The organism is Ferrimonas aestuarii, assembly GCF_005116665.1.
Lineage (GTDB): Bacteria > Pseudomonadota > Gammaproteobacteria > Enterobacterales > Shewanellaceae > Ferrimonas > Ferrimonas aestuarii.
Genome location: NZ_SWCJ01000005.1, coordinates 171931 through 229601 on the forward strand (window position 1 = coordinate 171931; position 57671 = coordinate 229601).

Here is a 57671-nt window from a genome sequence, read left to right on the forward strand (position 1 = left end):
CGAGTGGATAAACCATCCAACGCCCAGCGGGCTGCGGATTGCCAAAAGGTAAAGTTGGCATAAGGGAAGTACAGGCCATCCACGTAATCGCCGACTTCGTCGCGAATGGTTGACGGGCCTAAAACCGGTAGCATCAGATAAGGGCCATCGGGTACTCCCCAAGTGGCTAATACTTCGCCAAACTCATCTTGTTTACGTTCCAATCCCATATTGGAGGCAACATCAAAAATCCCCACGACGCCTAGGGTGGAGTTGATGAGGAAACGTCCGGTTGCATTAGCAGCCCAGCCCCCTTTACCTTGAAGTAGATTGTTGACAGCACTAGAGGGTTCTTCCAAATTGTGGAGAAAGTTGTCTAAGCCGTTTCGGGCACCCTCGGGTACATAGTCTGCATAAAAGTAGACGACCGGTCGAAACAGTTTCTTATCCAAAATTTGGTAGTTGAAGTACCAGATGCTGCGGTTAACCCCTTCCCAAGGGTCTCGCTCATCGATATATTCAACTTCAGGGGTAGATTGAGATTCTACTGCGAAGCTTAGGCTTGGCAAAAAGCTCAAAGAAAGTACTAGCCCTAATTTAAGAAAATCCTTCAAGCGTCGATATCCTCTATAAGTACAACCAAGAATTGGCTTGATATTTTTGGTGATTTTTAAGTATTAATATGGAGTTTAGTGTTTGATGGCCATTTTGCCTACTGCAGCTATCTCGGCCACGGCTCAATCAGGTCCTCAAACCAACCCTAATCTTGTATGGGGACAGGTACAGCGACTGGCCGGAGGAACAGCCATTTCAGTTGGAAATCAGGCGATCCCTTCACCAAGTTCAATGAGTCTGCCGGTCGGAAGTTGGGTGCTCCTCAATGGGCGCCAACCTCAGAATTCGACCCCCAAAACGGTGTCCCTTCTGCATACCATATCACAGCCGGATGTAGTTAAAAATCTTCAGAAAGCCAATTTAAACAACCACAAAGCGTTAAAACTGTCCTTGAACAGTGTCGGGCAGTTGCTGTCAACGAAAGGTGAAATACTGCATCAAGTTAACGGAGCTTCTCCTGGTCCCGTATGGCTACGGCTCTCGGAGGAATCTGGCCGACCCAAAGTGTTGCTCTATCGGTTGGCTAGTGTTATCTCTGCGCCTTCGGAAAAATCTGTGCAGGCAAACGCATTAAGTGACAATTTAATTCAACCTCGGCTAGAGCAGCTGATGAAAAATGATCAAATTGTTGCTTTGTTGCAGGCGGTGTCGGGGCGAAGCTCTGGCGGTTTATCTCAGTTGTTGCCAAACTTGAGTATGTTGGCGTCGCCAGTGTTGGTTCAATCCCTATTGGGACAGTTGGGCCACTTAAGAGGTCGCGGGCCTCTGGTTGAGCTGGCCAAGGTCTTGGTGGCACTAAAAGGCCGTACGCTACCCGTGACTCAACAAGCCTCGCAGGCTTCACTGATTGCCGCGCTGACGGAACTTTTGGGTCAGCATATGGAATTTCAGCGTCGTAGCAGCCTAGATGAAAATCAATATTTGCTCTATTTTGCCTTACCTTACGAGCTGGAGCAGCGTCAAAAGCAGCTTCAGCTAGGGGTTGCCCGTTATCCTGAGGCAGACTCGGAGTTTTGGCTGTTGACGTTAAAGTTTGAGTTATCTCAAGGAGCGCTGCTGATGCGAGCCCGATATCAAGACTTGGCACTGCAGTTAACCCTTATTAGCGACAGTCGGCAGTTAGCCCATCGAGTCGATGAGCATGCCGAAGAGCTAATGGAGCGACTGAACCAACAAGGGATGACGGTACAGGTCCCCCTATGCCAAGTTGGCCAGATCCCTGAGTCGATTGCGACTCCAGCTAAGCGAGTGACCTATGGTGCCCATGGACGATAACAACACTAAGCTGGCGACAGCGTTAAAGTACGAGGCTCCAACCGCCCCGAAAGTGGTGGCTCAGGGCCAAGGAGATTTGGCTCATCAGATCGAGCAAGCGGCGATAGAAGCTGGAATTTTGGTTCATGAAGATAAGCAATTAGCGCAGCTGCTGGATAAGTTAGAGGTGGGTCAATCGATTCCCCCTGAGTTGTATTTGGTGATTGCCGAGCTGATTGCGTATGCCTATTTATTGGAAGGCAAGTTCCCCGAGCAGTGGCGAAACGTCCATGAAAAAATTGATTTTTACTCATAAAAAAGAGCTGCCACAGGCAGCTCTTTTTTGTTTTGGGAGGCTGGCTAGAAATTCAGACTAGCGACCACCACAACCATAAGGCGTAACGCTGTTGATATAGCGAACGTCTTTGATGCGGTTGTAATCCAACGGGTTGAGTGGACTGTGCTGTTTTACGTACTGATACAGCATGTCGGCGTCAACAAAACCGGTGTTGCGAGCCTGCTCTAGCTTTGGATACTTGTTGCCACCGGCGGCATTATAGCTGGGCAGCGTAAAGCGGTAGCTTCGGTCGGCATCGAATGGCTGACCGTTAATGGACTTAATATCCACTTCGCGCGAAAGGCAGTTAACGGTCATATTGATGCCACTAAAGTGTGCAAAAGCCCCCGAACCACGAGTTTTGGTGGCCACTTTCGAGAGGTATTTTTTGAGCTCTTCGCCGCCCATCTCGGTAACGGTAACGCTGTTGGCAAATGGCTGAATTTTCAATACATCACGGTAGCGAATCGGCCCCTCTTTTAGAGAGGTTCGAATGCCTCCAGAGTTCATGATGCCAAAATCGGCCGGATTAGGAAGCTGTGTCTGCGCATGGGCAAGCATGATGCCTAGAGGGTTAATCTGGTAGCGCACTACCTTGCGGTCGCCATCGAATTTCGCCTCTGCGACGCCGATCTTCTCTTTGAGTTTCTCTTGTCCCTTCATTTGATAAGGGCGCAGTAGATCGGTGGTTTCCTTATCCTTGGGCACTTGCAGTTGGAAAGGATACATGGAGTCGAACTTAGTGGCGGTGTTTACCGGCACCAACTGGTAATTCGCTAAATGCAGTTCGCCGCCGTAATACTCAAAGTCAGCTCGGCCGACGTATTTGCCCCACTCGTAGGCTTGCATGATCCAAGTGCCATTTTGGCGATCTGGCTTACAGGGTTCATCTCGGCTGTAATCCTCAACATAGAGCCCGGTATCTCCTTCCATGCACACCGGGAGCTGAGAGTGACCGCCAATGATCGCTTGCAGCTGTCTAGGGGCAAGGCTTCTTGCTAACGCCACATCGCCGGGGGTATTGCTACCATGATCGCCATTTTCATAGTGACCCATGTGGGTTAAGCCAAATATAAGATCCGGTTTATGTTGCTGTTCAAGTTCGGTCAGAATCAGCTGGATCTCCTGGCGGGGAGAGGTGAACTTGAGATCTTTGACGAATTCAGGGTTACCAATTTCCGCGGTTTGCTCGGTGGTAAGACCGATGACTGCAAGGGTTAACCCCTGAACTTCAAATAACTTGTATGGTTCGAAATAGCGCTGCCATTTGCCGTTAACTTCGCGATAGATGTTGGCTGACAACCAAGGGAAGTCCGCCCATTGGCGCTGCATATCCACTACCGACAGCGGGTTGTCGAACTCGTGGTTACCTACGGCCATGGCGTCATAGCCAAGGTGGTTCATACCGATAAAATCAGGCTCGGCATTTTGCAGATCGGATTCGGGCACGCCGGTGTTGATATCACCACCGGAGAGAAGAAGGACGTCACCACCTTGCCCGGCAACCTCTGCGCGAATCTGGTCGATGACGGTTTTTCGTGCGGCCATGCCGTATTCGCCGCGCTTGCTATGCCAGAAACGACCATGATGGTCATTGGTATGCAGTATGGTGAATTTTCTGCAGTCATCACCGGCAGCGATGCAGGCCGCAGATGCGGTGATTACCGGCTCTTGAGGTTCCTCTTTTTTGCTGCACCCAGTTAGCGCGATGGCTAGGGCGACGACAGTGCCAGTGGTAATCAGGCAGGAGGGAAGGTGTGAGCGAGTCATGATAATCCTTCAAGAGAGACAGTGTTTTGGCTGCGCTGATCCATTGCCCGTTTGGGCGAGGCAAAGGCATGCCCTGTTGGAGTGCAAGCCAAGATGTACATAGTGAAAAAGCAGCACCGAGATTTTATCTGGTGCTGCCTTTGAAGCCATCTAAGGGTGTTTAGTTGAAACGGGAGGCGACGGCTGCCTCTAAAGAGCACAACATACGCCACTCCCCCGTAATCGACTTACTTAACAAAAGCCGCGGCACTGGCTTTGGCTTTTATCTTTGATGGTACTTATTTGCTCATCCGGCGGCGCAGGTTTGCTAAGCCAAACAGAGACAGCAAGGCGAACCAGCTGGTGCTACCACCACTGCCATCGCTGCTCTCCTCTACGATGTCTGCAACCAAAGAGTCGCGGCTGGCAACTTTTACTTTGAAGCTACGACTGGAATCAGCAACAACTTTGCCATCACGCTCAAGGGCTACGGTGACGTTATAGCTTGCTGAAGGAGCGCCAAAGACTTCGAAGGTCACCATGGTTTGACCATCTTCAGTCAACACCACATTTGGCTCAACCAGTTGGCTCAGATCCAGACGGTCTTCATCATTCGATGGGCTGAGGCTTACGGTAGCAACATCCCCTTTTAGGGCATCGGCAGCAGCAGGAACCTGATATGGAACTTTAATTAACTTGTTCTGTTTGGTCAGGTGCAGAGCATTTCCTGATTCAGTTTCACCTGGCAGGTAGCTTAAGGTGATCAATGCTGGATCATGATCTGAAGAGCGGAAGTGGTCTTCGGCATAGTACTTGTTTTCTGAACAAGGATTAGAGCTGCTATAGCTGACGCACTTGTATTCCCAGTTGTAATCGTACAGGTTTGATTCTGCAGCATTGATGTGCCAATCCGCAGCGTCAATAACACGATCTTCCAGAGAAGGGGTAATCAGGATATGGTCCAGAGAGCCCACTTCATCATTGTAGGAGTAACTCCAAGGTGTTTTGCCTTTCTCTTCAAACAGTTTGCCAACGATGTCAACATAACCAAAACTGTTAGTCACAGTGATTGGGTCGCCATTTGAGTTAAATTGAGGCTTGCTGCCGATGAAGGTATCGCGAGCTGTAGTCAACGTTTTGTTGGTTGGGTTTTCGGTCAGTACCAGCAGAGGGTCTTCATGAGCGTAAGCATTTAGGTCACCCATGATGATCTTATCACCAGCGATCTGCTGCATCTCTTCCCCAAGGCGAACGGCACCAGCGACACGGAATTCAGCACAGGAACCTTGGAAGTCTAAGTCCGGTGCTCTGCTTTTCCATACAGTGGCATCTCCAAACTCAACGCCTTGCCAATCTTCCCAACAGGTAGAGCCTTTAGATTTAAAGTGGTTCACAGCAACGGTTAAACGCTTGCCGGTTTGGTTAACCACGAAGGTTACGACCAATGCATCTCGGTGGTAGTTCTGGCCGCTCTCCAGAATCTCATCGTTACCATCTTTGATCACCTCATTGTTGTCATTCACAATGGTAGGCGCCTTTTGTTGAGGCATGGTGATAACTTGAGTGCGTTCGATGCTGACCTTGCTTGGGCGGTAGATAATGCCAGTCGCAATGGCGTCAGAGCCCAGAGAGTCCAGCTCATCCAGCACTTCGTTGCCGTTGTGGTCGAAACCAACGAATACGTAGCGATTTTCCGTAGAGTAAGGCTTGTCAGCATTGTCGGCGTATTCGTCGTGGTAGAATACGTTTACTTCGTTGACCAGATCGGCAATGGCGCTGTTCTGGCCAAAACCGTTGTTTTCCATCTCCATCAAACCAACAACATCAGCGTCTAGGGCTCGAATCGCTTCAACCAGCTTTGATTTTTGCTGAATGAACTCGTCATAGGTGTCGGCACCTCGACTTTGACCAAATTGGTTCTGGTCTCCGCCAAATGGCGAGTTGAAGTAGTTGAACAGGTTTTGGCTGGCAACACGGATGGCGAAGTGATCCTTCGGTGCATCCTCTTTGATGTCTGGGCTGTCTGTTCTAGGTAAATTGTGGACGAAGTTGCTGTTGTTTAGTTCGTTAGTAACGGTAAGTGCGTACTCACCGTAGCTGTAGCTGATAACCCCTTCCATGCCGATCACACTGTCATCGATACGGATGTAGTTATGCTCTGGTGCAGTTTCAAATTGCGGATAATAAGGGATTTGACCATTAGCTGCTTTGGTTGAGCTTTCGATGGTCAGTCGATAATCGTCGTTCTGAGCCGCTGCGGCTTTTGACTCATCGCTTCCTGCAACATTCAGCTGGTTAGGCTGCATATTCGGGCGGCTATAAGCCAAAGTAATGTTATTGCGGTAGCTGTCATAGTTGAAGCTGAAGCTACGAGATACGCGCATGTTTTGCTCGCCGTCTTTTAACGGATCCATATCCGTAGGCAGGTTAACAAGCATGCCTTCATAGCGCTCTAGAGTGTTGCGGAATGAACCGTTATCGGACTCTAGGATTTCAATATTGGTTGCTGCAGTTGGGGTGATATTGTTGTCAACGATTTGCCAAGTTTCAGCAGACAGTTGGGTCTGACCATAGTTCTCAGCTACCTCGCTGCCCAAACAAAGAGTTCGGCCAATCATCTGACTGTCGGCACTGCCGCTTTTAACAAAAATACCATCTGAGGTCAGTGGGTTATTGTCCGAAACTTCGCTACGAAGGTAGAAACCTTTGGTCGGTAGGCTGACTACGGCGGTAACCACACCCTGAACGGTAACACTTTCCCCGGCAAGCGGTGATTTATCACCTTCGCCTTGAATGACGCTGATGTCGGTCAAGTTCTCACAAACGAAAGGTATGAACGAGTCTGCCAAGTTAGGCTCACCAACGGTTGAGCTATCCAAAGGTGAGATCTCTTCCCATTGGGATGCGGTGTAATCTTCACTTGGTGCTGGTGCGTTGCCATCTGCGTCCATACGGCGGCGCAAGGTGGTATCGGGAGCCCACACGCTGCCATCGCCTACAGGGCCAACGCGATCGATGATGGTATCGCCATTCTTGATGAAGACACCATCATTTCCACTTAGGTAGAAGTTCGAGTATCGAGTATCGGCGTGGCCAACCCCTAAAATATAGTTACCATCGTTGCTTGTGATGGTGGTTTTCAGTTCATCGCTGGCACCGTCGTTCAATACAACCAGTGATTCGCCAGGCTCAATGGTGAGATCTGTGAGCAGTGCTTTGCCATCCGCTCTCAGCAGTTTGTTTTCGTATTGGCCGTTACCAAGAATGTAAACCGCAGTCTCTTCGGTAAAGGTAAATGCATCGGTAGCGTGGGTATTGGTGATCTCAACGGCGCCCATATTGGCAGCGCCATCTTTCTGTAGCATCTCTGTGATCAATAGATCGTCAACGGCGGCGTGTGCACCTGCGCTGATGGTGCTGGCAATGGCCAGCGATAGAATACTTTTATTCATAGCAAACTCGGTAAATTATTAATTCGATTTGGAATTAGAAGTACATGCGAGCGTAGGCATAGCCGGCTTCCGGAGCTTCGCCAAAGCGGCCTTCCAGAGACAAAACAATGTCTTTTGCCGGGCGGTAATTGAAGCCGATACTGCCCCAGCGACGGTCTTTGCCGTACTCGGGTGGAAGCTCAGTGAAGTCGTAATTAGGGCTCTCTACGTCCCAATTTTCGTACTCTTCATGGTTTGCTGAAGCAATGATCTCCCACTGGTGGTTCAAGTCATATTTACCAGTCAGAGTCAGGCCGTAGTTACGGAAGGTTTGGTAATCTAAATAGGTATCGCCGCTCTTACGAGTCGCGAGATCTTCATCTTCGATGAATCCGTTGAAGCCCAGAGTTAACTGAGGCATCACTTTTAGGCGCATGCCTAGACCAACTTGTTGTTGTTCACCGTACTTAGTTAGGCTATCTGAGCCTCCCCGACCTTCGAGGCCAATAACGACAGAGAATACATCAGACATCCAACCAACGTAGCCGTTTACAATATCGCCTTGTAGGGAGCCGTTTTTGTGCTCACCTTCGTAGGAGTAGGAAGCACCAAAGATCAGGTGTTCGAACTCGGCTTGGTACTTTACGGTGTTCTCTTGATCGCCAGCTTCGCCAGTTTCAACGGATTTGTTGAAGGTAAAGTCACCGAAATGATCGTAGTCGTCAAAGGCGGTGTCGGTAAGACCGATCTCGATCCACTGGTTGGGAGTAAAGGCGTAGCCGACATACATTTTGTCGATGTCTAGTTCAAATTCCCCGTCGCCGCCCAGCCAGTTACGGCGCTGATAATCCAGTTCTAGACGATAAAGGAAGTTCTTTTTTTGACCTTCAACGCCCATGGTGGCGAAGCTGTCATCAACATAGCCTTTGGTGTCGTAAAACTCGTCATGATTGTAATCAGGATTGGTATCGATGTGACCCCCAACACCCACTTCACCATAAAGGCGTACATGATCTCCTTCACCACCTTGAGACAAGGTAACTGCACTGGCTGAGCCTGCAGTAAATAGAGCAGTGAGGGCGATAGCAACGGTTGTTTTCTTTAGCATCGCGTGTAATTCCATTTTTATAAACATCAACCAGTCGAAGTGCTAGTTGAATTATTGTTTAAGGATATTTATTCATCAGAACGTGATTCGACGGGGAGATTGCGTAAACAAACTGACAGCCATTGCCAGTGGTTAGCAAAGTGAGGGGAATAAACTGAGTAACGTTAAGTAAATTCATAAATTGAGTAAATTAACTCTAATTTTGCATATTTTTGTTTTATGCACAGCTGAGAACATTATGTTCAAAATCGCTATTTTTAGAATAATCACATCGAAACTAAGTGAATTTAAGTTCACTACTACGTCATGCCTCGACTTTGAGGTTCTTCGCAAACTCCCTGTGGATCAGGTGCGTATGCTAGGTAATCCCAATGTTAAAAACAAGCGATAGCCCTACGCTGTTTTTTATGTGAAACAGTGTGTTCTATTGCTTGGGTTGTCTTTTGCTTGATATTAGTTTGTTTGATGTGGGTGGGCTGGTGTTTGGCACTGCGTATTTTGCATTTGTCGATATATTGATGATGAATGTAAAGAGTCGGTGGTTTCGAGTGATGTATTCCTCACTATTAATGCAATGTTTGAAAATATTTCTCATATTTGCATCTTTGAAGTAACAGGGTTACGGGTTGCTGCACTATTTTCGGTAGGTTTGATTCTTTAGTGTTGTCCACTTGCGAATTTGTAGTTTAATTTCGTGAATGGCTCCTCCGGCTATAGCTTTTTCTGACCGAGATCTCATTTGTTTGTATTGGGGTGGTATTGAGTTACAGTTTGTTGGGTTCGGTGCTTTATTCACCGCTTATTTTTTTATGAATGGCGGTTATTTTATCGACGCTGTCGTTAATGGTTCGCAGAGTGGCATCTTTAATATCAAGTGTAGAGTTTGGCAATAGCGTTGCTAACTTTACAGTCGTTATCGCGATACGGAATGAGATAGAGCGAAACGCTGTTGATGGCCCCATGAGAGACTCCAATAATAGAGTTCTGAATTTTATGGGAAAGGAACCGTTATGCACCGGGGATTGTATGTGCTAGTGCCGGTGATGGCTATCGCGGCTTACCTGACTCAAGGGTTGTGGCAAGCGGTAATCGAACTGGTTGGCTTTACCATTGTGGTGGCCCTGATAACCAAGGGAACAGCGACCACCACCGAAGCAGAATAAAAGCCAAATGACAGTGTTAGGTCATGAGATACAGCAGTGAGCCGCTGCTGATGGCCAACCACAGTGACACACCCAGAATTAGGGGTTTGGGCCCTGCTTCTTTTAGGCGTTTAGCGCTAATTCCACAGCCAATCAAAAATAGACACAGCACTAAAGCACGTTTGCTGGCGTAGAAGATCAGCTCGTAGGCTTGCTGGAATTGTGGCAACAGGTGGGCGACACCGATGGCCAGACAGTAAAATAGGATAAACATCGGCACGGCAACTTTGTTGCCTTTTTGACGAAACAGCAACGCACTAATGAAGGCAACTGGAATAATCCACAGGGCTCGAGCCAGCTTCAATGTGGTTGCGGTAATAAGTGCTTCATCACCATAAGCGCCAGCGGCCCCGACTACAGAAGAGGTGTCATGAATGGCGATGGCTGCCCACACACCAAATTGGTGCTGGCTCATCTCTAGCAGGTGACCGATGACTGGAAACAGGAACAGTGCCACTGAGTTGAGAACAAATACGGTGGCTAAGGCGATGGACGTTTGATGATCTTTGGCGTCGATGGCCGGGGCAACTGCGGCGATGGCGCTGCCACCGCAGATGGCGGTTCCTGATGAGATCAAATATCCGGTTTTCTTATCGAGCCCCATCCACTTAGTCAATAACGTTCCCAGTATCAAGGTGGCGAAGATCGACGTGACCACAATACCGATGCCGCTTTTGCTGGCTTCGATGGCTTGGTCTAATTGGATGCCGAAACCAAGACCAATGATGGAGTAGGCCAACAGCTTTTTGGCTACGGCGGCGGTGTTGATGTTTTTAGGGATCCATCCCAGGCTCGCAACGGCAACACCGAGTATTAGGGCCATCGGTGAGCTGACTAATGGCGTTAAGCACACCAGAGCCAAGCCAAAAAACGCCAGTTGCGTAGAGCGAAAGTTTGAAGTGGTGGACACGATAGGTGGTCCTTAAAAACGAATTAGGGCGACATTATAGGGCGCTTGCTTTCTCGGGTTAAGGCTAGATTGAAAGCAACTTACACAATTTGAGCGAAACTTGGTCGTAAAAGCCCTGTTTTCTCGAGATTACTGGCAGTTTTTTTCTGTTTTTTAGCAAGTTTTTATAAATTTAACTTGAGACAAAGATCACATTTGTCTGGATTCAAGGTTCCGATTTCGTTACCCTCTGTGGTTATATCCAAGTGGCATCTGTTGATTTGCAGCGGATGTCTTGTAGAGGCGCATCGTCTATCAGTAGTTCGAATTAGGGTGACCCCCAGAGAGTTCGAATCAAAGGAGCCGATGCCGAAGTGGTTCGGGCGTCATCCCGGATTGCTGGGGCTGCATTCAATAGGTGCAGCACTGCCATAGTAAATCCCTAAAGGAGTTGGGGAATAAAATTTACTGTGGAGCGCTACTGAAGGACGGCGACATGCAGCTCTGCGTGGCGCTCGCGGCAATTCGCCGTGTCAGAAGCCCTCCATCGTACCTATAAAAGAATTAAACACGATGGCTTTAGTAAGTTATGCCGATTCGGCACTGTCAATTTTACCTCCTGTTATTGCGATCACCTTGGCGATCCTATCGCGGCGGGTTTTGCTCTCCCTCGGGCTGGGTATTCTCACCGGCATCTTAATGTTGTCTGACTTCTCCGTTAGTTTGACTGCGGCACAGCTACTCGAGCGCACCGTGGCTTTGGTTTGGGACGGCGACGGCTTGGCCAGCTGGAATCTCTATACCATCGGTTTTTTGCTCAGCATGGGACTGCTGATGGCGCTTATCTCTTTGTCCGGCGGAACCCGAGCCTTTGCCCAGTGGGCGAGAAGTCGCCTCCACAGTGGTAAAGATGCCCAGTTGATGACCCTTTTCTTAGGTGCCATTGTCTTTATTGATGACTATTTCAATGCGTTGCTGGTGGGAAATGTTGCTCGTCCCATTACCGATCAACATGGGGTGTCTCGTGAGCGTTTGGCCTACTGCATTGATTCCACATCGGCACCGGTATGTGTGATGTCGCCCATCTCCACCTGGGGGGCATACATCATGTCGTTGTTGGCCAGCATCTTGGTTACCCATGGTTTTGAAGGCATGAGTGCGTTGTCTGCATTTGCTCAGATGATACCAATGAACCTGTATGCGCTGAGCTCGGTGGCACTGCTACTTTGCGTCGTGATGATGGATCTGGATTTTGGTCCGATGGCCAAGGCGCAGCGCCGAGCAGCCTTAGGGCAGCGCTGGGATGAGAGCAAAGGTAGCCCATCCGGCGATGAGCTTGGGCTTCCCGAGGCGGATAATGGCAAGGTGATCAACCTATTGGGCCCGCTGGTACTGTTAGTGTCTCTGGTGGTAACGCTGATGCTGGTCTCCGGCAGCCAGTCCATGGGCGATGTGCCTTTTGAACTGATAGGTGCATTGGAAAATGCCGATGGCTCTTGGGCTATGTTTACCTCGGGTTGGATTACCGTTGGTGTTACTCTGATTGCCCTTCTGCTTCAAGGGGTGTCGGTTGAGCATATCGCGATGGGCGTGCGCAAGGGTCTGAGCTCAATGTTGCCAGCGGTTTATATCTTGTTGATGGCCTGGACCATTGCTGGCGTGATCTCTGACCTGCAAACTGGCAGTTATCTCGCCAGTCTTGCCGCCGACACCCTGCCAGTATTCCTTGTGCCAGTCATTATCTTTGCGTTGTCGGCTTTCGCTGCATTTTCAACCGGAACCAGTTACGGTACCTTTGCCATTATGCTGCCCATTGCAGCCAATATGGCGATGGCCCTTGAGCCGGCTCTATTTTTACCGACAATGGCCGCAGTATTAGCGGGAGGTGTGTTTGGGGATCACTGCTCACCGATCTCTGACACCACCATTTTGTCGTCTACTGGGTCTGGCTGTCACCACATGGATCATGTGGCGACCCAGCTACCTTATGCGCTGCTGGCGGCCGTCGTTGCCGTTTGTGGCTATATGGTACTTGGTTTAACCGGCTCAAACGCGTTAGCCATAGTCATTTCGGCTATGGTATTGATTTCGATGGTGTTGGTACTTCGCCAGTATCGATTTACTACCACCATGAACAAGCTGGATGTCACGGCGCCTTAACGGCATTGGAGTAAATAAATGGACTATTTTAATCATCATCAAGGCCGGTTGATGGCGGAACAGTTAGACGTTGCCGAGTTGGCCACAGAGTTTGGTACGCCGTGCTATCTCTACTCTCAAGCCACCATTGAGCGTCATTGGCGAGCGTTTTCTGATGCCATGGGTGAGCGACCTCACTTGATCTGTTACGCGGTGAAAGCCAACAGCAATTTAGCCATCTTGAATCTGATGGCACGCATGGGCAGTGGTTTTGATATTGTTTCCGGCGGCGAGCTAGCTAGGGTGATCGCCGCTGGCGGTGACCCGGCCAAAGTGGTGTTCTCCGGAGTTGGAAAAACCGCCGCTGAGATGCGCCAGGCTCTGGAGGCGGGCATTCATTGCTTTAATGTGGAGTCCGAACCGGAGCTGGATCGGCTTAATGCGGTGGCGGGAGCGCTTGGGAAGCGGGCACCGGTGTCCCTGCGCATTAATCCCGATATTGATGCCAAAACCCATCCCTACATCTCCACAGGCTTGAAGCAGAATAAGTTTGGGATTCCGGCCACTAAGGCGCTGGCGGCTTATCAATATGCGGCGTCGCTGCCGAATCTGCGCATTACCGGTATGGATTGTCACATCGGTTCTCAGTTGACTGAGACTCAGCCGTTTGTGGAGGCCCTTGAACGTTTGCTGGCTTTGGTTGATGCGCTGTCCGAATGCGGCATCGAACTTGAGCACCTCGATTTAGGTGGCGGCCTGGGCGTTAGTTATGGTGATGAAATCCCACCGAGCCCCGCTGAGTATGTGGCAGCTCTGCTACCAAGCCTAGGTGAGCGCCAACTGACGCTAGTTTTAGAGCCGGGGCGAGCCATCATGGCCAATGCTGGTATCTTGGTCACTCAGGTAGAATTCCTTAAACAGGGAGAGGATCGCGATTTTGCCATTGTGGATGCGGCGATGAACGACCTTTTGCGCCCCGCTTTATATCAGGCGGAGCAGCAGATTGTTGAGGTAGTGAAAAGTGATCGGGCGACTGCCAACTACGACGTGGTTGGCCCTGTGTGTGAAACCGGTGACTTCCTCGGTAAAGACCGCACGCTTGCTATCTCTCAAGGGGATCTGTTGGCGGTGCGCGGTGCTGGGGCCTATGGATTTACCATGTCATCTAATTACAACAGCCGCCCTCGAGCGGCTGAGGTGATGGTGAGTGGCGACAGTGCTCATCTGATCCGAAAGCGAGAAACGCTAGAGCAGCTGTGGCAAGGAGAACAGTTGTTGCCGTAACTTGGCAACGTAGAAGGGCTCTTTTGAGCCCTTTTTTCCCCACCAATACTCGTAACCTAATGCGCTAAGGTTGGCTGCGACAATAACCATTTCAGCTAAGATTTAACTTAGCCACGCTTCTGTTTACTCAAATCTTACTTTCACTCCCAAATATTTAGCCTTGAATCGTGATTTTTAGCACGGATTATCATGGCATTGCCGCTACTATCTCCGCGCCCAAATCTTGGGTCCCTTTTTAGGAAAACGTAGATGAAACTGAGTAAAGTGGGTGCCGTTGCGGCGCTGCTTGCCTGTACTCAACTGAGTGGCTGCATGGGGCAGATGGCTCTGAGCGGCTTGGTAACCAAGGGCAACTTGAGCCTAGTGGATAATCGATATGGTCGGGCAGGCCTGTTTGTGTTGATGGCTCCGGTTTACGGTGTGGCGGCTTCTGCCGATCTGTTTGTGATCAACACCATCGAGTTTTGGACCGGCCAAAACCCCATATCCGGAAGAGCCCCTGCGGTGGTGGACATGCCAGCCAACACCATCTTGAAAGTCAATCATAAGCTGAATCAAGATTTGACCTCGGCGCCGGTTACGCTCTCCAAAGTAACCTTGTCAGCCATTGATGCGAACACCATGGCGATGACCATGAGTTATCAAGATGGCCGCACACAGGTGCTGAGCGGTCAAAAGCAGGGTGACTGGGTTGAGTTTTATCTGGATGGCGAGTTTATTACTGAAGTCAGCATTGGAGAGCTAACCGCTTACGTTGCCAACCGAGCTTAATGCCTAACGCCTCTATTTCGTCCTTTAATCCAGTGCGGCCATCTGTGCTGGATTTTTTATACTCTGCAATCGATTTCAGTTGCTAACTCTCTGAACTAATACCTATTAATATACGTAACGATGATGCAAAACCCTATTGAGGATTAAGCTATGAGATGGATCGCACTGCTGTTGTCGGTATTTTGGTTGGCCGGTTGCGTTGGTTTGCCTGAGGGAGTCACTCCAGTAAAAGAGTTTGAACTGCAGCGCTACCTTGGCCGTTGGCATGAGGTTGCAAGGTTGGATCACTCCTTCGAGCGCGGGCTGACTCAGGTTACTGCCGATTATCAACTGAGAGAGGACGGTGGTGTGTCGGTCATTAACCGTGGCTTCTCAGCAGAAGAGCAGCAGTGGCAGCAAGCCGAAGGAAAGGCCTATTTTGTTGAAAGTGATGACTTAGGCTACCTAAAAGTGTCCTTCTTCGGACCGTTCTACGGCGCGTACGTGGTGTTTGAATTGGATGATGCCTATCAATACGCCTTTGTGTCTGGCCCAAACCAGAACTACTTGTGGCTGTTAGCTCGAGAGCCTCAGGTGTCTGCCGAGGTGAAGCAAAAGTTTATAGAGATGGCCAGCGGTCGAGGTTTTGATACACAGAGCCTGATCTGGTTGGATAGGCCCGGTGAGTAGTTGCCTCAGTATTCGTAGAATGGAACAACAAGCCTTTCATTTGTCCACATTTTTCCCAAATAGGCGTTTTGTTGCACAAACGATCTTCGATGGGGAAATCGGGGTTTGACATCTTTTCGTTAAGCCGTATTATAGCGCCTGTGCTGACCACAACGGCCAGCACAAAGCGTGGTGAGGTGGCCGAGTGGCTGAAGGCGCGCCCCTGCTAAGGGCGTATACCTTGATCGGTATCGAGGGTTCGAATCCCTCCCTCACCGCCATTGCGCGCTCGTAGCTCAGCTGGATAGAGTACCTGGCTACGAACCAGGCGGTCGGAGGTTCGAATCCTCCCGAGCGCGCCATTTTCATAAAGAAACCCGAGCAATGCTCGGGTTTTTTTATGCGCCTCTAATATAGAATCCCGAGCTCAGCTTGGTGTTTTTGTGCGAGTTAAATACCAATTCAACTAAAGCTCTAGTCATTATTGCTTGATTAAATTGCCTCACTCTTCGTTGCTTAATTTGTTGTTAGAACCACTAGCAACCGCATTGAGCACCTAGATTGAGACAATTTACTCGGCGCACTAAGTTGACCATCTCCTGTATTGAATTGGCATAAGCGGTTTCGGTATGGAGTGTGCGAGTGGCGCTGGCCTTCGCTAGAAAGGCAGCCAGTTGTCTTGCGGTACTTGAATGACTGTCAGCAGCTTATAAAGAGACGCTTAGTCAGTAAGCCAGATCATCAAGCTGAAGAACCCCAAGATAAGGGTGCTGAAGATAAAGATGCCAATAAAGCCCTTTTTCCCCTGCTCGATTCGGTAACCGTTCATGGTTAGGTATAGGTACCAGAGCAGAGACAACACAATGGGAATCAAGAATAGTCTGCTGATCATTAGCTCTCCCTAATTGCACTAACGGTTTGGAATGTTAAAATACGGTTCTGCTTGCGCTGGTCTTTTGTAAATATTTGCTTAAGTTGCTTTTTATTTCTACAGACAGGTGTAGCATAACCCAGTTCAAAGCACTTTGGTCACTTTATGCGCTTAATTTTATCTATGATTGCCGTGCTGGCCCTGCCGGCTGCCGCTTGGTTCGACACCGTTCCTGATTGGCTCGATAAAGAGAGTCATCAACTGGTGCGAGATCTCAATAGTGGCATCGGCCAGAGTCAGAACCCTAATTTTCTGCACGCCGAGTACGCAGATGGCGTCATGGTGATGTACTATCGTCAAGTCGATGGTAATCGCCTAAACGCGTTTGGTGCTGTGGTTGAAAATCATAGCAAAGAGACGGTCGACAGTTTCTGCGGTAGTGGTTACTACCGAAAGCGTCTTGAGTTGGGAATGGTTTATCGTCACCAATACCAAGATGCCGCAGGTGAAAAGGTGCAAGAGACCCGTATCGATCGATACAGCTGTTTGCATAACCAAGGACGTTAATCTTTTTGTGCGAGTGAATGGAATCCGCTTTTTCCATTTTTATGAGGTAACACCTTGCAGTTAACCAGCTTTAGCGACTTTGCATTTCGCTCTTTGCTTTATATGGCCACCTTACCGGAAGGTGAGCTTACCAGTATCACTAAAGTGACCGACATCTATGGGGTTTCTCGCAACCACATGGTGAAAGTGATCAATAAGCTGGGCCATGCTGGTTTTGTAAAGACCGTCCGCGGTAAATACGGCGGTATCTGCCTAGCAAAATCTCCCGCGGAGATTGGTTTAGGTGAAGTGATTCGAGCTCTCGAACCCTTGCAGTTGATCAACTGCGGTGAACCCTACTGCACCATTCTTCCTGCCTGTAAATTGAAAGGTGTGCTAGATGAAGCGACGCAAGCGTTTTTGGCAACCTTAGATCAATATACCCTTGCTGACATGCTGGAAAACAAACAGCAGCTCAGTGAGCTAATGATCCCTACCCAAACCGTTCAAGCATAACGCCAGTGTGGGCTGAAACTGCGGCTATGGCCGCAAGTGCATTCACCTCCGCCACCTTGCTTCCCGGTGGCTCTGAAGTACTTTTGGCCTACTTAGTGACGCAATTGTCACAACACTGGTGGTGGTGGGTTTTGGTCGCAAGCGTTGCCAATGCGTTAGGCTCCATGACCAGTTTTGCCATGGGCTACTTAGGCAATCGCTACCGCTCCCCTCAGGAGATGATTCCAGTTAAGCATCATTGGCTTATTGTTAAAGTCGAGCGCTTTGGCCCCGTCAGTTTATTGTTTGCCTGGCTACCGATCATCGGCGATGGCATTCCTCTGTTGGCGGGATGGTTTCGCTTTTCTGTTATAATTAGTAGTCTTTTGATATTTTTAGGTAAATTCTGTAGATACCTACTTATCGCACTGACCACTTTGGGGCTAACGAATCCAGCTTAACCTGGCAGTTTCTCCATGAAGTTGTGGTCCATTTCAGGAGACAACTGGTGAACGTTATTAAACCTTTGGCATTGGCAACCGCCCTTATTCTTGGTGGCTGCGCGTCAGAAACCCCATCGACCCTGCCGCAAGGAGTGACGTTGGTCGAATCCAGCCTCACCCAATCTGGCTTACACATCCCCTATGAAAAGTATCAGCTCGCAAACGGCTTGACTGTGGTGCTTCACCCAGATAACTCCGATCCCTTAGTGCATGTGGATGTGACCTACCACGTCGGCTCAGCCAGAGAGCAACTGGGCAAGTCTGGTTTTGCGCACTTCTTTGAACACATGATGTTTCAAGGTTCTGAAAACGTGGCTGATGAGCAGCACTTTGCCATGGTCACTGAGTCCGGTGGTACCCTAAACGGCACCACCAACAGCGATCGTACTAACTATTTTGAAACCGTGCCTGCCAATCAGTTGGAAAAGATGCTGTGGCTTGAGGCGGATCGCATGGGCTTCTTGTTGCCAGCCATAACTGAGACCTCTTTTGAGGTGCAACGGGCGACGGTGAAAAACGAGCGTGGTCAGCGGGTGGATAACCGTCCCTATGGCCGTTTGGGAGAGATGTCATCTTACGCTCTGTATCCCCAAGGCCACCCTTACTCCTGGCCTGTGATTGGCTGGATGGAAGAGCTGGATAACGGCACTGTGGACGATTTGCGAGCGTTCTTTAAACGCTGGTACGGCCCAAACAACGCCACGTTAACCATTGGTGGCAGTTTCGACAAACAGCAGGTTTTGCAGTGGGTAGATAAGTACTTCGGTTCGATTCCTCGTGGCCCTGAAGTCAATGATGCGACCAAACCAAAGGTGACTTTGGACAGTGATCGTTATCTGACCATTGAAGATAAGGTTAGCCTGCCGGTACTCAGTATCGCTTTCCCTACGGTGTATGCCCGCCATGAAGATGAGGCCGCCTTGGACCTGCTGTCAGACATTCTGGGCGGCGGTGAAACTTCAATCATGTACAAGAACTTGGTGAAGTCTGGTGTGGCAGTTCAGGCGGGTACGGGGCATGGTTGTCGCGAACTGGCCTGTGAATTCAGCCTGTTTGTGGTGGCGAACGCGGGCAAAATGCCAGAGCTTTCCAAAATTGAAGCCATTGTGCGTGACTCCATCGATGAGTTTGTGGAGCGCGGCGTCAGCAGCGATGACCTGTTAAAAGCGCAGGTGTCCCACGAAGCCAATACGTTATTCGGCCTGCAAAGCGTTCGAGGTAAGGTGTCCACATTGGCTTACAACGAAACCTTCTTCGATACCCCAGATCTGCTGCAGGCAGACATCGAGCGCTACAACGCCGTCACTGCCGATGACGTCATGCGGGTATACAACACCTACATCAAAGACAAAGCGTCGGTGATTGTCAGCGTGGTGCCTCAAGGTCAGACTCAGCTTCAGGCAGCGGCTCCGACGGTGCCAGTGCGCACACCGATAGCCAAAGAGACCTTAAAGCATGCGGATAAAGTGACCGATACTCAGGTTGCCGACAACTTCGACCGCAGCAAGGTGCCAGGCTCAGGTGCAGCACCACAGATGGTGGTGCCATCATTGTGGCAGCAGCAGCTGGCCAACGGCATTGAGGTGATGGGCACCCAAAGCCTAGAAACCCCAACGACGACCATCTCCATCGCTCTAGAAGGCGGACAGCGTCTGCTCAGCGCAGATAAAGCTGGTTTGGCGGATCTGACGGCATCGATGATGCAAGAGTCCACCGCCAAACTGACTACGGAACAGATGGCGCTGGAGCTTGAAAAGTTGGGCGCAAGCATCTCCGTTAGCGCCTCTGGGTATCGCACTTACGTTAGTGTCAGTACGCTGACTAAAAACCTAGATGCCACCATCGAGCTACTGCGTCAGCGCTTGTTTGAGCCCGCCTTCAATCAGGAAGATTTTGATCGAGTTAAGGTGCAGTCTTTACAGATGCTTCAGCATCAAAGTAAAGATGCAGGCTGGCTGGCCAGCACCGCATGGAGCCGCTTGCTATTTGGTACCGATAACAGTGTGGGGCAACCTACCAGCGGCACCATTGAGTCGGTGTCCAAGTTGAGTCTAGACGACGTCAAAGGGTTCTATAAACAGCAATTCCACGGTGGCAACGCGTCGGTGATTTTGGTGTCAGACTTGGAGCAGAAAGCCATTGCGCCGAAGCTGAGCTGGTTGGGTGACTGGAAAGGGGATGCTACCCCTTGGCCTGAGCTTAAGCCGATGCCAAAGCTTGCGGGCAATACTCTATACCTGCTGGATAAGCCAGGTGCTGCTCAGTCCGTCATTCGCATCGGCCGTCGAGCCATGGCATTTGACGCCACAGGCGAGTATTTTGAGGCAGGTTTGATGAACTTCCCTCTGGGAGGCGCGTTTAACAGTCGCATCAACCTCAACCTTCGAGAAGATAAAGGCTACACCTATGGTGCGCGTAGTGGCTTTAATGGCGGCCCAGAGCTGGGCAGTTTCTCCGCTGGCGGCAGTGTTCGTGCCGATGCCACCGCGGCGTCGATAACCGAGTTTGTTAACGAGCTGTCTGGGTTTGCTGAGTCCGGTATGACTGCTGAGGAGCTGGCGTTTTTGCAAGCGTCCATCACTCAGTCTGATGCGCTTAAGTTTGAAACCCCTTCTCAAAAAGCGCGCTTCTTAGGTCAGATTCAGCGCTATGATCTGCCAACCAACTACATTGAGAAGCAGGGCAAGCTGATTGAAACACTGACTCTGGATGAGCTGAATCAGGTAGCGGCGAAGCAGCTTGACCTGTCACAGATGATCATTTTGGTGGTTGGTGATAAAAACAGCATAGAAGAACCTTTGAAACAATTGGGTTATGACGTAGTGTCTTACAAGTTGTAAGATACTGTCATTTTATTTCAGGGGGCCTTAGGCCCCCGTCGATTCATGAGAGTCTGGCTTGACCGATTTTGAACAGAACCTAAATCGCTTAGACACACCGGAAGGTGTGGCGGCGATGCGTAGCTTGGTTCGAGGCATTGAACGCGAAGCACTGCGAATGCTGCCTCAAGGCACCCTAGCTAGAGATCCTCACCCTGCGCCTTTGGGCTCAGCGTTGACCAACCGCTGGATCACCACCGACTTTTCTGAGTCCCTGCTGGAGTTGATTACCGGCGTTCACAGCGATGTTGACGGCCTGCTGAATGAGCTAGGGGACGTGCATCACTTTGTGATGGACAACCTGGGTGACCAAGTGTTGTGGCCGCAATCGATGCCTTGTCACATCGATCATCAGGAGGATGTGCCGATTGCTCAATATGGCCGCTCTCATGTTGGTCAGATGAAGACGCTCTACCGAGAGGGCCTCAAGCGTCGTTATGGCGCGAAAATGCAGTCCATTGCTGGGGTGCATTTTAACTTCTCTTTGCCTGACGGGTTGTGGCAGCAGCTAAAGGGAGATGCCTCTCAGGAGACGAAATCTTCCGGCTACTTCCATCTAATCCGCAATTTCCGACATCAGTCGTGGATTCTGCCTTACCTATTTGGCGCCTCACCGGTACTGTGCCCCTCTTTCTTAGACGGTAAGCAGACCAACTTTGAGTTTGAGACTTTGCCTAGTGGTAAGCTCAGCCTGCCTTACGCAACCTCACTGCGCATGAGCGATCTGGGTTACACCAATAGTGAGCAGTCTAGCTTGCAGATTCGCTACAACTCAGTGGAAGAGTATGTGTCGGATCTTAAACGCGCCATCCGTTTGCCTTCGGAGCGTTTTGCCAAGTTAGGGGTGGTTAACGACGGGGAGCGCTTGCAGCTCAATGGCAATATTTTGCAGATTGAGAATGAGCTGTACTCGCCGATTCGTCCGAAGCGCACCACCTTAAGCGGTGAAACGCCGTCGGATGCGTTGGCCCGTGATGGGGTTGAGTACATTGAAGTTCGCACCTTAGACGTTAACCCATTTGCGCCTCTTGGCATCGACGAAACGCAAATCCGTTTGTTGGATCTGTTCCTGCTTGATTGTGTGTTATTGCCAAGTCCGTGTTGGACAGAAGCGTGCCAGCAGCAGTCTCAGCATAACTTCGATCTGGTGGTCTCTGAAGGTCGCCGTCCAGGGTTGAAGCTGGATCGTGGTTGCAACACCAAGATTGAGCTGAGCGCATGGCTGGCTGAAAACGTTGACCGTTGGCAGCGTATCGCGCAGCTGCTCGATGGTGGCAGCAACGGGCCATATCATCAGGCTTTGGCCGCATGGCGCCCGGCATTTAGCGATTCTGAGCAGACCTTATCCGGCAAGGTGATGGCGCTCTATCAAGCGCAGCAACATCCGATGATGGCCATGGCACAGCGCCATAAGCAAGGGATGATTCAAACTCCCTATCGTCAGCTGTCGGAAGCGCGGTTGGTTGAGGAAGCTGCACGAAGTGTGGATGCGCAGGCCAAATTGGAAGCTGAGCAATCCGGCAGCTTTGACGAATACCTGCAAGCTTACATGGACTCAATCTAGGGGACGAAATGAGAAAGTCGGCATGGATTTTATTGGTTGGGTTGTTAGGCGGCTGTGCCAGTGGCCCCGATTATGAAGGGACCTGTGCCGAAATTTCCACCTTCGCGACGCCGCCAGAGACGGAAGATCTGTATCGCGCGGTCATTACCCGTATCGATGATAACAATGTGGTCACCAAGGCCAGTTATCGACTGAGCCCAGGTAAGCACCGTTTGCGGGTGGTTGAGTTGATAGACGACCCTCGACTTGGGGTGAAACTTCGTAATCGTCGCTACCACGATTTTGAAGTGGAGTTAGCGCCCCATACTCGCTATCACATCGGAGCGCAGTTTAATGCGGATCAGCGTTTTCGAGGCCACGATGCCAAGTATTGGCAGCCAGTCGTTTGGAAACAAACGCAAAAGCAGTGTGAATTTGATTGACATCGATGAGCTAAAACGCTTCGTTCACTAACCCTATACATCATTGATGTGTAGGGTTTTTTATTGTTTTTTCAGCCTGTCTCTTTGTATCTCCTCCCTCTTCGGCTCTGGCGTTGAGCTAGGCTGCGTCAACTCGCCAACAAATAATCCCGTTAGGGGTGAAAATGTCTCGATAGGAATAACTCTTATTTGCATTGTTTGGGTACTGTTGTTGCTCTAATTACGATGACAGTTATAGGGAAACATCATGAATTCACGATGGGGCGATTGGAAACTGAGTTTGACCGCCACCTGGGTCGCCGCCGCTCTGGCTTCACCAGCTCAAGTTAGCGCCGCGCAAGAGGCGCTAGGGGAGTATGGTGAGCTTGAGGTAATCACCATTACCGCAGATAAAATTGAACGAGATAAGCAAGACGTTGCGTCCAGCGTCAGTGTGTTTGAGGGTTACACTCTTGAGGACATGGGAGTGGACAGCCTTGAGGGAATTGCAAATCGCACTCCGAACGTCAGTTTCTATCGTGCCGACAGCCACACCACCTATTTGGTTTATCGTGGCATTGGCGGTACCACCAATATGAACAAGGTCTGGAACGTCAATGTGGATGACGTTACTCTGCCCTATGTGGCCACCGACATCCTTTTGGACGCGGCTCGGGTCGAGGTGTTACGAGGCAGCCAAGGTGCACTCTATGGCCGCAATACCCATGCTGGTGTGGTGAATGTGGTCACGCGAAGCCCAGATGACTATTTTGATGCCAATGGCGTTGTTAGCTACGAGAGCTACAACACCATGAAGTTCACCGGGGCTGTGGGTGGACCCATCGACGATGACATGGGTTACCGGTTTGCCTTGGGGTATCGCTCTGGGGACGGTTACTTTAAAAATCGGACCTTGGGCACTGATGATGGTAACGATCATCAACAGGTCTCAGCGAGGGGAAAATTTGTCTACGCGCCAACGGACATCGACAAACTGACCTTCAGCTTAACTCTGGATCGTTTTGATGGCGGGTTCGACAGTTATGCGATTGGCGGCGGTACCACCACGGAAAGCAATGAACCGGGATACAACGATGGCTCGTTGGTTGCCCCTTCGGTTACTTGGGTTCGCCAGCTTTCTCTGGGTAAGCTGACCTCCATCACCGCCTATTCAGACAGTAACTACGGCTTCTTACAAGATTGGGATTTCACTGCCATGGACATCATGGCGGCAGAATACGATGAGAATTTCCAGACCTTTACCCAGGAGTTTCGTCTTGAGGGGCAATCAGCCGACGACCTTAACTGGTTAGTTGGCGCTTTTTTGTTGGTGGAAGACTTGGACACTGAAACCATGGTTCGATTTGGCGCGGACGCTGGCGCCGCGGGCATGCCTGCGGACTTTGAGATGTCCCAGCGCTCGACCATTAAGAGCCGTGGAGGGGCGCTGTTTGGTCAGGTGGTTTATCAGCCTTGGCAAGCTGTGGAGCTAACGGGACGATTGCGTTTGGATTACGAGCGTAAGGAGCTGGACTGGCAAGGCTTTGCTGGGCCCGCTCCCACCGGCTCTAAGTCATTTGATGAAGGCTGGTTTGCGGCGCTGCCTTCGGTGTCGGCGGCTTGGATTCTGAGCGATGAACAGCGGATCTATGGGTCGATATCTCGAGGCTATAAAGCGGGAGACTTCAATAACGTTCAAGTGGATCCTGCGGTGGTGACTGAGCCTGTGGATCCTGAGTACGCCACCACCTACGAGCTTGGCTACAAAGGGACTCTTGCGGATCGCCGTCTTGAGTTAAATGCAGCGCTGTTCTACGTGGACTGGCAAGACCTACAGGTGGAGACTCAGTTGAATGTGCCCGGTGCGGCGCCGGTATTTCTGAAGCAGAATGCCGCGGAGGCCCACAGTTCCGGCATTGAGGTGGAGCTTCGCGCGCAGCCCCATGAAGACTGGGAGCTTTTCGCAGGCGGCAGTTATCTGTTCGACTACGAGTTTGATAAGTATCCAAACAGTGTCAGTGGCGACATCAGTGGCAATTTGCTGCCCAATGCCAATGAGTTTGTGCTAAACGGCGGGGCGGTGTATCGCCACGACTCAGGGTTGTTCTTTGCGGTCGATGCCACCGTCAACGGCAGTCGATTCTTTGATGAAGCCAATCAGTTTGAACAGAAAACCTACACCCTAGTAAACGCTCGTATCGGCTACGAGGGTGAGTCCATGTCGGCCTACCTCTATGGCCGCAATCTTCTCGATGAAGACTATGCCTTGTCGATGTTTAACGGCACGACGATGTCCGCAGAGCCTGCCATCGTTGGTGTTCAGGTGAAGGTGGAGTTGTAATGATCTCGACGGCCAAGGAGGGCCGGCCTCAAATCGCGTGCTTTCGAGCCTCACTGGGGCACACCCCATATTGCTTTTGAAAGGCTTTACTGAAGTGACTGGCGTTGCTGTAGCCGAGCATCTGCGCGGTCTCGCCAACGTTGTGTTTGCTCAATAACTGTTTGGCGTGATTCATTCGTTCTTGCAGAAACAGATTGTAGATACTGCTGCCAAAAAGGAGCTTAAATCCGCGCTTGAGCTTCAACTGGTTCAGACCCGTTTCCCGAGCCAGCTCGGCAATGGTGGGCGCGCAGCATAGATCTTGAAGCAGCAATTCCCTCGCTTCCATAAGCTGTTTTCGCTCACGCAGCGGCACACTGTGTTGCTGATGACAGATACCCGGATTATCCAGTTGCCAAGCCAGAAACTCATAGACGGCGGCCTTGATCATCAACGGCGAGCTACTCCTGCTACTGAGGCGTTTGAATAGCGTCATCGCCGCGTTAAGCCCCTGTTGTCCCGGCGCGCAGTCTCGATAAAAGTGTCCCTTAGCAATGTCTTCCAATAACCAGTCTGCATCCGAGCCCGCAAGCTCTTGCAGCACCTCCTTGGGCAGCATCAGCTCCACCTGCCGAAATTGCGATGATGCCGAGATGTCGAACCTGTCATGGGGCAGAAAACTGATGCTGCTGTTACCGGTTGACGGTTTGATGCAGAAGCGACCCGAGCGGAACTCTACCTGACCATTGAGCAGACACGAGAAGTTGATAAGGTCACTGTCGTTGGTCATGGCTGCCTGCACCCTATTGGTTCCCATCCCTTGATAGATGGACGCGGTTATCCCTTGGCCAATGTCGATGAACGAAGACGCCACATTCGGCATCACTTCTGAAAAGGTAACGGGATTGCTCATGAGCTGGGTGGAAGAAACGGGGGCCATGGTGGTTTCTCGTCATAGTCGTAATCGCTAATGATTATCACTTGCATGTTTGGGCGTCAATGTTTTGCTGCTCAGTCTGTTAACTCGAGCAACAACCTGGAAACTGGCGCTTTAATCCCTCCAACTGGTTTGGGCTTCGCCCCTGACGGGATTATTTCCCCTGTTGGTCAGCCTTAGCCTATGGGCACAGCAACCCTTCACTGGGCATGATGACCTCCAATCAAACAAAGGCACTCAGATTGAGAGGTATAGATGACTAGAGGCTTAGTTGTTTCGGGGCTGCACAAAACCTATGACAATGGGGTTAGCGCACTTAAAGGGGTAGAACTGGAGGTGGCACCCGGGTTATACGGGCTGCTGGGTCCCAACGGTGCTGGCAAGAGCACCTTGATGCGAACGTTAGCAACGCTGCAGCGCCCAGACAGTGGCAGCATCGTTTTTGATGGTTTTGACGCGCTTTCTCAGCCAGATAAGTTAAGGCAATGTTTAGGTTATCTGCCTCAACAAATTGGCAGCTATCCCGGGGTGCCTGCCCAGAGTCTTCTAGAGCGTTTTGCGTGGCTTAAAGGCCGAACGGATGGCAATTTGCGTCGCCGAGAAGTGGCGGAGCTGTTGGAGAAAGTGAATCTCAGTGACGTTGCCAATCGAGCGGTATCGGAGTATTCCGGCGGGATGCTTCGCCGTTTTGGTATCGCGTTGGCACTTATCGGTCAGCCGAAACTGGTGATTGTTGACGAGCCAACCGCGGGATTAGACCCATCGGAAAGTAACCGCTTTCATCGGGTGTTGGCTGACATTGCCGACGATGCCGTGGTGCTGCTCTCGACCCACATCATTGAAGACGTTGAAAATCTGTGTGAACGCCTATCCATATTGACCTCTGGACGCATCGTGGCGTCGGGGTCGCCCCATGCATTGACGTCGCCTCTTAAGGGGAGGCTGTGGAGTCGGTTCTATGCCAAAGGCGACCCCTTACCTGACTCTCCCTTGCGGGTGCTGGCGCATCCGAGAGGGTATCGGGTAATCTGCGAAGCCCCTCAGGTGCCTGGCTCAGGTTTTGAACCTCACCAGCCGACGCTGGAGGACGCATATCATCTGGCTTTACGAGAGTCGAACTCGGAGATGCCAGTATGAACTCCGTTTACTGGGCGGAAGTCCGTCAAGAGGTGCGCCTTAGTATGCGAGGCCCGCTGTTCCCCATTGTCAGTGTTGGGCTAGCGCTATACATCCTGTTGATTTTGGCCAGCTCGGGACAGATGCAGAGCATGGGGGCAACAGGGATTCCACGGAATGCATCGTATCTGGTGTTTCAGCTGGCCAGTGGCATGTCCATGTGGCTGTTCTTTATCTGGGCTTGGGTATTTGGTCAGGCGGTACTGCGGGATCGGGGCGTATCGCTTCATGAAGTGGTGCTCGCGGCACCGGTTACCCTGTGGAAGTTGATGCTGGCTCGCTTTGTTGGTGCGTGCGTTGTCGCATTGATGTTGGGGGCCATCATGCCTCTGAGCCTATTTCTGACACCTGTGTTGGCGTGGACCGGCCTGATTGCCGCAGATCTGGTGGGGCCCGCGCCGGTGCTGGCCACACTGTGGAGCGTGGCGGTGTTTATTGTTCCCACTATGTTGGGCATGGGTGCGCTGTTTTTCGTGGCGGCACTGCGAAGGCGCAGCATCGCCGGTCCATTTGCTGTCGCAACCATCATGATGCTGGTGTGGATGATTGGGCTGGTGGTGCTAAGGGGCGGTGACATCAGTGACTTTGCGGCAACGCTATTTGATCCCACAGCGTTTTCAGAGGCGGAGCGACAAACCACCCAGTGGACGCCGTCTGAGAAGTTGTCTTCCATCATGACTGTTACCCCTGCGCTGCTGCTTAATCGACTCATATGGGCCGGTGTGCCGATGTTAATGCTGGCGTGGCAATTGTGGCGGCTGACTCGAGAGCAGCTGCTGCAGCCGCCGGCGTCAAAAGCGAAGGCCGTTCAGATGAATACAGCGCCTCAGCCGAGCACCTCTTTGGTCAATCTTGGGGCCATTACCCGTTCAAACTGGCTCAACGCCCTGTGGCTCGAAGCCCGCTGGTTTTGGAAAACCTGCTGCATGAGCCGAGGGACCTTGCTGGCTCTCGCTGTTCTGATTTTTATCGGCGTACTGGGTAGCATCACCCACGTGGTTCAACATGGGGAAGGCCCATTAACGCCTCACGCGCCGCTGTTGATGCCATTTATGGCTGAGTTCTTTTTGCTGTTTTTGATGTTCTCTATCGCGGGCTTTGTTGGCATGTTGATGCAACGCGACAGAGTCGCAGGCATTAGCGAGATAATCGATGCGTGCTCAGCTCCGGTGGCAACTCGAGTGATGGGACGAGTCGTTGCGGCGGTGCTGTTGACGGCGCTGTTTTCTCTTGCGCCAGCGGTGAGTGCATGGACAGTGATGGGGCTCAGTGACATGGCGATCAACTGGTGGGATCCGCTCCTGTATCAGGTGGTCGTGGTGTTGCCAGCCATGTTAGAAGTGTGCGCCGTTGCCGTAGTGGCCCACTGTGTGCTGCGTCATGCTGGCGCCGCCCATGGCGTCACCATGATGCTGTGTTTTATTGCCGTGGCCAACATGGAAGTGCAGGTGGTTAACTACCCTCCTGGGCGATTTGCGTTGCCTGCCGAGGTCAACCTGTCGGCGCTGGATGGCTGGTCGCCCTGGCTGCCAAGTTTGCTCACCCTAGATCTGTTTAAACTGTCGATGTCCCTAGTCTTGATAGCCATGGCGTGGCTCGCTTGGCCTAGAGGTGTCGACCTTAATGTATCCCAACGAGTCGGGGCGATGCTGGTTAGGTGGCGCCAAGGGGCTTGGGTGATGGTGCTGTTGGCTTTAAGCACCGCTGGCATCAGTGGCACTTTGCTGTATTCAAAAATGGTGCAGCAGGGGGAGTATCAATCCTTAGCCGATTCTCAGCAGCGGGATGCCGCCTGGGAGCGCTTATGGTGGACAAGATTTGATGAGTTTGAACTGTCCGGTGGTGAGGTCGAGATCAGCTTGTCGCCACGGTCTCGAACTGGTCACGGGCGATGGACGCTGCACCACGTTCGCACAGGGAGGGGAAGCTTAACGGGAAGCCTTCCCCATGGGGTCATCGTTGACTCGGTGCAAGTGGATAATAAGCCGGTGTCAGTTCAGGTGGCAGAGGATCAGTTTTGGGCTGAACTGGGCGATTGCCCTGAATCTGGGTGTGAGGTGGTCATCGAACTTAGGTTGCGGCTAAATGACTGGCCCAGTGATGGCACTGCACCTTGGCTAACGGCCGAGGCTTCCTGGTTAACTGCCGCGGCGATGTTACCCACGCTGGGCTTGAATCCAGAGCGGCGATTGCAGGCTCCTAGGGACAGAAAAGCGCAAGGACTGCCCATTGAGTCATCGTCGTTGCCCATAGCCAGCTTGCAATCAGATCTGGGGGTGGCCCCAACGGGGCGTTGGCGCTGGCAGGTCAAGATAGAGCAGGGGCACACTGCCATTGTTGACCAAGGTGAGGTCAACGGCCCCTTGACCTTCTCTTCGGTATGGTTATCCGAGGCACCTATGGACACTGAGGTCGAGCCACTGCTGCTGCATCAGAAGGCTTACCAAACACAAGCGCAAGCAATGTCTGACGACGTAAATCAAGTAACTAACTGCGTGTCGTCGCTACTTGGCGAAGCTCCGGAAGTGAACACCCTAATACAGAGCCCTCGAAATTCAGGGCCAATCACGCTCTATGGCACCAAACTCTGGGTGCCGGGGGATCTTGGCTGGGACGCAGGGAGTGCGGGAGTCAGCCGCAGCCTAAGACGGGCTCGCATCGCCGCTGCGCTGGCGAAGTTTCAGCTTGGCTTGGTGAGTGATGCCCGTGCCGAGCCTGGGGTTCATTGGCTGCTACAGGGAGCGCCGAACTGGGTTGGATTAGAGTGTGTCCGCCGTTTGGATGGTGAAGAAGCATGGCTGGCTTTACTTCAGTGGCACGGCGATCACTTGACGGACGCGCTGGGGAAACTTGAGGTGCCAATTACGCGAGTCGGGCAAAGTGGTAATGCTCCATGGTTGCCTCATTACGGAGCGTTGGCCATGACTCAGGCCTCTGCATTAGTGGGGGATCGTTTTGCTCAAGAGCTGATGGCCATCGCAGAACGGCTGCGTTGCGGCAGTGTCATGGAGGATGCCGTGGCGCAAGTGCTTGGCACTGAGATGGCCGAAGGGCTGATGGGCAGTCCGATGATCAGTGATTTGGCTGTTGATGCCAGCGCTGATGCAAAGGTATCGATTCGTCGCTGGAGGTGGCAACAGGGAGGATGGCAGCTAGCAGAAGCAGGTCACCAAGTGATGGTACCAACTTTTGTTGATGCGGCAAATGTGCAGCCCGTATCGTCAATTACGGCGGCGGACGGAAGTGTGTTGTTGGATGCGGCTCCATTTCCCGAACGCACCATGTCAGACAATCGATGGCGTCAGTTCAAAATGGATTGAGCGATAAAGTAAAGCCCTCAAGTGTGAGGGCTTTTTACTGTGTTAGCCGATGGCTAATGCGCTTCCCAGACCGATAAAGGTGGCCCCACAGAGACGATTGAAGCGTTTTTGTGCGGTGCTGCTGCACAGGCGGTTCGCCAACTGACAGCCACCCATGGCGACTAGGTTCAGAATGATGAAGTCCACGGCGGTAAAGGTGGAACACAGCAGCACCAATTGCGGGGTCATCGGCTTACTGGTATCGAGGAACTGAGGAAACAGGGCGGCGAAGAAGATAAGGCCTTTGGGGTTGGCCAACCCGACCAGCAAGGTCTGTTTAAACAGGCTGAACGTGCAGCGGTCGCGGTAGCCAAAACTGGTGGTCTCTACCGCCTCTTTCGGGCGAGCGCGCCAAGCGCTGATGCCCAGCCACAGAAGGTACCCAGCACCGGCGTACTTGAGCGCCTCAAACAGGGCGGGGTTGCTGGTGATCAGCGCCCCAATACCTGTGGCAGACAGCAGCATCAGAATCAGTCCTGCGAGGTTTGAGCCAACAATGGTGGCTAAGGCTTTGCGGTGACCAAATCGAACGCTGGTAGACAGGGTTAGCATGGTCATGGGGCCGGGTGCAATTAACAGCACAATGACGGTCGTCAAGTAAACCAGATACAGCTCGGTTGACATGATTAGATTCTGGGTTGATTCGAAAGGGGGCAGAGTTTAAAGAAGTTAAGAGGCCACTGTAAAGTGGCCTAGATCTCAAAATGAGCCTTATTACTGTAATCATCTGCTGACATACAGCACAAAACGCACCTGTTGGTGATTTTACGTGCGCTTTTCTGTGTTGGGAGCTAGCAATATTCTGTCGGTCACGGCAGAATGAAATTTTGCTCTTGTTGACTTGTAACCTGATGATCATAAAAACAATTCGAGCCATTTTCTGCATGGCTTTCGTGACCACCTTAGTGGGGTGCGCGACGCCACCGCCTCGGGATCCTGAGAACCTTTGTGCCATCTTTGAAGAGAATCGAGATTGGTATGAGGCCGCCAAAGATACCCGTGAGAAGTGGGGAGTACCGGTGCATGTGCCCATGGCAATGATGTATCAGGAGAGCTCATTTAAACACAATGCTCAGCCGCCGATGCGGTGGTTCCTTGGCTTTATCCCTTACGGACGAGCGTCCAGCGCCTATGGTTATGCTCAAGCAAAAACCGTCACTTGGGATCAGTATGCGAAGGAGACCGGTAACGGCTGGTCGAGCCGAAGTGATTTTGATGACGCCATCGACTTTATGGGGTGGTACATCTACAAGAGTAATAAGATCAATGGCGTTTCTAAGTGGGATGCCTACGGCCAGTACTTGAACTATCACGAGGGTTGGGGCGGCTATAAGCGCGGCAGCTACAAGAGTAAACAGTGGTTGGTGAAGGTCTCTCGTAAGGTGGAAAGCCGCTCTAAGCGTTACGCCGCCCAATATAATCAGTGTAAAGAGGATCTGGACAGCAGCTGGCTATGGCGCCTGTTCTTTGGCTAAACGCTAATTGAAAAACAATCCCATGAAAAAGCCCGTCATTTGACGGGCTTTTTGCTTGTAGTTGCCAAGGTTACTGCCAGTAACGCTCGATCTGCTTGATAATGCCAGGGCCATCGAGCTCCAGCATCTGATGCAGTTCCTCTTGGGTACCCTGTTCGATAAAGCGATCAGGTAGTCCCAGTTGCAGCACGTTTTTGGCAATGCGCTGGCGGTTGAGGCTTTCGACTACGGCAGAACCCGCGCCGCCCATGATGGCGTTCTCCTCAAGGGTGACCAGTTTGTCGTGACTGGCGGCCATTTCAGCGACCATCGCTTCATCCAGTGGCTTGACGAAACGCATGTTGACCACAGTGGCATTAAGCTGCTCGGCAGCCTCAAGGGCATAAGGTAAAAACGTACCGAAGCTGAAGATACAGATGGACTCGCCTTGGCGACGAATTTCCGCTTTACCAATGGGGAGTGCAGTCATATCCGGGTCAATGTCGACCTGCATGCCACTGCCGCGAGGATAGCGAACCGCACTTGGGGTTTCCATCTGGTGGCCGGTGTAGAGCATCTGACGACACTCATTGGCGTCCGCCGGTGCCATCACCGTAAAGTTGGGGATGCAGCGCAAAAACGACAGATCAAAGGCGCCTTGGTGGGTTTGGCCATCGGCGCCCACTAAGCCGCCGCGGTCGATGGCAAACATCACTGGCAGGTTCATGATGCCCACATCGTGAATCGCTTGATCGTAGGCTCGCTGCAGGAAGGTGGAGTAGATCGCCACCACTGGGCGATAGCCTTCACAGGCAAAACCGGCACCTAGGGTGACCGCATGTTGCTCGGCGATGGCAGCATCGAAATATTGCTCAGGAAACTTCTGGGAGAACTCCACCATACCTGAGCCTTCACGCATGGCCGGAGTGATCGCCATCAGTTTGTCGTCTTTGGCGGCCATGTCACACAGCCAATCACCAAATACCTTGGAGAACGACGGTCTACCAGGCTTGGACTTTGGTAGCTTGGCTTCATTGATGTTGAATTTCGGCACGCCGTGATAACCAATCGGGTCCTCTTCCGCAGGCTTATAGCCTTTACCCTTTTTGGTCATGATGTGCAGAATTTGCGGCCCGTTGAGGCTGCGCATGTTGCTCAAGGTCTCGACTAAACCGTCCACATCGTGGCCATCAATAGGGCCGATGTAGTTAAAGCCCAGCTCCTCAAATAGGGTGCCTGGAACCACCATGCCTTTAAGGTGCTCTTCGGCGCGGCGAGCCAACTCTTTGATTGGTGGCATGCCGGAGAGGGCTTTTTTGCCCCCTTCACGAATGGTGGTGTACAGACGACCGGACATCAGTCTGGCCATGTGGTTGTTCAGCGCACCGACGTTTTCGGAGATCGACATCTCGTTGTCATTAATGATGACTAGCATGTCTTTGTGGATGTCACCGGCGTGATTGAGCGCTTCAAACGCCATGCCTCCTGTTAGGGCACCATCGCCAATTACGGCAACCACTCTACGCCCCTGCTGTTCACGATCCGCAGCAATGGCCATCCCCAATGCAGCTGAGATGGAGGTGGTGGAGTGGCCCACACTTAAGGTGTCGTATTCACTCTCTTCACGCCATGGGAAGGGGTGCAGACCATCCTTTTGACGGATGGTTGGCATCTGTTTGGCACGACCGGTCAGAATTTTGTGCGGGTAGGCTTGGTGGCCAACGTCCCACACCAGACGATCGAAGGGTGTGTTGTAGACGTAGTGTAGGGCAACCGTCAGTTCTACCGTGCCCAGCCCCGAAGCAAGGTGACCGGACGAGTGGCTGACACAACGTAGCAGATATTGGCGTAACTCATCAGCCAGCTCAGGCAGTTGTGCCTTAGGCAGGTTACGCAGGTCGGCGGGCAGTTGCGCCTTAGCCAAGAGTGGATAATCGTTCAGATCCAAGCTCATGTGTCGGTCACTTCTTCATTATCTTGATTATTGTTTTCGCTCAATGATGTAGAGAGCAAATGCGTTCAACAGCTCTGTATTGTAGGGCAACTGCTGGAGTGCTGTCAGTGCGTCTTGATGCAGACTCTGCGCCACCTCACATGCCCCTTCCAGTCCTAATAGGGATGGATAGGTGCTTTTATTGGCTTGCTGGTCAGAACCTTGAGGCTTTCCAAGCTGCTCAGTATCCGCCGTGATGTCCAAGATATCATCTTGAACTTGAAAGGCCAGACCGATGGCGTCGGCGTAGTTCAAAAGGGCCTGTTTGTGGCCTGCGTCAAGATTGGGCACCGCGAGGGTGGCAAGCTCCACGCTGGCTTTGATTAGCGCGCCGGTTTTCAGCTGATGCAACTGCGTCAGCTGCTCCAAGCTAATACGTTGGCCGGTCGATGCCAGATCGATTCCCTGGCCGCCGCACATGCCTTGATACCCTGAAGCTCGGCTTAGTGCTTTCAGCATCAACAACCTATTACTTTCTATTTTATTTGGCAGTTGAGCGTCACACAGGGTTTCAAAGGCCAAGGTTTGCAGAGCGTCCCCCGCTAAAATGGCGGTGGCCTCATCAAAGGCGATGTGACAGGTGGGCTTTCCTCGGCGCAGATCGTCGTCGTCCATGGCCGGAAGGTCATCATGGATTAGGGAGTAGGCATGGACAAACTCGACGGCAGAGGCCAGTGGATCCAAGGTGCTGAGTTCGGCACCAAGCATCTCACCCACCGCATACACCAGAAAAGGGCGCACCCGTTTCCCGCCCATTAGGGTGCCGTAACGCATCGCTTCCAGTAGGCGAGGAGCGCAATCGGGTTGGGCGTCCAGTTGACACGCTAAGTGGTGGTCAACACGTTGACGATACTGGGTCAGAGCTGCGCTCAGCATGGTTACTCCTGAGATTTGAAATCAACCAATTGCGCGTCGCCGTCCGAATCCTTGGTGAGCATCTGCACGTTCTGTTCTGCTTGCGATAGTTTAGTTTGACTGGCGCGCACTAGGTGAATGCCACGCTCAAACTGTTTTAGCGCTTGTTCTAGAGGCACGTTTCCCTGCTCGAGATTGGCTACAATTTGCTCTAACTCGACAAGTGCCTGTTCAAAACTAAGATTATCTGGTTTTTTTGCCATGTGAGGCTCCTTGAATTGCCGCACAAAGGTACTTGTTTGCGCCCTTTTGATCAATGAAACTCATTGGGAACTGATAATTTTCATTAAACTTGCCAGAAGATGGTCCGATAAAGACAATAGAGACGTCTTTCGCCTGGACTATGGCGTTTAAAAATCAAACACTTCAGGAGATTTTGTGGATCTGGCTACCCTATTAGGACTCATCGGAGCCTTCGGATTTATTGTCATGGCCATGGTTAGTGGCGGTGATCCTGGTGTGTTCATCAACATTCCTTCATTAATGATCGTGATCGGCGGCTCGCTATTCGTGGTGATGATGAAGTTCAACATGCGTCAATTTTTCGGTGCGGTAAAGATCGCCGCCAAGGCGTTCATGTTCAAAATCGACAAGCCTGAAGCTCTGATTGAGCAATCGGTGGAGATGGCCGACTCCGCTCGAAAGGGGGGATTTCTGGCTCTGGAAGAGGCGGAGATCAACAACAGCTTTATGCGCAAAGCGGTTGACCTGCTGGTGGACGGCCACGATGCCTCTGTGGTGCGTCAGGCGCTGGCGAAAGACATCGGCCTGACCATTGAGCGTCACCAGTTTGGCGCCAGTATTTTCCGCGCTCTTGCCGACGTTGCGCCCGCCATGGGGATGATCGGTACCTTGATTGGCCTGGTGGCAATGCTTAACAACATGGATGACCCAAAGGCGATTGGCCCTGCGATGGCGGTGGCACTGCTGACAACACTGTATGGCGCCATTGTTGCTAACCTAATTGCGGCCCCCATTGCCGACAAGCTTGAGCTGCGTATGAGCGAAGAGATGCTAAACCGCCGCTTGATCATGGATGCAGTGTTGGCGATTCAGGATGGTCAAAACCCTCGAGTGATTGAAGGGTTTTTGAAGAACTACCTGAATGAAAACAAACGTCAAATCTCCACGACGGAAGAGTAGAGCCGGTCTATGAATTTAAACGCAAGTCGTAATGAGGACATGGCACCGGCGAAAAAGCAGGCGGCGGGTGCCCCGGCGTGGATGGCCACCTTTGCCGACTTGATGTCGCTGTTGATGTGCTTCTTCGTGCTGCTATTGGCGTTCTCTGAGATGGACGTACTTAAGTTTAAGCAGATTGCGGGCTCGATGAAGTACGCCTTCGGCGTGCAAAACAAATTGGAAGTCAAAGACATTCCTAAAGGTACTTCGGTGATCGCTCAAGAGTTCCGCCCAGGCCGGCCGGAACCGACACCCATTGAAGTGATCAACCAGAAAACCATCGACTTCACCAAAGATCACCTTGATGTGCAGGCCGGCGACGAGCAGGTTTCAGGCAGCGAACAAACCAGCCAAGGCAAGGAGACCGGTGGCGGCAGCGCTGACAGCGCCGAGCAGGCGCAAGATTCCAACAATCAGTTGGCCCAACAGTTGGCGCAGCAGCTAAGTGAGCACGTTCAAGAGGGCGCCATTGAGATCGAATCCTTGGGTCAGCAGATCATCATTCGTATCCGAGAAAAGGGCGCATTCCCAGAAAACTCCGCGTTTCTTCAACCTCGATTCCGACCGGTTATCGAAGCAGTCGCTAATCTTCTTAAGGACGTGCCTGGCATCGTTACCGTGACCGGCCATACCGACAACACGGTGATCAGCAACGAGCTGTATCGCTCAAATTGGGAGCTCTCTGCCCAGCGAGCGGTGTCGGTGGCGCATGAGATGATTAAGGTGAAAGGCTTTGATCAAGACCGCATGGAAGTGATTGGCAAAGCAGGTAGCGAACCCTTAGCCAGTAATGATGATGCAGCGGGTCGTTCTAAAAACCGTCGGGTTGAGATTGCGATCACTCAAGGGAAGCCTAAACTTTCCGAAGAGATACCTGCTGTTCCATAACTTGGCTGTAGTTATTTTACCTGAGAACAAGCTCAGGTATAATGCCGCGCTTTCATCCATAGTCCCACAGGAATCCCATGAAGTTTATCGTTAAACTGCATCCCGAGATCATGATCAAGAGTAAGTCGGTGCGTAAGCGTTTCGGCAAGTTACTCGAGTCCAACATTCGCAACGTACTGCGAAAAACGGATGAATCGGTCAAGGTGCGTTTCAACTGGGATCACATCAGCGCCACCAGCAGCGTGGACGATGCGGATAATACCGCCAAGTTGGTGGAATCGCTTAAGCACATGCCCGGTATTCACCACTTCATGGAGGTACGTCAGTACCAATTTGAAACCGTGGATGACATCTACCAGCACGCATTGCCGGTGTTCCGTGAGCGCTTGAAGGGTAAAACCTTTTGTGTGCGTGCCAAACGTCGCGGTAAGCATGACTTCAACTCTTTAGAAGTAGAGCGCTATGTGGGTGGCGGTCTGAATCAGCACACTGAAGCGGCGGGCGTGCGCCTTAAAGACCCTGACGTGGTGATTGGTCTGGAGATTGAGGATGACAAACTCTATCTGGTGCATGAGCGTCACGATGGCCTTGGTGGCTTCCCCATCGCGACTCAGGAGGATGTACTGTCACTGATCTCCGGTGGTTTTGACTCCGGCGTCTCCAGCTTCCAGTGCATCAAACGTGGTGCCCGTACCCATTACTGCTTCTTCAACCTCGGTGGTGCTGAGCATGAGCGTGGCGTAAAAGAGGTTGCTTATTACCTGTGGAATAAGTACGGCTCCTCCCATAAGGTTCGCTTTATCTCGGTGCCTTTTGAACCTGTGGTGGAAGAGATCCTTGAGCGTGTCGACAATGGCCAGATGGGCGTTATCCTAAAGCGTATGATGATGCGCGTAGCCAGTGAAGTGGCGAAGCGTTTTAACATTCAGGCTTTGGTTACCGGTGAGGCGATGGGACAGGTTTCCAGCCAAACATTGACCAACTTGAATGTGATCGATCAGATTAGTGATACCGTTATTTTGCGCCCATTGGTAACTTGGGATAAGCAAGAGATCATCGACGTGGCGCGAGCCATCGGTACCGAACCTTTCGCCGCGGCGATGCCGGAGTACTGCGGGGTTATCTCCCAGCGGCCAACGGTGAAAGCGGTGATGTCTAAGATTCTGGAAGAGGAAGCGAAATTCTCTGACGATCTGGTGGAGCGTGTTATGGCTGAGACCAAGTCTATGGACATTCGTGATATCGCCAAAGAGGAGCAGGCTCGAGTGACCGAGATGGAAACCGTGTCTGAACCGATTGACGGTGCCATCGTACTGGATATTCGTGCCCCAGAGGAGGAGGAGGAGAGTCCCCTGAAACTGGAAGGCACCGAAGTAACCACCTTGCCATTCTTTAAGTTGGGCTCCCAGTTCAAAGAGCTGGACCAAAGCCGTACTTACTTGCTGTATTGCGACCGTGGTGTCATGAGTAAACTGCAAGCGCTGTATCTGAAAGAGCAGGGCTTTGACAACATCAAGGTTTATCGCCCGTAAGGTGAACCAAACTGCGAAAGCCGGTCTATTGACCGGCTTTTTTTATGGGCGAGGGCTTCATCATTTTGAGTTTATGCTGGCTCGTTCAAGCTAGCTTAAGCTTAACCGCCTACCCTGTGCCCATTTCCTTTTATTCATTCACTGTGATCTCGATTCTTGGGGATAACGGTTAAGGTAACTGCGTGCGCGTTCTCTATTTCTCCGCCAGTATGTTGATGGCCGTTGGCTCAGTGGCCCAAACGGCCGTCACTGAGCCTGAAGCGGTGCTTTCTGTCAGCGACGCCAAGGCTGGGCTGCTGGCTATCGATGATGAGATTGATAAGTTGCAGCAACAACTGGCTTCCAGTCAGTTGGATAACGCGAGCGAAGCGTCCCTAAAGCATCAAATTGATAAAAAGGAGCAAGCTCGCAAGGCCTACATCAAGGAGCAGGGGCTGGGGGAGTTCAGTTTACTGGGCGGTCCGGCTTACACTCCGGAGATGGGCACCCTTGTGGCCATCGGCGGACTCTACTCGTTCTCTCTGGAGCGACAAAACCAAGATCTGCAGCGCTCAAATGTTGCCGCGTTTTTGGTGGCCAACAAGGCCGATGCGGAAATGGGGGTTGCCTTAAGAGGAGCCTACAACTTCTTTTTTCATAATGATGAGGTGCGCTTGGTGGGCACTTTTGGGGTCGGCAAGCAGACCGAGCACTTTTGGGGAGTGGGGTTTGAGGCGGGAGAGGCTCAGGACAGTGGCGATAGCACTCGCTTAAATCCGTTTTCGGCCAATTTAAAAAATATCCTTGGCTTTAAAGTGGCTGAAGACCTCTACGTGGGGCCAATCTTGCATCTAAACTACTTTGATGCGGGAGAGGATGAGCTGCCAGCCACTGCGGTCGATCCCAATTTTGAGGCGTTTAAAGACAAGCCGATGGCTGTGGGGATCGGTGTCGGTGTGCAGTACGACAGCCGTGATGTGGCGGTGAATGCGCGGGAAGGGCAGTTCTTTAAGGTGGAGCTGCTTGGCTATCGCAGTACTTGGGGCAGTGACAGCGACTTTGACAGCGCCAACGTCGAGCACCGCTATTACCACAGTCTGGCACCGGGTCGGGTTATTGCGACTCTCAATCAGATTCAGTGGACCGACGGTGACGTGCCATTTTATGCCATGCCAGAGCTTGGAGGAATGCGATCGATGCGCGGTTTGTATCAAGGTCGTTTTCGAGATCAAGCCGCCGCTGAGCACACCGCAGAATATCGGCACAGCTTTCGTCTCAAAGACGGTAGCTTGTCTAAGCATGGCATGACCGTCTGGGGCGGTATTGGCAGCGTTGCTGAGGACCCATCAGGGCTGTATGACCACCTTCTTTATAGCTACGGCATTGGTTACCGTTATGAGATTCAGCCTCGAATGAACCTGAGAATGGACTTAGGCATCAGTGAGTATGAAAACGGCTTCTACTTTAATTTTACTGAAGCGTTTTGATGGCTAAGGCCAGAATACTACGCAAAAAAGCCGCCTCGAAAGGCGGCTTTTTATGGCTAAGCGAGCTTAGAAGCTGGTGCGTTTGTAGTTTCGATACTCTGGGTGCCAGAAGTGGGCATCGATGGTCTGTTTCAAATCGACGTTTTTCACCATTTTAGCCACGCCGTCAGACATCGCTGCGCGAGCCACGGCAAAGGCAATTTTCTTACTCACTTCCTGAATCTCTTCCAGTGGTGGCAGCAACGCGCCTTCGCCGGTTTCGGCCAGTGGCGAGCACTGTGCCAGCGCGCGGCTGGAGGCCATCAGCATGTTGTCGGTGATGCGCTCAGCCTGACACGCCAGTACTCCGAGACCGATACCCGGGAAGATGTAGCTGTTGTTGCACTGGGCAATGGGGTAGCTGACGTCGTCAATCTCGACAGGATCAAACGGGCTGCCGGTTGCAACGAGTGCTTGGCCATCGGTCCAGCGCAGAATGTCTTCCGGTCGGGCTTCCACTCGGCTGGTGGGATTAGACAATGGGAACACAATTGGCTTTTCACAGTGCTGATGCATGCTGCGAATCACCTCTTCGGTAAACAGCCCTGGGGCGCCACTGACGCCGATAAGCACCGAAGGCTTGGCGTTGTTGATCACCTCGAGCAGGGAGACGCCGCCATCTTCACCGGCCCAGCTTTGGGTTTTCTGCTGGTTTTGCACCAGTTTTTGCTGGAATGGCAGTAGGTTCTGCATCCCTTGTTGCAGCAGTCCCCAGCGGTCCACCATGTAGACTCGGTCGCGGGCCTCTTCGTCACTTAAGCCCTCGGAGACCATCTGGGCGATGATCGCTTCGGCGATGCCGCAGCCGGCGCTGCCCGCTCCTAAGAAGGCGATGGTTTGCTGTTTCAGCTCAGTGCCAGCGGACTGACATGCAGCCAACAGTGAACCGACGGTGACCGCTGCCGTCCCCTGGATATCATCGTTGAAGCAGCACAGCTTATCTTTGTAGCGCTCCAGCAGTGGCATGGCGTTCTTTTGGGCAAAGTCTTCAAATTGCAGCAATACGTTGGGCCAGCGCCGCTGAATGGCACTGATTACCTCATCCACAAACTGGTCATACTCCTCACCGGAGATGCGCTTGTTACGCCAGCCCATGTACATCGGGTCATTGAGGCGCAGAGGGTTGTCGGTTCCCACATCCAGCACGATGGGCAGGGTGTAGGCTGGGCTGATGCCGCCACAGGAGGTATAGAGAGACAGTTTTCCAATGGGGATACCCATGCCTCCGATGCCTTGATCCCCCAAACCCAAGATACGCTCGCCATCGGTGATTACGATGATGTGCACGTTGTGGCGGGTGGAGTTATTGAGAATGTCGTCGATGCGATGACGATCCGGATAACTCAGCATTAGGCCACGGGCACGGCGATAGATGTCCGAGAACTGTTCACAGGCCTGACCCACGGTAGGGGTATAGATGATCGGCATCATCTCGGTGATGTGATCATTGACTAGGCGATAAAACAGCGTCTCGTTGGTGTCTTGGATGTTACGCAGGTAGACGTGCTTATCCATGTCGGAGCTAAAGTGGCTGAACTGCTTATAAGCGCGTTCGGCTTGCTCTTCGATGGTCTCGATGGCGTGAGGCAGCAAGCCATCGAGGTTAAAGGCGGTGCGCTCCTCTTCTGAGAAAGCGGAGCCTTTGTTCAGCAGCGAGGTTTCCAGCAGGATAGGGCCGGCGTAAGGGATATATAGCGGGCGTTTGTTCTCTTCCATGGGGCGGATTACATCATTTTAGTTATACGGCTCACATAGTGTAACCCACTGTGATCCAAAGCCGATATAAAAAGCGTTTGAAAATTCTTTCATCACCTGAATGAAATGACTCTCAACTGGAAGACATTTACCAAGATGTCAGCTAGGTTGGATAGATGGTTAAATTTTGTTCACCCATATCATGAGCCATCATCCTTACCATCTTCTGAGCGAGTGGTTGCCTCTACGTGATGCCCAGCGCTGGGTGTTGGGCGTTATTTATCGAACACAAGGCTCCGCCTATCGGAAGGCGGGCGCTTTGATGCTGTTTAGTGACAGCGGCCAGCAGTTGGGACTGCTCAGTGGCGGCTGTTTGGAAAACGATCTGCAGCGCCGAGCCATGCAGGTGCTGCTAAGTGGCCAAAGTAAACGAGTTTGCTACGACAGCCAAGATGAGGGGGATGTCACCTACCAACTTGGCATTGGTTGTGGTGGCGTTGTGGAGATTGCCCTCATGGAGATCGGTGCCAGTAATCACTATCTGGGATTACTGGAGCTGCACCAACTGATGGAGCGCCAGCAAAGTGGTGTGTTCGAACTGGGGTTAGCGAGCGCAGCGGAGCCGCCAGATTATCGGCTTATGGCAACGAGTGAAGCCAAAGCCGCACGGTGTCGCTCAGTGGATCTTCAGCAACGAGCGCATCGGGATTGGCTGTGCATTGGCTTTCGCCCGCCGATGCAGCTGTTGATATTCGGAGGCGGTGTGGACGCCTTACCTTTGCTGGCGCTGGCAAATCAGATCGGGTGGTTGGTCTCCGTGGTTGACCCAAGGCCGTCTCATGGGCGTCCCGATAAATTCGCCTTAGCGCACCGAATCATCAAGGCCAGACCCAAAGACGTGGTGGGCGCTAGTTGGTGGCCCAACATCGATGCCGTGGTGGTGATGCACCATCAGTTGGAGCTGGATGCCGAGGCGCTGCAGATGCTTGCGACTCAGCCTCCAGACTATGTGGCTCTGCTTGGTCCCAATCATCGCCGTCAGCAAGCGCTTGAGCTGGCCAATATTCAGCGCGCCCCGTGGTTATTCGGCCCTGCGGGACTCAACCTCGGTGGCGAATTTCCTGAGAGTATCGCTCTGGCCATACTTTCCGAATGTCATGCCAAGTTACATCGAAGAGATGCCCGCTCCCTTGGCAGTGACACACTTTTATCTTGCACCGAACTGCAGCAGGCTCAATAAGGAGATTTCGATGGAGATTACCCTGACCGTCAATGGCAAACCCCATAAAGTGGAGGCACCCAGTGATATACCGCTGCTGTGGGCTCTGAGGGATCACCTGCAACTGACCGGCACCAAGTATGGCTGTGGTAAGGCTCAGTGTGGTGCCTGTACCGTGATTGTTGATGGTAAAGCGGTGCGCTCCTGCACTCGCAAAGCCAAAAGTGTGGTGGGGAAATCGATCACTACCATCGAAAGCGGCGCACCGACCCCAGAAACCCAAGCGCTGAGAGCGGCCTGGACTGAGCTCAATGTGCATCAATGTGGCTACTGTCAGCCAGGGCAGATAATGGCAGCGTCGGCGCTGTTGATGAGTAACGCCAACCCAGACGATGCGGCCATTGATAAGGCGATGAGTGGGGTGATCTGTCGCTGTGCGACCTACCATCGCATTCGTAAAGGCATCAAACAGGCGGCTAAGACGTTGCCACAGTTCAGCGGGACTCAACCGGCTCAGCAAGGAGGCGACGATGTTGCGTAAACAACTTGGCGTCAACCGCCGTTCATTCTTAAAGTTGTTGGGCGGAAGCTCAGGTGCGTTGGTGCTTGGCATCAGTTTGCCCTCTATGGCCAGTGATGCGCCTGCGGCCGAGGAGCCGCCGGTAGACGTCAACGCTTTTATTCGCCTCAATGCCGATGGCAGCGTGGATCTTTATTGTAAGCACCTTGAGATGGGACAAGGGGCATTTACCGCCATAGGCACTCTGATTGCCGAGGAGCTGGACTTCCCTTTGGCTCGAGTGCGCCTCAGTCAATCTCCATCCAACCCAGCTTTGTATAACAACACATTCTGGGGGCAGGTTCAGGGCACCGGCGGCAGCACTGGCTTGTCGAACTCCTATTTGCAGATGCGAGTCGCTGGGGCGGCGATGCGTAAGATGTTACTGCAGGCGGCGGCTCAATCCTGGGGAGTGGCTATCGGTGAACTCACGACTGAGCAGGGGGTGATTAACGGCGCTGGGCGCACTGCTCCCTATGCGGAGTTTGCTGATGCAGCCTCCAAATTAGCGGTTCCTAGCCCGAAAGAGGTGACGCTAAAGTCACCGGATAGCTTTCGCTACATCGGCCGTAAAGTGGCCCGTCTCGACACTGGTAAACTTGATGGTAGCGCCACTTTTACGCAGGACATTCAGATGGATGGCATGTTGACGGCGGTCATGCTGCATCCACCTCGCTTTGGGGCTAAGGTGGCTAGTGTCGACAAATCGGCGGCAGAGCAGATATCTGGAGCCAACTCGGTATTTGCAATTGAATCTGGAGTCGCGGTGATCGCCAGTGATTTCTGGACAGCTCAGAAGGCTCGAAAGAAGCTTAAGGTCAATTGGGATGAGTCCACGGCGGAAACCATCTCAAGCGACAGCCTGATGGCTGAGTTTTCACAAATGGCCAAAAAGCCAGGCCTAGTGGCTGAAACCGCTGGCAACGTCGACAAAGCATGGCCGAAAGCGGCGAAAACCATCGAGCTGGAATACCGGTTCCCCTATCTGGCTCATGCGCCGATGGAGCCGATGAATTGCGTTGCCAAAGTGGCGAACGGTGGCTGTGAGATCTGGACCGGTGCACAAATCCCGACTCTGGACATGATGGCAGTCAGCAAGGCGCTTGGGATCGCTCCAGAGAAGGTGGTCATTCACACCTATATTGCTGGCGGTAGCTTTGGCCGGCGAGCCTGCCCCGGGAGCGATTACATTGTCGAGGCTGCACGCATAGCGGCCAATAAGCCTGGCGTACCCATTAAGATGGTGTGGACTCGAGAGGAGGACACCCAAGGGGGCTGGTACCGCCCTCCCTACCTGCACAGAGCAAAGGCGGCCATTGATGACAATGGCAAGATGGTTGCCTGGCAGCAGCACATCGTTGGCCCTTCTATTATCTCGGGCACCGCTTTTGAGGGTGCGATGATGAAAGATGGCGTTGATCACACTACCGTAGAGGGAGCCTTGGAACTGGATTATCAGGTACCCAATCGTCAGATTGAGATGACCACTCGTCAAACCCAGATCCCCATTCAGTGGTGGCGGTCAGTGGGCCACACTCACACCGCCTACGTCAAAGAGACCCTAGTAGACCAACTGGCTAAAGCCGCGGGACAGGACCCCGTTGAGTTTCGGTTGGCACACGTTAAAAATCCCAGATACGCCAATGTGCTAAAGCGTGCTGCCAATAAGTTTGGCTGGGATCAGAGTCGAGGCAGTGACGTTGGGGTTGGTATCGCGGTGCACTATAGCTTCTTTAGCTATGTGGCCATCGCCGCCGAAGTGAAACGGGACGGTAAGGGGATCAAGGTAACTCGGGTCGTTTGCTCCGTGGATTGCGGCATTGCGGTCAACCCGGATGTGGTGGCAGCTCAGATGGAGGGGGGGCTAGGCTATGGCCTAAGCATGGCGCTATTTAGCAAACTGACCGTCAATAACGGCGCGGTGAAGGAGTCGAACTTCCATAACTACAAGGTGGCGAGAATGCGCGACATGCCAGAGGTTGAGGTCGACATTGTGACCTCAACCGAGGCACCAACTGGGGTGGGGGAGCCGGCGACCGCGGTCATTGCGCCAGCGGTTGCCAATGCCATCGCTTCCCTAACTGGGCAATATGCAACGGAGTTGCCAATTAAAGTCTAGGCCGCTAACCACGCCGTTTGCAGCGCGGTTGCAGGCGGCGTGGTGTGATAACTATCTGATTTGACCAATTGTTTGACCTCAGGCGTCGGTTGCTCTAGATAGGGCCCTTCCTTAATCAGTAGGGACGACGAGATAATTGCTTCGCTCAATACTTAAACTTATTCAGGCTAGACAACAAGTTGATGGCGTTATGTTCGGTCTGCTGTATCTCTTTACACAGCGTTCCTGACTGTTCGACGGTGCGACTGGCAAGGCGGTCAATCTCCACAATCAGATTACTGATCTCGCTGGTGGCGCTGGACTGCTGGTTGATGGCGCTGGCGATATCTCGGGTGTGATTGTCAAAGGTGATGAGCGCCTGTTGCACCTCTTCAAACACCTGCTTGACTGTTTGGGTGTGATCTCGACCTTGGCCTGCCCCTCGCTGGCTGGTTTGCATCTCGGAGGTTGCACGTTTGGCCGCGTGCTGCAGTTGAGCGACGATGGCTTGAATGTGCCCCGTCGACTCCTGAGTGCGAAAAGCCAATTTGCGAACTTCATCGGCCACTACCGCAAAACCACGCCCTTGAGGGCCCGCCCGGGCGGCTTCGATGGCGGCATTTAAAGCCAGCAGGTTGGTCTGCTCAGCAATCTGCTGAATTACATCAACGACCTCACCAATGTTGACGGTCTCTTTCTCTAAGTTCGTCACCACCTCATTAGTGGTAGCAAGCTCTTGAGTTAGGGTCGCGAGGCTATTAAACGCCATATCGATCGCTTGCTGACCGGAGCTTACTTGGTTGCGAGTTTGACTGGCCAGATCCGCTACCTCCAATGCATTTTGGGAAACGTGCATGGAAGTTTGCTGCAGCTCTGTGGTGGCACTGCTGATGCTGTTGAGCTGCTGTTTTTGGGATTTGATGTGAGTTAGAGCCTGTTGTGTCGACGCTTCGGCGCGGCTGGCGTCCTCCTCAAATTGGCTGGCCATGGTGCTGGAGCTGGCTACCAGAGTTTGTATCTTGCGAATAAACCCATTGAAGTGATTGGCAAGCTGACCTAACTCGTCGGAACGTTCCAGTTCTAATCTTGCGGTGAGATCCGCATTGCCTTCGGCGATCTCCGCCATGGCGTGTTGTACCTGCTTAAGGGGACGAAGCTGGCGGTGAATGGTCACCCACACCATGGCCCCCATGATCACCGCAAACAGGATAAGTTGCGTTAGGGTTTCTCTGATGGCTTGGTTTACTGGGGCGTCAAGTTGTTGTTGGGGCACTAGAATGCCGATGTGCCAATTTACCTTAGGTTTAGATTGCTGAAAGGGAGACAGGAACACATGAAACGCCTGGTTTCGCCAGGTAACCTTTCCCTGAAGCTGTCCAAGCTTTAGTTGTTGCCAGATTTGAGAGAAGCCTTGAGTGCCGAGCGATTCATAGGCACTGTCGACGCTGTCCATGGTTAAGCTCTCTTTGGTTCTCTCTGCCATTAACGGCATGCTGACCAAGGTGCCGGAGTCACTGACAATGAAGGTTTCGACCCCTTTTAAATTTGAGTGAACGTTGGAGAGCGCGGCATTTACAGAGTCCAGATCCATATCCAGACCAGAGGAGCCAACCAGTTTCCCTTGATGGTAGATGGGACCTCGAATGGCCATCAGAATGTTGTTATCTAGGTTTCTGGTGGGGTCATCTACGTAGTAACCATTGTTGGCCAGAAATACCTGCCACCAAGGGCGTTCATTCACCACGTAGTCAACCTTGTCGTAGCGGCCGGTTCGATCAAAGTACTCCCAGGTGGCGGTGGTGGTGAAAAACAGATCGAACAGTTTGGTATCTCCCTCAACCAGTTGATTGAGGTAGTCGATAAAACTCACCAGTTTGGGGTTGCTGTCCTGAGCCCCGCCTCGCTGGGTAATTAGGGTGATGGCCTCACGACTGGCGGGGTGATTAAACAGGGTTTCCAGTTGTGAGACTCGACTGTTCAACAGGTTGGACAGAGCTGAATCTACCTGTCCGAGAACTTGGCTGACCTCTTGCTGCTGACTTTCAGCGGCTTGGCTGGCAACTTGATTGACTCGAATCAGGCCGGTGAGGCCAGAGAGGCTGATAAGAGTGATGAGCACGCCAAGAATGATCTTAGCCCGCAGATTGGATTGAATTCCTTTCATTTCCAATTGCCCTTTTCCATGGCTGTCTATCGCAGCGGGGTTATGTTTTTATTAAAACCTACCTTCTCATCTCTTTTAATTCAATCACCTACGCTGCCATTGGTGAATTTATACAGATTTTGATTTGGCAGTGCGTCTCGATTTGGTGGTTTGGGCTGGTCATTGGTGTGGGCTCGGGTTGGAACTCTGAGACCAAGGCGAGGATAAGTGCAAAATAAACGCCCTATTAACCGTAGGGTTAATAGGGCGTGATAACAGCAGCGGCTTCTTTAGAGGGCAAAGACTAGGCCGATGGCCGTCAGTCCACTGTATGCCATGGTCGCCATAGCGGTTTTGCCCAGCAGAGGGTTAAGCGCTGCACCTGTGGTAACGGCAAACTGCTTGCCCAATCCAATTGCCAAAGGCACGGCGATAACACAAGCCGCCGGTGTCGTGCCCGGCAGCAGTCCCAGCAGCCACCCTAGGCAGGTCAGAAGGAATGGGGTGGCTAACATCGCTTGATATAAGGTGGTGCTGGCGTCCACGCCAATGCGAACCACGAGAGTCCGTTTGTGGGCTTTGACGTCAGTCGCATGATCGCGAGTGTTGTTTACCAGCATGATGGCGGCGTTGAGGCAGCCTAAAGCCGAGCCCAATAGCCAAGCGGCAACGCTGGTATCACCCACTTGAATGTAGTAGCTGCCCACCACGGCAACCAGGCCAAAGTAGATGAAGGCCGCCAGTTCCCCCAAACCGTGGGAGGCCAGCGGGTAGGGGCCTCCGGAATAGCCTAACGCTCCCAGCACGGCAAACAGTGCCAACAGGGCGATTGGCCAACCACCTACGTAGATAAGGTACTGGCCGATGGCAACGGCAATGACGAGGCAGAGAATCATCGCATTGCGAACCGCGGTGGGGCTGAGTAACCCCTGCTGGGTAACTCGAGTTGGTCCCAGTCGTTCATCAGTATCCACACCGGATTTATAATCGAAGTAGTCGTTGGCAAGGTTCACCGCGATTTGCAGCATCACCGCGCACAGCATTGAGGCGATGGCGATCAACCAATCAAACTCTCGGTGGTAGGCGGCAAGAACATTACCCACAAGTAGCGGTCCTATGGCCGCAGGCAAGGTTCTAGGGCGAGTTGCCATAATCCAGTATTTTAGATTCATAATCTTTTGAGTTTAGTAAGTTTTTTAGAATTAACTTCGTCAGTTAAACTTTGTTAAAAAAGGCGTTTAAGGTTGTGATCCATGTACAGAATCCGGTATCACACCCGATTATACACTGGCATTTTAGAAAGATTTAAACCATTGTTCTTGAAGAGTCATATTAGTGACATTGATAGGATAATAGTTCATGGACACCATTCGTTTTGACAGCCGAGTTGTCGTAGTTACGGGTGCCGGTAGGGGCTTAGGAAGAGCCTATGCGTTAGCGTTAGCAGAGCGCGGTGCAAATTTGGTTTTGATTGATAACGGCTGCGCTGCAGACGGTACGGGAACCGACAGCAGTCTGGTTCACGAAGTGGCCGAGATGATTCGCGGTTTGGACGGCAATGCTCTGCCGATCTTTGCGGACGTCACCGATTTTGAGCAGATGCAGCAAGCGATAAATTTGGCGGTATCTCAATTCGGCAAGGTGACGGATATTGTGGCCAACGCTGGAGTGCTGATTCAATGCAGTATCGACTCAGGCAAAGCGCCTCTGACCAAGATGATGGAGGTGAATCACTTCGGTTCGCTGAACATCATGAAAGCTGCCATGTCTCAAATTCAGCAGCATCAGGGAAAGATCGTACTTACGGGCGGTTTGTCTGGTCTATATGGTGACGATCGCTTAGCAAGTTATGCCTCCAGCATGATGGCAAACCGAGGCTTGATGTTGTCGGTTTCTCAGCACATGGAGGAGTTTGGCGGTAAGTGCAATTTGCTGTGTCCATCGGCCAATACCCGCATGGTATCGGAACTGTTCACCGAGCATCAGCGTCGTCAGCTTGAGGTCAGTGCGGTTGTTCCTGCTCTGCTTTATCTGTTGTCTGATTTTGCTCCGAATGGCATGACGGTGACTGCCTCCGCAGGTCATTTCAGTTTGGCCAAAACCGTTGAGAGCCGCACCGTGAAGATGCTTCCTGGCGATCTTCGTCCTGAAGCGCTGTGTCAGGCTTGGCGTGATACGGGGCCCGATCTGCATATGACCCAATACTCCTCCTTTGGCGACCGCTTTAAGAAGTTGTTTAATTGGGGGTAATTGCCTCTTAGGCCTACCTTAGCTAGAGTGGCTCCATTGCGATATTTGGAGACACTCATGCACAACTCATTGGACACTCTGCTGGATATCCTCGATCTGGAGCCATTGGAAATTGGTCTGTATCGGGGGCAGAGTCAGGATCTGGGCTTTGGCCATCTGTTTGGTGGTCAAGTGCTTGGACAGGCATTAGCCGCCGCCAACTTCACCGTCGATGCCCAGCGACACATTCACTCCTTCCACTCCTACTTTCTTCGTGCTGGGGATCTGTCTCGGCCGGTGATCTACGAGGTGGAGACGCTTCGAGACGGTGCCAGCATCAGTACTCGCCGCGTTAGCGCCATACAAAACGGGCGACCGATCTTCTATCTCACCGGTTCGTTCCATCAGCAAGAGCAGGGCTTTGAACATCAAACGGCGATGCCTGAGGTTCCAGGCCCAGAAGGGCTTAGCAATCAGTTTCAGGCTGCGAGCGCTTTAAAAGGGCAGGTTCCCGATAAAGTGTTGGACATGTTCCTGAAAAACACCGCCATTGAGATGCGCTTGGTTAACCCCATTAACCCATTGAAACCGGAAGTCACCGAGCCGGTTCGGCACGTGTGGATGAAGGTCAATGGTCAGGTGGATGGCTCTCAAGCATTGCATCGGCAGCTGCTGGCTTACGCATCGGATCTCAACTTCTTAGTCACTGCCTGCCAGCCCCATGGCGTGTCATTCTTGACCCCTGGGCTTAAGATGGCGACGGTGGATCATTCCATGTGGTTCCACCGGGATGTGGATTTCTCCGATTGGGTGCTTTACAGCGTCGATTCGCCGAACGCCATTGGCGGCCGTGGTTTTGTTCGTGGCCAGATCTTTAATCAAAATGGCGAGTTATTAGCTTCAACTGCACAAGAGGGTGTGCTGCGTATGAAAAATCGTCAATCCTAACTTTTGTGACCAAAATCACTAAAAAAGCGCGCCATGATGGTGCGCTTTTTTGTTACCGTTACTGCTTCATTGCTCAGACGTAATGAATCCCGGATGAAGGTAATAGGAGAGTGGCGCTCGCGCCCGCCGAAGAAGTAAATCTTTCAGGCATCGGTAGTTAACCGATATGGACTGTTACTGGACGGGCCTCTGGAGAGTTCCATTGACTTGGACGCCGAAGGCGCAAGCGTTGAAAAACGTCAAACGCTCAGGCAAAAGGACAGGGTGCGTAACAACATTTCCTTTCTAAAACAGCGGGTATTCTGTATCCGTTTGTCCGGCATGGTTCTCCTCTGTGTAGTTAAGTTGTCACACTGAGGAAGACACAACATGAATAACATCGAAGCACTTCTTTCCACACTCAGCAGTTGGGTATGGGGACCACCTCTTTTGATCCTGCTGGTGGGTACTGGTGCCTATTACACCTATCGGCTCAAATTTTTGCAGGTGCGCAAATTGCCACTGGCGCTGAAGTTGATGCTTAAGCCCAATCAAGCCGCCGGTGACATCAGCAGCTTTTCAGCCCTGTGTACCGCGATGGCGGCCACCATTGGTACCGGTAACATCGTTGGTGTGGCGACTGCGATTAAGCTAGGTGGTCCCGGGGCGCTATTCTGGATGTGGATGGCGGGTTTTGCGGGTATGGCCACTAAGTATGCCGAGTGCATGCTGGCGGTGAAGTATCGCCGTCAGGATGAGCAAGGCCAGCAGGTGGGTGGACCGATGTACTACATCCTTCACGGCACAGGTAAAGCCTGGTTGGCGAAGCTGTTTGCGGTATTTACTCTGGGCGTTGCCTTCTTTGGTATCGGTACCTTCCCTCAAGTCAACGCCATTGTCGATGGCGCTCGCATCGCTTTTAGCGTGCCCGACTGGGTTTCCATGGCCCTGGTAGCGATTTTGGTGGCGCTGGTTACCCTTGGTGGGGTGAAGCGAATCGCTAAGGTTGCAACCGCATTGGTTCCGACCATGGCGCTGTTTTACGTTACCGCCTGTTTGCTGCTGCTGGGTCTTAATTTTGAAGCGGTGCCAGCGGCGTTTGCGTTGGTGATTGAAGCGGCCTTTACGCCTCAGGCGGCAGGAGGCGGATTCGCGGGAGCCACGGTGATGATGGCGATTCAGTTTGGTATTGCTCGCGGGGTATTCTCAAACGAGTCCGGCTTGGGAAGCGCGCCAATGGCGGCGGCGGCGGCAAAAACCAACTCTCCCGTCGAACAGGGCTTGGTGTCCATGACTGGAACCCTGTTTGATACCCTGATTGTGTGTAGCCTGACTGGCTTGGCATTGATTGTCACTGGCGCTTGGCAAGGTGAATTTGCCGGTGCTGCCATGACCTCGTCTGCTTTTACTAGCGGCTTGTCCGCCACTGTGGGTCAGCAGGTGATCACCTTGGCACTGCTGTTCTTTGCGTTCACCACCATCTTGGGCTGGAACTACTACGGCGAGCGTGCAGTTCTGTTTCTGTTTGGTGAGCGTGGTCGCATGCCTTACCGCTGGATCTTTGTGGCTTTGGTGGCCGTTGGTGGCTTATTGCAACTGAATCTAATCTGGACGCTGGCTGATATCGTTAATGGCTTGATGGCAATTCCGAACTTGGTGGCACTGCTGATGCTGCGCAAAGAGGTGGTGGGTGACACCCTCGCGTACTTTAAAGCTAAAGGATAAGCCCTGTTCCAACTGATATAGGTTTGATATAAAGGCTCTATCGTATCGATGGAGCCTTTTTACTATGTACAGAGCCATAACCATGCTGTTGGCGGTGCTGATGCTGTCAGCCTGCGTCACGGTAAACGATCCTGAAGAGGACAAAATTAATGTCGGCGGAATGGTCGGCGCCCAGGGGGTAAGTAACCTGCCCGTAGGCTCTGTGGTGACGGTTGCCATCATTGACGTGAAACAGCGCGGTGCCATTTTGGCTCAGAAACGATTCAGTGTGGCCAAACTGCCCACCATGTTTAAATTTCAATTGCCCGCAGAAGCGATCAATAAAGAGGCGGACTACGTCGTCGTGTCTCTCGTTAAGAACAATGACCGCTTGCTGTTTCAGACTTACCAACGTTTTCCCGTTATCAACAATGGGGAAACCATGGTTCAGGTAACCATGGAACGAGCTCGTTAAAGTTGCATGAAAAATGCACTAAAAGTCAGCCAGTTAGGCTGGCTTTTTTTTGCCGTTTTTTAGTGGTAAATCACTATGAAATACGAATTTTTGGTGGTAGGGAAACCAAATTGTTAAAGTCTGTCCTAGATCAAAAACTCAGAAATTCAAGACTGTTACATTCACTCGCAACTTGTTAGGGCAATCAAGGATAAAGGTTGCCTAATATTTATGGAGTGATAAAGATGATGAAGCGTACCCTAGTCTCAGCGTTAGTATTGGCAACTCTGGCAGCCCCTGCAATGGCGGCTCGTGAAGCGGGTGATTTTATTGTTCGCGCTGGCTACATCAATGTAGCGCCGAATGAAAGCTCTCAAGATGTTGATACCGGCGATTACGCAGGAAACCTAGGCGAGTTTGGTGTTGATAGCGATGCTCAGCTTGGCTTGAATTTTACCTACATGGTGACCGATGCCATTGGTATCGAAGTGCTGGCTGCAACTCCATTTACCCACGACGTGAGCTTAGGCCCTCTGGGTAAAATCGCAGAAGTGACCCACTTGCCACCAACCGTCGTTGCTCAGTACTACTTTGGTTCTGATAACATCCGCCCTTACATTGGTGCGGGCGTGAACTACACCTACTTCTGGGATGAAGATTTCACCAATAATCTTGGTGGTGATCTGACCGATCTGGACGCGTCTGGTTCTTGGGGTTTGGCCGCTCAGGTTGGCCTAGATTGGGAACTGAATGAAAACTGGTTGATCAACGCTTCTGTATGGTACATCGACATTCAGACCGACGTAGACTTCAAACTGGCTGGCACGCCGGTCTCCATTGAAACCGACATCGACCCATGGGTTTACATGGTGTCTGTGGGTTACAAGTTCTAAGTTACTCTCAACGCTTATTAAGCGCGAATACAACAACGCCCGCATCATGCGGGCGTTTTGCGTTCTAGGGACCGTTGAGGCGATTTAAAGGCTCATTGCAGATTGGGGTGGAAAGCTAAAATTCAATGTTCATCAAGGTAAAGACTGTGCTTTCGCGTGACGTGCTTTCCCGCTCTCGCATGCATTTCGCTTCAACATGAGCTTCATTGAAGCATCGCATCTGCGATCAGTAATTTGGTGTTGTAACTGCAAAACTTGATTTCGAGTTTGATCCTCGGAAATATGCCAAGCAGCTACTTAAATTTACGTTTGTTGTAGATAAACTCCGGTAGCAGACGGGTAAGCCAAGAGATAAGACGCCAGCGGCGAGTCACGTAGATGGTGTGTTTGGCTTTCTTAAGATCGTTTAAGATCTGATTGGTCATCTTATGCAGGTTGGCTCCCCATGCTTTGGAGCCTTTCGCTTGCATCTTCTCGATGAATCCTAAGCGCAAATCACTGATGGTGACCGGCAGCTTTTTGCGCTGAGCATGCAGCCTCAGACCTTCTAGGTAATTTTGTTGGAACGCTTTGGTGGCGTGGAAGGCGCTATTGGCCCCGCCGCGCTCGCCAGCCACTGAGGTCATGGCGGCCAGTTGGCCATAGCCTTGCTCACACAGATTGGCGAAGGCAAGGTTGGTGAGGGCGGTAAAGCCACTGACGTTAACGTCTATGACCATCTTTTCCTCCTGCCAAGGCAGCTCCAGATCCTGATGGCTGGCGGCGGTATTGATGATCACCAAATGGGCGCCGTTCATCTGCTGCCAAAGCTGATTGAACTGGTCGCGGGCGGAATTGGAATCAAAGATATCGATCTCTTGAGCCAAGGTGTTGTCAGGCAGTTGTTCGAGCAGTGGCGCTATGCCGTCAAGATTGGCGGCAAGCAGGCCCAATTGCACCCCTTCGGCGGAGAGTTTCTGGGCAAGCATTTGGCTTAGGCCGGCATTTGCGCCGACGATAATTGCGGAAAGTTGGCTCATGATACTGTGGAATTTGATGAACTTAGGTCAATCATACCAAGTTTGCTGCCATCGGCTCAGGGTTTTGATCAGTATTTTTGGAAGTCTGGAGTTGTAGCCGTCCAGATGTCTTGATATAACTAGATGGTCAATAAGGAGCCTGATATGCCAGTTCGAATTCCCAACCGCCTTCCCGCCTCCAGTATTCTTCGTAGTGAGAACATCTTTGTTATCTCCGATGAACGTGCGGACTCTCAGGACATTCGTCCCCTCAAGCTGCTTATTCTGAATCTGATGCCGAACAAGATTGAAACGGAGACCCAGTTGCTTAGATTGCTGGCCAATACGCCGCTGCAGGTGGATGTTGAGCTGCTGCGTATTCACAATCGTCCTTCCAAACACACCTCCAGTGATCACATGGACGCCTTCTATCGTGATTTTGAGGCCATCAAAAACAACAACTACGATGGGTTGATCATCACCGGTGCGCCTCTGGGCAACTTGGAGTTTGAGCAGGTGGATTATTGGCCGCAGATCTGCGACATCATCGAGTGGTCCCAGCGTCACGCCACATCGGTTCTGTTTCTCTGTTGGGCAGCCCATGCGGCGCTCTATCATCTATACGACACCAAGCGTTATCTGCGAGAGGAGAAGATCTCTGGAGTATTTCGCCACCGCCGCTTGCATGGGCATATTCCGCTACTGCGTGGATTTGATGATGAATTTTGGGTGCCGCACTCTCGCTTTGCTCAGGTCAGCCTAGACAAATTGAAAGCCCACAATGAACTGCAGGTGCTGGCGGAGTCTGATGAAGCGGGCGCCTACCTTATTATGAGCAAAGACAACCGCAATCTGTTTGTGACCGGGCACCCGGAATACACCCGAACGACTCTGCAGGATGAGTATCGTCGCGACCTCGGGCAAGGCCTCGCACCGACCATTCCCACCAATTACTACCCAGGTGATGATCCAACTCAGCCGCCTTTTGCACGTTGGCATGCCCATGGTGCACTGCTGTTCAGCAATTGGCTTAACTACTGCGTGTATCAGCAAACGCCCTTTGATCTCAGTGCCATGCAAGGCTTCACCCCGATGGAGTCATAACGGCAACTTAGCTGTGCGTTTTACTGGCAAAAACCAGGGGAAAACTCGGATTATCAGAGGGTTAAATATGAAGCGCGTTTGTTAAAACCCACTGATATGCTTGGTTTTTTCCTGAAAAAATCTCAATCTTTTTTGTCTTTTTCGTGGCATCCGATGTTACGGCGGGATAAAATGTGACTCACATCATGGATGAGCAAGATTAAAGGATTTAGTCAGGATGAAGCGCAATCGCACTATCGTCGATCAAGAGGTGCCTGTGCCTCAGGGCCGTGAGTTGGTATCGACTACGGATCTTCGGGGCGTTATCACTTATGCCAATGCCGCCTTTATTGAGGTCAGTGGTTTTAGTGAAGAGGAGTTGATTGGCCACAATCATAATCTTGTTCGTCATCCAGATATGCCTGCGGCCGCTTTTAAGGAGCTGTGGGAGAAGCTGAAAAAAGGCCAGCCATGGCGAGGTGTGGTGAAGAATCGCACCAAAGATGGTCGTTACTATTGGGTCGATGCCTTCGTTACCCCGATTTTTGAACATGGTCAGGTCGTGGGTTATCAGTCGGTTCGTCGAGCGACCACTCCTCAATTGAAACAGCGCGCATTAAGCCTTTATGAGCGTCTTAACAACGGCAAATCCATCTCACGTTCACTGACCCTTCAGCAGAAACGCATGATCAGCTATGTGATTCTTATCGCAGGCTTCATTGGCGTGGCTTGGTTGTTTGAACCTTGGGTGATCGCCTGTGGTGCCTTGATGGTGATTGCCATGTTGGGGCTGTTCTATGACGAAGCGTTCCGAGTGCCGAACTTGCTGGAGAAGATGCAGGAAGAGTACGACAGCGTCAGTCGCTACGTATTCTCCGGCCATGGCAGCAGTAGCGTGCTGGATTTCCAGATGCAATTTGCTCAGGCGAGAATGACCGGGGTGCTGGGTCGAACCCATGATGCCTCTCTGCAACTAGGGCAACTGTCAGATAACTTGGTGGGCTTAAGTGAACAGGCTCGCCAAGGAGTACAGCAGGAAAATCAGCGCATTGGTCAGATTGCGGCGGCGGTTGAGGAGCTCAGTGCGTCGGTATCTGAGATCGCCAACATCGCCACCAGTGCCGCGGGCAGCACCGAACAATCGAAGCAGTTTTGTGGCCAGGCCCAGCAAGGGGTGATGGGCAGTCGCGATAAAATTATTGAACTTGCCAAAGAGGTGGATCAGGCGGCCAAACACGCCGAGGGGCTGCACGCTGAGGCTGAGAAAGTGGCTCACGCCATGAAAGAGATTGACGGCATTGCCGAGCAAACCAACCTGTTGGCACTGAACGCCGCCATTGAGGCGGCCCGTGCTGGAGAGCAGGGCCGAGGCTTTGCGGTGGTGGCCGATGAAGTTCGGGCGCTATCGACTCGCACTCAACAAGCCACCACAGAGATTCAGAAAAACATCGAAGGCATGCATCAGACGCTGTCGTCTTGGGTGCAGAAGATGAATCACAACCATAAACTGGCGGATGCCTGCTCTGAGGCGGCTCAAGCCAGCTCTGATGACATTGAACAGATCAATAATCAGATGGAGCAGGCTACCCAGTTGGCTAGTCAAAATGCTGCCGCGGCCAGCCAGCAGCGCGCTGCGGTTCAGGAGATTGCACAAAGCCTGACAGACATGCAGGATCTAACCCACGCCAACTTAGAACTGACGGCGGATGTTGATGGCAGCAGCCAAGAGATACAGAAACAGGT

46 protein-coding genes, 2 tRNA genes and 2 riboswitches (2 of these 50 only partly in view) are annotated in these 57671 nt (G+C 52.0%); of the genes, 33 read left to right on the forward strand and 15 right to left on the reverse strand.

From position 1 onward, the window contains the following. On the reverse strand, positions 1 to 593 hold the 5' portion of the coding sequence (locus FCL42_RS09655) for an MlaA family lipoprotein (RefSeq protein ID WP_205729251.1). Its footprint begins 169 nt before the window's first position; 593 of the gene's 762 nt are visible here — the first part of the coding sequence; it begins with the start codon at positions 591 to 593; the stop codon falls past the left edge of the window. Between the two features lie 610 nt (positions 594 to 1203). On the opposite strand from FCL42_RS09655, the gene FCL42_RS09660 reads away from it, so the two are divergent. Both FCL42_RS09660 and FCL42_RS09665 read left to right on the forward strand, forming a co-directional pair. Beyond that, complete coding sequence (locus FCL42_RS09660; RefSeq protein ID WP_136863204.1) at positions 1204 to 1869, forward strand: hypothetical protein; 666 nt, start codon at positions 1204 to 1206, stop codon at positions 1867 to 1869. Further along, complete coding sequence (locus FCL42_RS09665; protein ID WP_229359824.1) at positions 1859 to 2164, forward strand: EscU/YscU/HrcU family type III secretion system export apparatus switch protein; 306 nt, start codon at positions 1859 to 1861, stop codon at positions 2162 to 2164. Before FCL42_RS09660 ends, FCL42_RS09665 begins: the two co-directional genes overlap by 11 nt. Before the next feature lie 57 nt (positions 2165 to 2221). Here the strand turns inward: FCL42_RS09665 and ushA are convergent, their stop codons facing one another. From ushA to FCL42_RS09680, 3 genes are all read right to left on the reverse strand, one after another. After that, on the reverse strand, positions 2222 to 3955 hold the full coding sequence (gene ushA, locus FCL42_RS09670; RefSeq protein WP_136863206.1) for a bifunctional UDP-sugar hydrolase/5'-nucleotidase UshA: 1734 nt from the start codon (positions 3953 to 3955) through the stop codon (positions 2222 to 2224). Positions 3956 to 4233: 278 nt separating this feature from the next. After that, on the reverse strand, positions 4234 to 7386 hold the full coding sequence (locus FCL42_RS09675; RefSeq protein WP_136863207.1) for an ExeM/NucH family extracellular endonuclease: 3153 nt from the start codon (positions 7384 to 7386) through the stop codon (positions 4234 to 4236). A gap of 34 nt (positions 7387 to 7420) precedes the next feature. Next, positions 7421 to 8473, reverse strand: coding sequence for a porin (locus tag FCL42_RS09680; RefSeq protein ID WP_136863208.1), 1053 nt, complete (start codon positions 8471 to 8473; stop codon positions 7421 to 7423). A gap of 1010 nt (positions 8474 to 9483) precedes the next feature. Here FCL42_RS09680 and FCL42_RS21695 point away from each other — a divergent pair. Next, positions 9484 to 9636, forward strand: a complete 153-nt coding sequence (locus FCL42_RS21695; protein WP_169308352.1) for a hypothetical protein — start codon at positions 9484 to 9486, stop codon at positions 9634 to 9636. Positions 9637 to 9652: 16 nt separating this feature from the next. Here the strand turns inward: FCL42_RS21695 and FCL42_RS09685 are convergent, their stop codons facing one another. Beyond that, positions 9653 to 10588 carry a YeiH family protein gene (locus tag FCL42_RS09685; RefSeq protein WP_229359828.1) on the reverse strand — a complete coding sequence of 312 codons (936 nt, stop codon included), beginning with the start codon at positions 10586 to 10588 and terminating at the stop codon, positions 9653 to 9655. A gap of 266 nt (positions 10589 to 10854) precedes the next feature. Then, positions 10855 to 11053: riboswitch (Lysine riboswitch) on the forward strand. Between the two features lie 84 nt (positions 11054 to 11137). Here FCL42_RS09685 and FCL42_RS09690 point away from each other — a divergent pair. From FCL42_RS09690 to FCL42_RS09715, 6 genes are all read left to right on the forward strand, one after another. After that, on the forward strand, positions 11138 to 12724 hold the full coding sequence (locus FCL42_RS09690) for a Na+/H+ antiporter NhaC family protein (protein WP_136863209.1): 1587 nt from the start codon (positions 11138 to 11140) through the stop codon (positions 12722 to 12724). Between the two features lie 18 nt (positions 12725 to 12742). Further along, the gene (gene lysA, locus FCL42_RS09695; RefSeq protein WP_136863210.1) at positions 12743 to 13987 is read left to right on the forward strand and encodes a diaminopimelate decarboxylase; all 1245 of its coding nucleotides are present in this window, start codon (positions 12743 to 12745) and stop codon (positions 13985 to 13987) included. Positions 13988 to 14236: 249 nt separating this feature from the next. Beyond that, positions 14237 to 14758, forward strand: coding sequence for a DUF3332 domain-containing protein (locus tag FCL42_RS09700; RefSeq protein ID WP_136863211.1), 522 nt, complete (start codon positions 14237 to 14239; stop codon positions 14756 to 14758). 150 nt (positions 14759 to 14908) lie between these two features. Further along, complete coding sequence (locus tag FCL42_RS09705) at positions 14909 to 15427, forward strand: lipocalin family protein (protein ID WP_136863212.1); 519 nt, start codon at positions 14909 to 14911, stop codon at positions 15425 to 15427. A 170-nt stretch (positions 15428 to 15597) separates the two neighbouring features. Continuing rightward, positions 15598 to 15687, forward strand: a tRNA-Ser gene (locus FCL42_RS09710). A 4-nt stretch (positions 15688 to 15691) separates the two neighbouring features. Continuing rightward, positions 15692 to 15768 (forward strand) — tRNA-Arg (locus tag FCL42_RS09715). Positions 15769 to 16127: 359 nt separating this feature from the next. Here the strand turns inward: FCL42_RS09715 and FCL42_RS21700 are convergent. Beyond that, complete coding sequence (locus FCL42_RS21700) at positions 16128 to 16298, reverse strand: hypothetical protein (protein ID WP_169308353.1); 171 nt, start codon at positions 16296 to 16298, stop codon at positions 16128 to 16130. Between the two features lie 144 nt (positions 16299 to 16442). Between FCL42_RS21700 and FCL42_RS09720 the strand changes: the two genes are divergently transcribed. The 7 genes from FCL42_RS09720 (at position 16443) to FCL42_RS09750 (ending at position 25006) form a co-directional block, all read left to right on the forward strand. After that, positions 16443 to 16844, forward strand: coding sequence for a hypothetical protein (locus FCL42_RS09720; RefSeq protein ID WP_136863213.1), 402 nt, complete (start codon positions 16443 to 16445; stop codon positions 16842 to 16844). Between the two features lie 54 nt (positions 16845 to 16898). Beyond that, positions 16899 to 17339 (forward strand): nitric oxide-sensing transcriptional repressor NsrR, encoded by a 441-nt coding sequence (gene nsrR / locus FCL42_RS09725; protein WP_136863214.1) that lies wholly within the window; start codon positions 16899 to 16901, stop codon positions 17337 to 17339. 26 nt (positions 17340 to 17365) lie between these two features. Next, on the forward strand, positions 17366 to 17779 hold the full coding sequence (locus FCL42_RS09730) for a YqaA family protein (RefSeq protein WP_136863215.1): 414 nt from the start codon (positions 17366 to 17368) through the stop codon (positions 17777 to 17779). A gap of 47 nt (positions 17780 to 17826) precedes the next feature. Beyond that, positions 17827 to 20661 carry a M16 family metallopeptidase gene (locus FCL42_RS09735; RefSeq protein ID WP_229359825.1) on the forward strand — a complete coding sequence of 945 codons (2835 nt, stop codon included), beginning with the start codon at positions 17827 to 17829 and terminating at the stop codon, positions 20659 to 20661. Positions 20662 to 20719: 58 nt separating this feature from the next. Beyond that, on the forward strand, positions 20720 to 22264 hold the full coding sequence (gene gshA, locus FCL42_RS09740) for a glutamate--cysteine ligase (protein ID WP_136863216.1): 1545 nt from the start codon (positions 20720 to 20722) through the stop codon (positions 22262 to 22264). Between the two features lie 8 nt (positions 22265 to 22272). Then, positions 22273 to 22686, forward strand: coding sequence for a hypothetical protein (locus tag FCL42_RS09745; RefSeq protein WP_136863217.1), 414 nt, complete (start codon positions 22273 to 22275; stop codon positions 22684 to 22686). 247 nt (positions 22687 to 22933) lie between these two features. After that, a complete protein-coding gene (locus FCL42_RS09750) occupies positions 22934 to 25006 on the forward strand; it encodes a TonB-dependent receptor (protein ID WP_136863218.1) in 2073 nt (690 codons plus the stop codon). Between the two features lie 28 nt (positions 25007 to 25034). Here the strand turns inward: FCL42_RS09750 and FCL42_RS09755 are convergent, their stop codons facing one another. Next, complete coding sequence (locus FCL42_RS09755; protein WP_136863219.1) at positions 25035 to 25925, reverse strand: helix-turn-helix domain-containing protein; 891 nt, start codon at positions 25923 to 25925, stop codon at positions 25035 to 25037. 252 nt (positions 25926 to 26177) lie between these two features. Here FCL42_RS09755 and FCL42_RS09760 point away from each other — a divergent pair, with 252 nt between their 5' ends. After that, on the forward strand, positions 26178 to 27059 hold the full coding sequence (locus tag FCL42_RS09760) for an ABC transporter ATP-binding protein (RefSeq protein ID WP_136863220.1): 882 nt from the start codon (positions 26178 to 26180) through the stop codon (positions 27057 to 27059). Continuing rightward, positions 27056 to 30418 carry an ABC transporter permease gene (locus tag FCL42_RS09765; RefSeq protein ID WP_136863221.1) on the forward strand — a complete coding sequence of 1121 codons (3363 nt, stop codon included), beginning with the start codon at positions 27056 to 27058 and terminating at the stop codon, positions 30416 to 30418. The genes FCL42_RS09760 and FCL42_RS09765 overlap by 4 nt, the downstream gene beginning before the upstream one ends. Positions 30419 to 30460: 42 nt before the next feature. Here the strand turns inward: FCL42_RS09765 and FCL42_RS09770 are convergent, their stop codons facing one another. After that, positions 30461 to 31081 (reverse strand): LysE family translocator, encoded by a 621-nt coding sequence (locus FCL42_RS09770; RefSeq protein WP_136863222.1) that lies wholly within the window; start codon positions 31079 to 31081, stop codon positions 30461 to 30463. Positions 31082 to 31308: 227 nt separating this feature from the next. On the opposite strand from FCL42_RS09770, the gene FCL42_RS09775 reads away from it, so the two are divergent. Beyond that, a complete protein-coding gene (locus FCL42_RS09775; protein ID WP_229359826.1) occupies positions 31309 to 31932 on the forward strand; it encodes a transglycosylase SLT domain-containing protein in 624 nt (207 codons plus the stop codon). 70 nt (positions 31933 to 32002) lie between these two features. On the opposite strand, the gene dxs is transcribed toward FCL42_RS09775, so the two are convergent. The 3 genes from dxs to xseB are packed head-to-tail and all read right to left on the reverse strand — an operon-like array spanning position 32003 to position 35022. Further along, complete coding sequence (dxs, locus tag FCL42_RS09780) at positions 32003 to 33865, reverse strand: 1-deoxy-D-xylulose-5-phosphate synthase (RefSeq protein ID WP_136863223.1); 1863 nt, start codon at positions 33863 to 33865, stop codon at positions 32003 to 32005. Between the two features lie 27 nt (positions 33866 to 33892). Next, entirely contained in the window at positions 33893 to 34780 is an 888-nt protein-coding gene (ispA, locus tag FCL42_RS09785) for a (2E,6E)-farnesyl diphosphate synthase (RefSeq protein ID WP_136863224.1), read from the reverse strand. Between the two features lie 2 nt (positions 34781 to 34782). Then, positions 34783 to 35022: an exodeoxyribonuclease VII small subunit gene (gene xseB / locus FCL42_RS09790; RefSeq protein ID WP_136863225.1), complete on the reverse strand. Its 240-nt coding sequence runs from the start codon at positions 35020 to 35022 to the stop codon at positions 34783 to 34785. Positions 35023 to 35197: 175 nt separating this feature from the next. On the opposite strand from xseB, the gene pomA reads away from it, so the two are divergent. The 4 genes from pomA (at position 35198) to FCL42_RS09810 (ending at position 39887) form a co-directional block, all read left to right on the forward strand. Further along, positions 35198 to 35962, forward strand: coding sequence for a flagellar motor protein PomA (pomA, locus tag FCL42_RS09795; RefSeq protein ID WP_136863226.1), 765 nt, complete (start codon positions 35198 to 35200; stop codon positions 35960 to 35962). Between the two features lie 39 nt (positions 35963 to 36001). Continuing rightward, positions 36002 to 36889, forward strand: coding sequence for a flagellar motor protein MotB (locus FCL42_RS09800; protein ID WP_136863313.1), 888 nt, complete (start codon positions 36002 to 36004; stop codon positions 36887 to 36889). A 77-nt stretch (positions 36890 to 36966) separates the two neighbouring features. Further along, positions 36967 to 38421, forward strand: a complete 1455-nt coding sequence (gene thiI, locus FCL42_RS09805) for a tRNA uracil 4-sulfurtransferase ThiI (protein ID WP_136863227.1) — start codon at positions 36967 to 36969, stop codon at positions 38419 to 38421. A gap of 182 nt (positions 38422 to 38603) precedes the next feature. Continuing rightward, complete coding sequence (locus FCL42_RS09810) at positions 38604 to 39887, forward strand: BamA/TamA family outer membrane protein (protein WP_136863228.1); 1284 nt, start codon at positions 38604 to 38606, stop codon at positions 39885 to 39887. 66 nt (positions 39888 to 39953) lie between these two features. On the opposite strand, the gene FCL42_RS09815 is transcribed toward FCL42_RS09810, so the two are convergent. Beyond that, entirely contained in the window at positions 39954 to 41642 is a 1689-nt protein-coding gene (locus FCL42_RS09815) for an NAD-dependent malic enzyme (protein ID WP_136863229.1), read from the reverse strand. Between the two features lie 181 nt (positions 41643 to 41823). Here FCL42_RS09815 and FCL42_RS09820 point away from each other — a divergent pair, with 181 nt between their 5' ends. The 3 genes from FCL42_RS09820 to FCL42_RS09830 are packed head-to-tail and all read left to right on the forward strand — an operon-like array spanning position 41824 to position 45518. After that, positions 41824 to 42861, forward strand: coding sequence for an XdhC family protein (locus FCL42_RS09820; protein ID WP_136863230.1), 1038 nt, complete (start codon positions 41824 to 41826; stop codon positions 42859 to 42861). Between the two features lie 10 nt (positions 42862 to 42871). Beyond that, positions 42872 to 43381, forward strand: a complete 510-nt coding sequence (locus tag FCL42_RS09825; RefSeq protein ID WP_136863231.1) for a (2Fe-2S)-binding protein — start codon at positions 42872 to 42874, stop codon at positions 43379 to 43381. Beyond that, a complete protein-coding gene (locus FCL42_RS09830; RefSeq protein WP_205729252.1) occupies positions 43371 to 45518 on the forward strand; it encodes a xanthine dehydrogenase family protein molybdopterin-binding subunit in 2148 nt (715 codons plus the stop codon). Before FCL42_RS09825 ends, FCL42_RS09830 begins: the two co-directional genes overlap by 11 nt. Positions 45519 to 45663: 145 nt before the next feature. Here FCL42_RS09830 and FCL42_RS09835 read toward each other — a convergent pair whose 3' ends face one another. Together FCL42_RS09835 and FCL42_RS09840 are read right to left on the reverse strand one after the other, a co-directional pair. After that, a complete protein-coding gene (locus FCL42_RS09835; RefSeq protein ID WP_136863232.1) occupies positions 45664 to 47661 on the reverse strand; it encodes a methyl-accepting chemotaxis protein in 1998 nt (665 codons plus the stop codon). Positions 47662 to 47930: 269 nt separating this feature from the next. Continuing rightward, positions 47931 to 48812 (reverse strand): 1,4-dihydroxy-2-naphthoate polyprenyltransferase, encoded by an 882-nt coding sequence (locus FCL42_RS09840; protein ID WP_136863233.1) that lies wholly within the window; start codon positions 48810 to 48812, stop codon positions 47931 to 47933. A 187-nt stretch (positions 48813 to 48999) separates the two neighbouring features. On the opposite strand from FCL42_RS09840, the gene FCL42_RS09845 reads away from it, so the two are divergent. From FCL42_RS09845 to ompW, 5 genes are all read left to right on the forward strand, one after another. After that, complete coding sequence (locus tag FCL42_RS09845) at positions 49000 to 49890, forward strand: SDR family NAD(P)-dependent oxidoreductase (protein WP_136863234.1); 891 nt, start codon at positions 49000 to 49002, stop codon at positions 49888 to 49890. A gap of 57 nt (positions 49891 to 49947) precedes the next feature. Beyond that, the gene (locus FCL42_RS09850; protein WP_136863235.1) at positions 49948 to 50817 is read left to right on the forward strand and encodes an acyl-CoA thioesterase domain-containing protein; all 870 of its coding nucleotides are present in this window, start codon (positions 49948 to 49950) and stop codon (positions 50815 to 50817) included. Positions 50818 to 50996: 179 nt separating this feature from the next. After that, positions 50997 to 51090: riboswitch (glycine riboswitch) on the forward strand. 96 nt (positions 51091 to 51186) lie between these two features. Beyond that, the gene (locus FCL42_RS09855; RefSeq protein ID WP_136863236.1) at positions 51187 to 52521 is read left to right on the forward strand and encodes an alanine/glycine:cation symporter family protein; all 1335 of its coding nucleotides are present in this window, start codon (positions 51187 to 51189) and stop codon (positions 52519 to 52521) included. Between the two features lie 64 nt (positions 52522 to 52585). Continuing rightward, the gene (locus FCL42_RS09860) at positions 52586 to 52975 is read left to right on the forward strand and encodes a YbaY family lipoprotein (RefSeq protein WP_136863237.1); all 390 of its coding nucleotides are present in this window, start codon (positions 52586 to 52588) and stop codon (positions 52973 to 52975) included. A gap of 224 nt (positions 52976 to 53199) precedes the next feature. Further along, positions 53200 to 53847, forward strand: a complete 648-nt coding sequence (gene ompW / locus FCL42_RS09865; protein ID WP_136863238.1) for an outer membrane protein OmpW — start codon at positions 53200 to 53202, stop codon at positions 53845 to 53847. Positions 53848 to 54140: 293 nt separating this feature from the next. Here ompW and FCL42_RS09870 read toward each other — a convergent pair whose 3' ends face one another. Further along, positions 54141 to 54866: an SDR family NAD(P)-dependent oxidoreductase gene (locus FCL42_RS09870; RefSeq protein ID WP_136863239.1), complete on the reverse strand. Its 726-nt coding sequence runs from the start codon at positions 54864 to 54866 to the stop codon at positions 54141 to 54143. Between the two features lie 144 nt (positions 54867 to 55010). Between FCL42_RS09870 and metA the strand changes: the two genes are divergently transcribed. Together metA and FCL42_RS09880 are read left to right on the forward strand one after the other, a co-directional pair. Further along, a complete protein-coding gene (gene metA / locus FCL42_RS09875) occupies positions 55011 to 55949 on the forward strand; it encodes a homoserine O-acetyltransferase MetA (protein ID WP_136863240.1) in 939 nt (312 codons plus the stop codon). 217 nt (positions 55950 to 56166) lie between these two features. Beyond that, a protein-coding gene (locus tag FCL42_RS09880; protein WP_136863241.1) for a methyl-accepting chemotaxis protein crosses the window boundary here: on the forward strand, positions 56167 to 57671 show its 5' portion. Its footprint extends 40 nt past the window's final position; only the first 1505 of its 1545 coding nucleotides appear in the window; its start codon is at positions 56167 to 56169; the stop codon falls past the right edge of the window.

Coding starts and splice junctions, on each gene's coding strand:
- FCL42_RS09660 (WP_136863204.1), top strand. CDS start 1,204: ATGAAAAATGATCAAATTGTTGCTTTGTTGCAGGCGGTGTCGGGGCGA.
- FCL42_RS09665 (WP_229359824.1), top strand. CDS start 1,859: ATGGACGATAACAACACTAAGCTGGCGACAGCGTTAAAGTACGAGGCT.
- ushA (WP_136863206.1), bottom strand. CDS start 3,955: ATGACTCGCTCACACCTTCCCTCCTGCCTGATTACCACTGGCACTGTC.
- FCL42_RS09675 (WP_136863207.1), bottom strand. CDS start 7,386: ATGAATAAAAGTATTCTATCGCTGGCCATTGCCAGCACCATCAGCGCA.
- FCL42_RS09680 (WP_136863208.1), bottom strand. CDS start 8,473: ATGCTAAAGAAAACAACCGTTGCTATCGCCCTCACTGCTCTATTTACT.
- FCL42_RS21695 (WP_169308352.1), top strand. CDS start 9,484: ATGCACCGGGGATTGTATGTGCTAGTGCCGGTGATGGCTATCGCGGCT.
- FCL42_RS09690 (WP_136863209.1), top strand. CDS start 11,138: ATGGCTTTAGTAAGTTATGCCGATTCGGCACTGTCAATTTTACCTCCT.
- lysA (WP_136863210.1), top strand. CDS start 12,743: ATGGACTATTTTAATCATCATCAAGGCCGGTTGATGGCGGAACAGTTA.
- FCL42_RS09700 (WP_136863211.1), top strand. CDS start 14,237: ATGAAACTGAGTAAAGTGGGTGCCGTTGCGGCGCTGCTTGCCTGTACT.
- FCL42_RS09705 (WP_136863212.1), top strand. CDS start 14,909: ATGAGATGGATCGCACTGCTGTTGTCGGTATTTTGGTTGGCCGGTTGC.
- FCL42_RS21700 (WP_169308353.1), bottom strand. CDS start 16,298: ATGATCAGCAGACTATTCTTGATTCCCATTGTGTTGTCTCTGCTCTGG.
- FCL42_RS09720 (WP_136863213.1), top strand. CDS start 16,443: ATGCGCTTAATTTTATCTATGATTGCCGTGCTGGCCCTGCCGGCTGCC.
- FCL42_RS09730 (WP_136863215.1), top strand. CDS start 17,366: ATGGCCGCAAGTGCATTCACCTCCGCCACCTTGCTTCCCGGTGGCTCT.
- FCL42_RS09745 (WP_136863217.1), top strand. CDS start 22,273: ATGAGAAAGTCGGCATGGATTTTATTGGTTGGGTTGTTAGGCGGCTGT.
- FCL42_RS09750 (WP_136863218.1), top strand. CDS start 22,934: ATGAATTCACGATGGGGCGATTGGAAACTGAGTTTGACCGCCACCTGG.
- FCL42_RS09755 (WP_136863219.1), bottom strand. CDS start 25,925: ATGGCCCCCGTTTCTTCCACCCAGCTCATGAGCAATCCCGTTACCTTT.
- FCL42_RS09760 (WP_136863220.1), top strand. CDS start 26,178: ATGACTAGAGGCTTAGTTGTTTCGGGGCTGCACAAAACCTATGACAAT.
- FCL42_RS09765 (WP_136863221.1), top strand. CDS start 27,056: ATGAACTCCGTTTACTGGGCGGAAGTCCGTCAAGAGGTGCGCCTTAGT.
- FCL42_RS09770 (WP_136863222.1), bottom strand. CDS start 31,081: ATGTCAACCGAGCTGTATCTGGTTTACTTGACGACCGTCATTGTGCTG.
- FCL42_RS09775 (WP_229359826.1), top strand. CDS start 31,309: ATGATCATAAAAACAATTCGAGCCATTTTCTGCATGGCTTTCGTGACC.
- dxs (WP_136863223.1), bottom strand. CDS start 33,865: ATGAGCTTGGATCTGAACGATTATCCACTCTTGGCTAAGGCGCAACTG.
- ispA (WP_136863224.1), bottom strand. CDS start 34,780: ATGCTGAGCGCAGCTCTGACCCAGTATCGTCAACGTGTTGACCACCAC.
- xseB (WP_136863225.1), bottom strand. CDS start 35,022: ATGGCAAAAAAACCAGATAATCTTAGTTTTGAACAGGCACTTGTCGAG.
- FCL42_RS09800 (WP_136863313.1), top strand. CDS start 36,002: ATGGCACCGGCGAAAAAGCAGGCGGCGGGTGCCCCGGCGTGGATGGCC.
- thiI (WP_136863227.1), top strand. CDS start 36,967: ATGAAGTTTATCGTTAAACTGCATCCCGAGATCATGATCAAGAGTAAG.
- FCL42_RS09815 (WP_136863229.1), bottom strand. CDS start 41,642: ATGGAAGAGAACAAACGCCCGCTATATATCCCTTACGCCGGCCCTATC.
- FCL42_RS09820 (WP_136863230.1), top strand. CDS start 41,824: ATGAGCCATCATCCTTACCATCTTCTGAGCGAGTGGTTGCCTCTACGT.
- FCL42_RS09825 (WP_136863231.1), top strand. CDS start 42,872: ATGGAGATTACCCTGACCGTCAATGGCAAACCCCATAAAGTGGAGGCA.
- FCL42_RS09830 (WP_205729252.1), top strand. CDS start 43,371: ATGTTGCGTAAACAACTTGGCGTCAACCGCCGTTCATTCTTAAAGTTG.
- FCL42_RS09835 (WP_136863232.1), bottom strand. CDS start 47,661: ATGAAAGGAATTCAATCCAATCTGCGGGCTAAGATCATTCTTGGCGTG.
- FCL42_RS09840 (WP_136863233.1), bottom strand. CDS start 48,812: ATGAATCTAAAATACTGGATTATGGCAACTCGCCCTAGAACCTTGCCT.
- FCL42_RS09845 (WP_136863234.1), top strand. CDS start 49,000: ATGGACACCATTCGTTTTGACAGCCGAGTTGTCGTAGTTACGGGTGCC.
- FCL42_RS09850 (WP_136863235.1), top strand. CDS start 49,948: ATGCACAACTCATTGGACACTCTGCTGGATATCCTCGATCTGGAGCCA.
- FCL42_RS09855 (WP_136863236.1), top strand. CDS start 51,187: ATGAATAACATCGAAGCACTTCTTTCCACACTCAGCAGTTGGGTATGG.
- FCL42_RS09860 (WP_136863237.1), top strand. CDS start 52,586: ATGTACAGAGCCATAACCATGCTGTTGGCGGTGCTGATGCTGTCAGCC.
- ompW (WP_136863238.1), top strand. CDS start 53,200: ATGATGAAGCGTACCCTAGTCTCAGCGTTAGTATTGGCAACTCTGGCA.
- FCL42_RS09870 (WP_136863239.1), bottom strand. CDS start 54,866: ATGAGCCAACTTTCCGCAATTATCGTCGGCGCAAATGCCGGCCTAAGC.
- metA (WP_136863240.1), top strand. CDS start 55,011: ATGCCAGTTCGAATTCCCAACCGCCTTCCCGCCTCCAGTATTCTTCGT.